The sequence below is a fragment of the Kitasatospora sp. NPDC053057 genome, from assembly GCF_044546945.1.
Classification (GTDB): Bacteria; Actinomycetota; Actinomycetes; order Streptomycetales; family Streptomycetaceae; genus Kitasatospora.
In genome coordinates this window covers 1-57,236 of sequence record NZ_JBITZP010000043.1, presented here as the reverse complement: position 1 = coordinate 57,236, position 57,236 = coordinate 1, and the positions used below count along the sequence as shown (strand labels likewise).

The 57,236-nt window shown below is 74.0% G+C and carries 49 protein-coding genes; 19 read left to right on the top strand and 30 right to left on the bottom strand.

Translation table 11 applies throughout. The features are described from left to right. The gene (locus ACIG5E_RS32200; protein ID WP_396539461.1) at positions 1-693 is read left to right on the top strand and encodes a TetR/AcrR family transcriptional regulator; all 693 of its coding nucleotides are present in this window, start codon (positions 1-3) and stop codon (positions 691-693) included. A gap of 118 nt (positions 694-811) precedes the next feature. On the opposite strand, the gene ACIG5E_RS32195 is transcribed toward ACIG5E_RS32200, so the two are convergent. Further along, on the bottom strand, positions 812-1,432 hold the full coding sequence (locus ACIG5E_RS32195; RefSeq protein WP_396539459.1) for a hypothetical protein: 621 nt from the start codon (positions 1,430-1,432) through the stop codon (positions 812-814). 157 nt (positions 1,433-1,589) lie between these two features. Here ACIG5E_RS32195 and ACIG5E_RS32190 point away from each other — a divergent pair, with 157 nt between their 5' ends. Beyond that, a complete protein-coding gene (locus ACIG5E_RS32190) occupies positions 1,590-2,267 on the top strand; it encodes a C39 family peptidase (protein WP_396539457.1) in 678 nt (225 codons plus the stop codon). 65 nt (positions 2,268-2,332) lie between these two features. Here the strand turns inward: ACIG5E_RS32190 and ACIG5E_RS32185 are convergent, their stop codons facing one another. Both ACIG5E_RS32185 and ACIG5E_RS32180 read right to left on the bottom strand, forming a co-directional pair. After that, positions 2,333-3,373: a TerD family protein gene (locus ACIG5E_RS32185; protein ID WP_396539455.1), complete on the bottom strand. Its 1,041-nt coding sequence runs from the start codon at positions 3,371-3,373 to the stop codon at positions 2,333-2,335. A gap of 94 nt (positions 3,374-3,467) precedes the next feature. After that, positions 3,468-4,664 carry a cytochrome P450 gene (locus tag ACIG5E_RS32180; protein WP_396539453.1) on the bottom strand — a complete coding sequence of 399 codons (1,197 nt, stop codon included), beginning with the start codon at positions 4,662-4,664 and terminating at the stop codon, positions 3,468-3,470. A 69-nt stretch (positions 4,665-4,733) separates the two neighbouring features. On the opposite strand from ACIG5E_RS32180, the gene ACIG5E_RS32175 reads away from it, so the two are divergent. Next, positions 4,734-6,041, top strand: a complete 1,308-nt coding sequence (locus ACIG5E_RS32175; protein ID WP_396539451.1) for a pyroglutamyl peptidase — start codon at positions 4,734-4,736, stop codon at positions 6,039-6,041. 87 nt (positions 6,042-6,128) lie between these two features. Here ACIG5E_RS32175 and ACIG5E_RS32170 read toward each other — a convergent pair whose 3' ends face one another. Beyond that, positions 6,129-6,614, bottom strand: coding sequence for an inorganic diphosphatase (locus ACIG5E_RS32170; protein ID WP_396539484.1), 486 nt, complete (start codon positions 6,612-6,614; stop codon positions 6,129-6,131). Positions 6,615-6,768: 154 nt separating this feature from the next. On the opposite strand from ACIG5E_RS32170, the gene ACIG5E_RS32165 reads away from it, so the two are divergent. Then, a complete protein-coding gene (locus ACIG5E_RS32165; RefSeq protein ID WP_396539449.1) occupies positions 6,769-7,563 on the top strand; it encodes a hypothetical protein in 795 nt (264 codons plus the stop codon). Between the two features lie 8 nt (positions 7,564-7,571). Here the strand turns inward: ACIG5E_RS32165 and ACIG5E_RS32160 are convergent, their stop codons facing one another. The 3 genes from ACIG5E_RS32160 to ACIG5E_RS32150 form a co-directional block, all read right to left on the bottom strand. Then, a complete protein-coding gene (locus ACIG5E_RS32160) occupies positions 7,572-7,937 on the bottom strand; it encodes a cupin domain-containing protein (RefSeq protein WP_396539447.1) in 366 nt (121 codons plus the stop codon). Between the two features lie 217 nt (positions 7,938-8,154). Continuing rightward, positions 8,155-8,886, bottom strand: coding sequence for a Mut7-C RNAse domain-containing protein (locus tag ACIG5E_RS32155; protein WP_396539445.1), 732 nt, complete (start codon positions 8,884-8,886; stop codon positions 8,155-8,157). Between the two features lie 95 nt (positions 8,887-8,981). Beyond that, positions 8,982-10,235 (bottom strand): MFS transporter, encoded by a 1,254-nt coding sequence (locus tag ACIG5E_RS32150; RefSeq protein WP_396539443.1) that lies wholly within the window; start codon positions 10,233-10,235, stop codon positions 8,982-8,984. 362 nt (positions 10,236-10,597) lie between these two features. Between ACIG5E_RS32150 and ACIG5E_RS32145 the strand changes: the two genes are divergently transcribed. Next, entirely contained in the window at positions 10,598-13,012 is a 2,415-nt protein-coding gene (locus ACIG5E_RS32145) for a molybdopterin cofactor-binding domain-containing protein (protein ID WP_396539441.1), read from the top strand. A 101-nt stretch (positions 13,013-13,113) separates the two neighbouring features. Next, entirely contained in the window at positions 13,114-13,578 is a 465-nt protein-coding gene (locus tag ACIG5E_RS32140) for a (2Fe-2S)-binding protein (protein WP_396539439.1), read from the top strand. A 74-nt stretch (positions 13,579-13,652) separates the two neighbouring features. On the opposite strand, the gene ACIG5E_RS32135 is transcribed toward ACIG5E_RS32140, so the two are convergent. The 7 genes from ACIG5E_RS32135 to ACIG5E_RS32105 all read right to left on the bottom strand — a co-directional run bounded on the left by ACIG5E_RS32135 (position 13,653) and on the right by ACIG5E_RS32105 (position 22,607). Next, positions 13,653-14,258, bottom strand: coding sequence for a TIGR03086 family metal-binding protein (locus ACIG5E_RS32135; RefSeq protein ID WP_396539437.1), 606 nt, complete (start codon positions 14,256-14,258; stop codon positions 13,653-13,655). Positions 14,259-14,382: 124 nt separating this feature from the next. After that, positions 14,383-15,138: an SDR family NAD(P)-dependent oxidoreductase gene (locus ACIG5E_RS32130; protein ID WP_396539435.1), complete on the bottom strand. Its 756-nt coding sequence runs from the start codon at positions 15,136-15,138 to the stop codon at positions 14,383-14,385. Positions 15,139-15,484: 346 nt separating this feature from the next. After that, on the bottom strand, positions 15,485-16,243 hold the full coding sequence (locus tag ACIG5E_RS32125) for a transglycosylase family protein (RefSeq protein ID WP_396539433.1): 759 nt from the start codon (positions 16,241-16,243) through the stop codon (positions 15,485-15,487). 556 nt (positions 16,244-16,799) lie between these two features. After that, positions 16,800-17,468: a response regulator gene (locus ACIG5E_RS32120; RefSeq protein ID WP_396539431.1), complete on the bottom strand. Its 669-nt coding sequence runs from the start codon at positions 17,466-17,468 to the stop codon at positions 16,800-16,802. 116 nt (positions 17,469-17,584) lie between these two features. Next, on the bottom strand, positions 17,585-19,252 hold the full coding sequence (locus ACIG5E_RS32115; protein ID WP_396539429.1) for a sensor histidine kinase: 1,668 nt from the start codon (positions 19,250-19,252) through the stop codon (positions 17,585-17,587). A gap of 36 nt (positions 19,253-19,288) precedes the next feature. Continuing rightward, positions 19,289-21,907, bottom strand: coding sequence for a SpoIIE family protein phosphatase (locus ACIG5E_RS32110; protein ID WP_396539427.1), 2,619 nt, complete (start codon positions 21,905-21,907; stop codon positions 19,289-19,291). Positions 21,908-22,040: 133 nt separating this feature from the next. Then, positions 22,041-22,607, bottom strand: a complete 567-nt coding sequence (locus tag ACIG5E_RS32105; RefSeq protein ID WP_396539425.1) for a Uma2 family endonuclease — start codon at positions 22,605-22,607, stop codon at positions 22,041-22,043. 264 nt (positions 22,608-22,871) lie between these two features. Here ACIG5E_RS32105 and ACIG5E_RS32100 point away from each other — a divergent pair, with 264 nt between their 5' ends. Both ACIG5E_RS32100 and ACIG5E_RS32095 read left to right on the top strand, forming a co-directional pair. Next, positions 22,872-24,065, top strand: a complete 1,194-nt coding sequence (locus ACIG5E_RS32100; protein ID WP_396539423.1) for a PQQ-binding-like beta-propeller repeat protein — start codon at positions 22,872-22,874, stop codon at positions 24,063-24,065. Positions 24,066-24,119: 54 nt separating this feature from the next. Further along, entirely contained in the window at positions 24,120-24,755 is a 636-nt protein-coding gene (locus tag ACIG5E_RS32095; RefSeq protein ID WP_396539421.1) for a uridine kinase, read from the top strand. A 44-nt stretch (positions 24,756-24,799) separates the two neighbouring features. Here ACIG5E_RS32095 and ACIG5E_RS32090 read toward each other — a convergent pair whose 3' ends face one another. The 5 genes from ACIG5E_RS32090 to ACIG5E_RS32070 all read right to left on the bottom strand — a co-directional run bounded on the left by ACIG5E_RS32090 (position 24,800) and on the right by ACIG5E_RS32070 (position 29,010). Next, positions 24,800-25,606 carry a DNA-formamidopyrimidine glycosylase family protein gene (locus ACIG5E_RS32090; RefSeq protein ID WP_396539419.1) on the bottom strand — a complete coding sequence of 269 codons (807 nt, stop codon included), beginning with the start codon at positions 25,604-25,606 and terminating at the stop codon, positions 24,800-24,802. Between the two features lie 52 nt (positions 25,607-25,658). Beyond that, a complete protein-coding gene (locus ACIG5E_RS32085; protein ID WP_396539417.1) occupies positions 25,659-26,120 on the bottom strand; it encodes a universal stress protein in 462 nt (153 codons plus the stop codon). A 141-nt stretch (positions 26,121-26,261) separates the two neighbouring features. After that, positions 26,262-27,221: a zinc metalloprotease gene (locus ACIG5E_RS32080; RefSeq protein ID WP_396539415.1), complete on the bottom strand. Its 960-nt coding sequence runs from the start codon at positions 27,219-27,221 to the stop codon at positions 26,262-26,264. Between the two features lie 90 nt (positions 27,222-27,311). After that, positions 27,312-27,890 (bottom strand): AAA family ATPase, encoded by a 579-nt coding sequence (locus ACIG5E_RS32075; protein ID WP_396539413.1) that lies wholly within the window; start codon positions 27,888-27,890, stop codon positions 27,312-27,314. A gap of 193 nt (positions 27,891-28,083) precedes the next feature. Beyond that, a complete protein-coding gene (locus tag ACIG5E_RS32070; RefSeq protein ID WP_396539411.1) occupies positions 28,084-29,010 on the bottom strand; it encodes an LLM class F420-dependent oxidoreductase in 927 nt (308 codons plus the stop codon). Between the two features lie 142 nt (positions 29,011-29,152). On the opposite strand from ACIG5E_RS32070, the gene ACIG5E_RS32065 reads away from it, so the two are divergent. Further along, complete coding sequence (locus ACIG5E_RS32065; protein ID WP_396539409.1) at positions 29,153-29,506, top strand: DUF6401 family natural product biosynthesis protein; 354 nt, start codon at positions 29,153-29,155, stop codon at positions 29,504-29,506. Positions 29,507-29,529: 23 nt separating this feature from the next. On the opposite strand, the gene ACIG5E_RS32060 is transcribed toward ACIG5E_RS32065, so the two are convergent. Further along, positions 29,530-30,336, bottom strand: coding sequence for a hypothetical protein (locus ACIG5E_RS32060; RefSeq protein WP_396539407.1), 807 nt, complete (start codon positions 30,334-30,336; stop codon positions 29,530-29,532). 195 nt (positions 30,337-30,531) lie between these two features. Between ACIG5E_RS32060 and ACIG5E_RS32055 the strand changes: the two genes are divergently transcribed. Continuing rightward, the gene (locus ACIG5E_RS32055; RefSeq protein ID WP_396539405.1) at positions 30,532-31,320 is read left to right on the top strand and encodes an alpha/beta hydrolase; all 789 of its coding nucleotides are present in this window, start codon (positions 30,532-30,534) and stop codon (positions 31,318-31,320) included. Positions 31,321-31,448: 128 nt separating this feature from the next. Here the strand turns inward: ACIG5E_RS32055 and ACIG5E_RS32050 are convergent, their stop codons facing one another. Then, the gene (locus tag ACIG5E_RS32050; RefSeq protein WP_396539403.1) at positions 31,449-32,435 is read right to left on the bottom strand and encodes an ArsR/SmtB family transcription factor; all 987 of its coding nucleotides are present in this window, start codon (positions 32,433-32,435) and stop codon (positions 31,449-31,451) included. Between the two features lie 191 nt (positions 32,436-32,626). Next, on the bottom strand, positions 32,627-33,217 hold the full coding sequence (locus tag ACIG5E_RS32045; RefSeq protein ID WP_396539401.1) for an isochorismatase family protein: 591 nt from the start codon (positions 33,215-33,217) through the stop codon (positions 32,627-32,629). A 136-nt stretch (positions 33,218-33,353) separates the two neighbouring features. On the opposite strand from ACIG5E_RS32045, the gene ACIG5E_RS32040 reads away from it, so the two are divergent. Then, on the top strand, positions 33,354-34,355 hold the full coding sequence (locus tag ACIG5E_RS32040; protein ID WP_396539399.1) for a GlxA family transcriptional regulator: 1,002 nt from the start codon (positions 33,354-33,356) through the stop codon (positions 34,353-34,355). On the opposite strand, the gene ACIG5E_RS32035 is transcribed toward ACIG5E_RS32040, so the two are convergent. Both ACIG5E_RS32035 and ACIG5E_RS32030 read right to left on the bottom strand, forming a co-directional pair. Then, on the bottom strand, positions 34,330-35,805 hold the full coding sequence (locus tag ACIG5E_RS32035) for a sensor histidine kinase (protein WP_396539397.1): 1,476 nt from the start codon (positions 35,803-35,805) through the stop codon (positions 34,330-34,332). The genes ACIG5E_RS32040 and ACIG5E_RS32035 overlap by 26 nt on opposite strands. Continuing rightward, positions 35,802-36,518 carry a response regulator transcription factor gene (locus ACIG5E_RS32030; protein ID WP_396539395.1) on the bottom strand — a complete coding sequence of 239 codons (717 nt, stop codon included), beginning with the start codon at positions 36,516-36,518 and terminating at the stop codon, positions 35,802-35,804. Before ACIG5E_RS32030 ends, ACIG5E_RS32035 begins: the two co-directional genes overlap by 4 nt. Positions 36,519-36,749: 231 nt before the next feature. Here ACIG5E_RS32030 and ACIG5E_RS32025 point away from each other — a divergent pair, with 231 nt between their 5' ends. The 4 genes from ACIG5E_RS32025 to ACIG5E_RS32010 all read left to right on the top strand — a co-directional run bounded on the left by ACIG5E_RS32025 (position 36,750) and on the right by ACIG5E_RS32010 (position 40,558). Beyond that, a complete protein-coding gene (locus tag ACIG5E_RS32025) occupies positions 36,750-38,117 on the top strand; it encodes a ferric reductase-like transmembrane domain-containing protein (protein WP_396539393.1) in 1,368 nt (455 codons plus the stop codon). A gap of 60 nt (positions 38,118-38,177) precedes the next feature. Continuing rightward, positions 38,178-38,684 carry an FMN-binding protein gene (locus ACIG5E_RS32020; RefSeq protein WP_396539391.1) on the top strand — a complete coding sequence of 169 codons (507 nt, stop codon included), beginning with the start codon at positions 38,178-38,180 and terminating at the stop codon, positions 38,682-38,684. A 31-nt stretch (positions 38,685-38,715) separates the two neighbouring features. Continuing rightward, on the top strand, positions 38,716-39,471 hold the full coding sequence (locus ACIG5E_RS32015; protein WP_396539482.1) for an FAD:protein FMN transferase: 756 nt from the start codon (positions 38,716-38,718) through the stop codon (positions 39,469-39,471). Between the two features lie 148 nt (positions 39,472-39,619). Further along, positions 39,620-40,558: an SAM-dependent methyltransferase gene (locus ACIG5E_RS32010; RefSeq protein WP_396539389.1), complete on the top strand. Its 939-nt coding sequence runs from the start codon at positions 39,620-39,622 to the stop codon at positions 40,556-40,558. A 16-nt stretch (positions 40,559-40,574) separates the two neighbouring features. Here the strand turns inward: ACIG5E_RS32010 and ACIG5E_RS32005 are convergent, their stop codons facing one another. The 6 genes from ACIG5E_RS32005 to ACIG5E_RS31980 form a co-directional block, all read right to left on the bottom strand. Beyond that, positions 40,575-46,466 (bottom strand): SAV_2336 N-terminal domain-related protein, encoded by a 5,892-nt coding sequence (locus ACIG5E_RS32005; RefSeq protein WP_396539386.1) that lies wholly within the window; start codon positions 46,464-46,466, stop codon positions 40,575-40,577. 11 nt (positions 46,467-46,477) lie between these two features. Next, entirely contained in the window at positions 46,478-47,599 is a 1,122-nt protein-coding gene (locus tag ACIG5E_RS32000) for an AAA family ATPase (protein ID WP_396539384.1), read from the bottom strand. 5 nt (positions 47,600-47,604) lie between these two features. Beyond that, positions 47,605-49,134: a hypothetical protein gene (locus tag ACIG5E_RS31995; RefSeq protein WP_396539382.1), complete on the bottom strand. Its 1,530-nt coding sequence runs from the start codon at positions 49,132-49,134 to the stop codon at positions 47,605-47,607. Then, entirely contained in the window at positions 49,131-50,126 is a 996-nt protein-coding gene (locus ACIG5E_RS31990; RefSeq protein ID WP_396539380.1) for a trypsin-like peptidase domain-containing protein, read from the bottom strand. The genes ACIG5E_RS31995 and ACIG5E_RS31990 overlap by 4 nt, the downstream gene beginning before the upstream one ends. Beyond that, positions 50,123-50,605, bottom strand: coding sequence for a CU044_2847 family protein (locus ACIG5E_RS31985; RefSeq protein WP_396539378.1), 483 nt, complete (start codon positions 50,603-50,605; stop codon positions 50,123-50,125). Before ACIG5E_RS31985 ends, ACIG5E_RS31990 begins: the two co-directional genes overlap by 4 nt. A 69-nt stretch (positions 50,606-50,674) precedes the next feature. Further along, positions 50,675-51,196, bottom strand: coding sequence for a helicase-related protein (locus tag ACIG5E_RS31980; protein WP_396539376.1), 522 nt, complete (start codon positions 51,194-51,196; stop codon positions 50,675-50,677). A gap of 103 nt (positions 51,197-51,299) precedes the next feature. Here ACIG5E_RS31980 and ACIG5E_RS31975 point away from each other — a divergent pair, with 103 nt between their 5' ends. The 4 genes from ACIG5E_RS31975 (at position 51,300) to ACIG5E_RS31960 (ending at position 57,043) form a co-directional block, all read left to right on the top strand. Beyond that, positions 51,300-52,580 carry an extracellular solute-binding protein gene (locus ACIG5E_RS31975; protein WP_396539375.1) on the top strand — a complete coding sequence of 427 codons (1,281 nt, stop codon included), beginning with the start codon at positions 51,300-51,302 and terminating at the stop codon, positions 52,578-52,580. Between the two features lie 11 nt (positions 52,581-52,591). Beyond that, positions 52,592-53,494 (top strand): carbohydrate ABC transporter permease, encoded by a 903-nt coding sequence (locus ACIG5E_RS31970; protein ID WP_396539374.1) that lies wholly within the window; start codon positions 52,592-52,594, stop codon positions 53,492-53,494. Beyond that, positions 53,491-54,327, top strand: a complete 837-nt coding sequence (locus ACIG5E_RS31965) for a carbohydrate ABC transporter permease (RefSeq protein WP_396539372.1) — start codon at positions 53,491-53,493, stop codon at positions 54,325-54,327. Before ACIG5E_RS31970 ends, ACIG5E_RS31965 begins: the two co-directional genes overlap by 4 nt. A 514-nt stretch (positions 54,328-54,841) precedes the next feature. Continuing rightward, positions 54,842-57,043, top strand: a complete 2,202-nt coding sequence (locus ACIG5E_RS31960) for a TIM-barrel domain-containing protein (protein WP_396539480.1) — start codon at positions 54,842-54,844, stop codon at positions 57,041-57,043. The last annotated feature ends 193 nt before the right edge of the window (positions 57,044-57,236 follow it).

Here is a 57,236-nt window from a genome sequence, read left to right as displayed (position 1 = left end):
ATGGCCGTCGAGCCGGTTGAACCCGTCGAGTCCGCCGACCCTGCCGACTCAGCAACGCCCGATTCACCCGGAACACCCGAGATACCCGGAACGCCCGGCACCGTCCGCCCCGGCGGCCGCACCGCCCGGGTCCGCGCCGCCGTCCTGCGGGCCGCCGAGGACGCCCTGGTCGAGCACGGCTTCGGCGGCCTCGACCTCGGCGACCTCGCCCAGCGGGCCGAGGTCGGCCGCACCACCGTCTACCGCCGCTGGGGCAGCTCCGCCGCCCTGGTCGCCGACCTGCTCGCCGACATGGCCGAGCAGTCGCTGCCGCGCTCCCGCAGCGGCTCGCTCGCCGAGGACCTGCGGGCCAACGCCCGACTGGTCCAGCGCACCCTGGCCGACCCCCGGCAGGGCGCGCTGTTCCGGGCCGTCATCGTGGCCGCCAACGGCGATCCGGGGACGGCCGAGGCCTTGCGGCACTTCTACCGGCGCCGGGTCGAGGAGTGGGCGCCGTGCGTCACCGAGGCCGTCGAACGCGGCGAACTCCCCTCCGACACCGACCCGTTCGAGGTGATCCGGGCCGTCTCGGCGCCGCTCTACTACCGGATGCTCACCACCGCCGAGCCGCTCGACGAGCCGGCCGCCGACCGCGCCGCGGCAGCCGCCGAGGCCGCCGCCCGGGCGGGGGCGTACCGGCGACAGGGGGCCTGAGGCCCGAGCAGGCCGGAGCAGACCCGAGCGGTCCTGAGCGCACGGCCCGGGCATGCGAACGGCCGCACAACGCGGGTGCGTCGTGCGGCCGTTCGGCGGAGAAGGACGGGCGAAGGGGTCAGTCCTCGTCGAACTCCTCGTAGTTCTCCCGCAGTTGCTCCAGCAGCCCGACCCAGAGGTCCGACTTGTCCGGCCCCTGGCCCAACTGCCCCACCAGCGCCTCGAACTCGTCCAGCGCGGCCTTCGGGTCGTCGCCCACGATCCGCTCCTCGAAGGTGGCCAGCAGCGCCAGCGCGCCGATCACCTCGGGCAGCGAGTCGGCGGCCCAGCCGCCGTGGCCCTGTCCGGTGGTCCAGCCGTCCGAGTTGTAGATCTCGACGACGCCGCACTCGGCGTCCACCATCAGGTGCCACTCGTCGAACTTGCCGACGCAGTACGCCAGACCGGCCGGGGAGTCATCCTCCGGGTCGCGGGCGTACAGCTCGTCGCAGTCCGCCTCCCACAGGCCGCGCTCGGGCAGGTAGGAGGAGTCGTAGCCGACGAAGTCGAGTTCCACGGCCGGCACGCCGACCTCGGCGAGGAACGCCCGGGCCCTGCTCGACTCCAGCCGCTCGGGCAGCACCTCGGGCCGCCACAGCGTGCCCGGGCCGAAGCAGGACTCCAGCCAGGCGGCCGTCGGGTTCCTGGCGGCGGCCAGCAACTCGGCGGAGGCGGTGGTCGTGGTGTCGATGGCGGTCATTGGGTACGTCTCCCCCGGTCAGAGCGGTGCAACGACGCCATCCAACCGCATGGCACCGACAGCGGCCGACACCGGGTCAGCTCCGCCGCCCACACTCCGTCACCTGATCGCCGCCTACCGGCTGCGGAGCGCGACCGGCCTTCGTAGCGTCATGGCCATGACGACCACCGCACGAGCGCGAGCGTCCTGGCTCGCCGTCCTGACCACCGCGGCCCTGGCGGCGGGCACCGGCCCCGCGCTGGGCGCCCCCGAAGCCACCGGCGTCCCCTACTACCACCAGCAGCTCAACGACGACTGCGAGGCCGCCTCACTGCGCATGGTCCTCGCCGCGCGGGGCGTGCAAGCGGACGACCAGCAGATCCTGGACCGGATCGGCGTCGACCGGGCGCACCCCGAGTTCGGCCACTCCGGTCCGCGCTCCGGCGACCCCTACCGGGCGTTCGTCGGCGACCCGGACGGCTCGGAGACGGCCGGCACCGGGTACGGCGTGTACTCCCCGCCGGTCGCCGGGGCCGCCCGCTCCTACGGGCTCACCGTGCTCCAGGACGGCGAGGGCGTCTCCGTCCAGCAGCTGAAGGACCAGCTGGCCGCCGGCCACCCGGCGATCGTCTGGGTGGACTACCTCTGGCGGCACCTCGCGACCACCACGTACACGGCCTACGACGGCAGGAGCGTCCCGTACGCGGGGCCCGCCGAACACACCGTCGTCGTCACCGGGTTCAGCGGTGGCAGGGTCTCGGTCAACGACCCCGCCCGCGGCCGCACGACGGTCTCCGAGCAGGACTTCGCCGACGGCTACGCCACCTACGGGCAGATGGCGGTCGTCATCAGCTGAGGCCGACGGGACCGGCCGGAACCGGCACAGCGGTTCCGGCCGGTGGGAGGAACAGCGGCGACGACTCAGAAGAACGAGTCGTCGTCGTCCTCGTAGTAGTTGTTGACGACCACCTGGGGCTCGTCGTCGCTCAGTGCCTCGTTGAGCAGCATGCCGCCGACCAGGCCCGCCGCACCCGCGCCGAGCATGGCGCCAGTGCCGAAGCGGCGGCCGCCCTGGTCCTGATGCTGGGCGGGCACCTGCGGCTGGACCTGCTGCCGCGGGTAGCCGGCCTGCGGCGGGGTGTAGAACGGCGGGACGGTGGTCTGCACCCGCTGGGCGCAGGCGGCACAGGCCTCGACCTGGCGCGGCACGCCCCACTGCGGCTGCCACAGCACCACGGCCGAGCCGATGCCGTGAGTGGGGTCGAAGAAACACGTCACGGGCGAACTCCCTGTTGCTGGCTGGGTCTTCGGAACAGCGGGACCGACGGCGGCGGGCGCCGCCGCCGGCATCGGGGGGACGGGAGCGGGGGCGGAGGCGGGTACGACGGGCGCCGGCTGGAGGACGTCGACACCGAAGTCGGTGGCGATGCCCGCGAGCCCCGAGGCGTAGCCCTGGCCGATGGCGCGGAACTTCCAGTCCGTGCCGTGCCGGTAGAGCTCGCCGAACACCATCGCCGTCTCGCTGCCCGTCTCCGGCGTGACGTCGTAGCGGGCCACCTCGGCGCCGCCGTCCGCGTCGGTGAGGCGGACGTACGCGCCGCGCACCTGCCCGAAGGTCTGCCGGCGCCGCGCCGCGTCGTAGATCGCCACCGCGAAGACGACCTTCTGCACATCGGCCGAGACGTCCGCGAGCCGGACCTCGATCCGCTCCCGGTCGTCGCCTCCGCCGCCCCCGCCGTCGTTGCCCAGGTGGCGCACCGCGCCGTCCGGGCTCCGCAGGTTGTTGAAGAAGACGAAGTGCTGGTCCGTCGGGACCTTCCCGGACGCCCCGCAGAGCAGGGCGCTGGCGTCCAGGTCGTACCCGGGGCCGGCCGTCCAGCCGAGGCAGACCCGGACGGACCGCACGCCGGGCGCCTGCCGGTTCAGGGAGACGTTGCCACCCTTCGTCAGGGCCACACTCATGGGGTTTCCTCCACCACCGTCCGAATCACGCTGTTCGACCACGACAACGCCGTGGATGCCACGCCGGTTCCCGGTCGTTCGACCAGGGCGGGTCCTAGAACCGGACGGGGAGTTCCAGCAGGCCACGGGCCCGCATGGTGGGCCGGTGGCGCAGCTGCTCGACCGGGACGTCCAGGGCCAGCGCGGGGAAGCGGCGCAGCAGGGCGGTGATCGCGAGCGCCGTCTCCATCCGGGCCAGCGGGGCGCCCAGGCAGTAGTGGATGCCGTGGCCGAGCGCGAGGTGGCCGTTCTCCCGGCGGCGCAGGTCGAGCCGGTCGGGGTCGGTGAACTGCTCGGGGTCGCGGTTGGCGGAGGCGAGCGAGAGCAGCACCGTCTCCCCCGCCGGGACGGTGACGCCGCCGATGGTGACGTCCTCGCGCGGGAAGCGGCGGATGGCCAGCGGGGCCGGGCCGTCGAACCGGGCGAACTCCTCGACGGCGCCCGCGACCAGCTCCGGCTCGGCGCGCAGCGCGGTGAGCTGTTCGGGGTGGGTGAGCAGGGCGAGGACGGCGTTGGCGATCAGGTGGACGGTGTTCTCGTAGCCGGCGAAGAGGATGAGGAAGGCGAGCGAGGTCAGTTCGTCCTCGCTCAGCCGGTCCTGCTCGTCCCGGACGGCGATGAGGTCGGAGAGCAGGTCGTCGGCCGGCTCGGCGCGCTTGCGCTCGATCAGGCCGGTGAAGAAGGCGAGCATCGCCTTGACGGCGTCACGGGCCTGCTCGGGGCGGGCCGGGTCCGGGGTGATCAGGGCGTCGGTCCAGGCCCGGAAGTCCTGCCGGCCCTCCTCGGGGACGCCGAGCAGGTCGCAGATGACGGTGATCGGCAGGGGCGCGGCGTAGCTCGCGAGCAGGTCGACGCGGCGGGTGGGCCCGGCGGTGTCCTCGACGGCGTCGAGGAGTCGCTCGGCGACGCGCTCGATCGGCGCGCGCAGGGCGGCGACCCGGCGCGGGGTGAAGGCCTGGACGACCAGGCGGCGGATCCGGGTGTGGTCCGGCGGGTCCATGTTGAGCAGGTTGGCGTCCAGCGCGGGCGGCAGCGCGAGGCCCCGGTAGTTGCCGGGTGCGGCGTGCGCCTTGTCGAGGGCGAGGCGCGGGTCGGCGAGGGCCTGACGGACGTCCGGGTAGCGGGTCACCAGCCAGACGGGCAGCCCGTCCGGGCCGAGGATCCGCCGGACGGGCGCCTCGGCGCGCAGCTCGGCGTAGGCACCGTAGGGGTCGGTGAGCAGGGACTTGACGGTCGGGTCGAGGGGTGTCACCCGGTCAGCCTACGGGCAGCGAGCAGGCACCCTGGCGGGGCGTCAGTGCCGTACCTATTGTCGGAGTCCATGACAATCATTCGCCGTGCCGCCGGACGCACCACCGGCCGGGCCGCCACCCTGGCCACCGCCCTCGCCGGAACCCTCGCCGCCCTGCTCGCCCCGGCCGCCGCCGCCCAGGCCGCACCAGCGGGCTGTCGCACCGTCACCACCACGCCGCTGGACGCCGAACAGGCCCGCCTCCAGGACGCCCGGACCACCGTCTTCACCGAGCGCGCCGGCCTCGGCGACGTGCTCGACGGCTTCCCCGCCGCACTCTGCTCCGCCCGCAACGCCCACCGCGCCCAGCGGATGGTGGACATCTGGGGCCACCGGCTCTGGCAGGCCGGCCTCGACCGCGCCCAGGGCCGTCGGCCCAGCGGCGAGCTGCCCGCCCTCGACGACCGCCCGCTGTACTGGGCCCGGCTCGCCATGACCGTCCAACTCGCCCGTTGGCAGCCCCGGTTCGACGTCGACCACGCCGAGCTCCGGGCCCGCTTCGAGGACGCCTCCCGCGGCCTGGACGAGGGCTTCAGCGACGACTCCGGCCCCGACTCCGGCTCCGGCATCCGGCGGATCTTCATCAGCGGCTTCGACCCGTACGGCCTGGACACCGAGCCGCGCCGCGCCAACCCCGCCGGCGCGGCCGTCCTCCAACTGGACGGGCAGCGGATCACCCTCGCCGACGGCAGCACCGCCGAGGTGCGGGCCGTCGTCCTGCCGGTGCGCTACGGCGACTTCGACGACGGCATCGTGGAACGCGCCTTCGGCCCCCACCTGCGGCCCGATGGCCCGCAGTCCGCCGACCTGATCACCAGCATCAGCCAGGGCTACCCCGGCAAGTTCACCCTGGAGGCCTGGGCCGGGCGCGCCCGCTCCGCCGACCCGGCCACCGACAACGTCGGCGCCCTCTCCGGCGGCACCACCTCGCACCCGGTGGACGCCCCGGGCCTGGCCGACGGCCCGCAGTTCATCCACACCACCCTGCCCACCGACGCCATGACAGCCGTCCAGCAGCCCTACCCCGTCCTGCTCAACACCCCCGTCGTCGAGATACCGGCGGGCGCCACCGCCCCCGTCCGCCGCACCGACGGCCCCACCCCCGGCTCCCGCGCGGTGGCCGGAGGCGGCGGGGGCTACCTCTCCAACGAGGTCGCCTACCGCTCCAACCGCTTGCGCCTCGCCCTCCACCCCGACCTGCCCGGCGGCCACCTCCACACCCCGGTCCTCACCGGCCTCCCGGACCAGCAGGACCGGGTCACCTCACCGGAGTTCGAGCACAACGAGGCCGCGATCTCCGACCAGGTCCGCGCCATCCTGCGCAGCGCGCGGCTCTGACCGGCAGGACCGACGGCCGACGACCGGCGACCGGCGACCGGCGACCGCCCGGGCCTGACTCCCCTGCCGGCCTGGCCGCCAGGGAGGTCAGGCCGGGTGGGCGAAGCGCGTGCCCACCGCGCGGGCGCGGGATTCGGCGATCTCGGCGCGGGCCGCCTCGCGGCCCGCCCAGTGCGAGCCCTTGACCGACTTGCCGCGTTCGAGGTCCTTGTACACCTGGAAGAAGTGGGTGATCTCCAGCAGGTCGAACTCGCGCAGGTCGCCGATGTCCCGCAGGTCGGCGTAGCGCGGGTCGTGGGCCGGGACGCAGAGGATCTTCTGGTCCGGGCCGCGCTCGTCGCGCATCACCCACATGCCGACCGCCCGGCAGGTGAGCACGCAGCCCGGCACGGCGGGCTCGCCGCCGAGGACGAGGGCGTCCAGCGGCTCGCCGTCGCCGCCGAGGGTGCCCTCGACGTAGCCGTAGTCCGCGGGGTAGCGGGTGGCGGTGAAGAGCGTGCGGTCGAGGCGGATCCGGCCCGCGTCGAAGTCCATCACGTACTTGTTCCGCGACCTCTGCGGGATTTCGATCATCACGTCGAACTCGGCGGGTTCCACCGGTGGCCTCCTCCTCGGCTCCTGGGGAGATTGTCCGCCGTCCGGGCTCCCAGGGCACCGTCGAAACGGCCCCCGCCGTTCACGGTCAACCGCTAGCATCCGGGCCATGGGGAGTTGGCGGGTCACGGTCATGCACCACCATCGCACGCCCGGCGGGCGTCCGCAGGGCCGCCCGGAGGGGCCGCTGGCCCGGCGGGACGGGTGGGAGGTGCACGGCCGGGACGGCGAGCTCAGCTGCGTCGACCCGACCGGCCTGGTCCGCTGGCGGCAGCCCTGCCCGGGGCGGCCGAACGCGGCGCACATCTCCGCCGGCCGGGTGCTGGTCACCACCGACTCCTTCGAGTACACCGCCTGGGGCCACCTCGGCCCCGCCCTGCTGCTGGACCTCGCCGACGGCACCCTGGTCGCCGAGCTGCGCGGCGAGCGCGGCGCGGCGATCGGCGGCGGGCGGTTCGTCCTCGGGCTGGAGGGCTACGGCGCCTTCGACACTCGGGCCCACGACCGGGACGGGACCGTCGTCGACTCCTGGCGCAGCTACGGCCACTACGTGGTCGGCGACGGCCTGCGCGTGGTCGAGACGGACCGCCGCCGCCCCACCCGCAGCCGGGTGGTGCGGCTGCTGCCCGGCGGGGCGGTCGAGCGTGGCCCGCTGCTCACCGACGCCCAGGCACCGGAGCCGCTGGCGCTGCCCGACGGCACCCTGCTGGTGCTGGACGCGGGGGTACTGCGCGCGATCGGGCGGGAGCTGGACGACGCCGTGCTGGCCGAACTGCTCCCGCTCGCGCCGGAGGAGCAGCACCGCTTCACGGGTTCGCTGGGCCGGACGGCCGAAGGCGGCCTGAGCGCGACACTGGTCGAGCGCCACCCGACCCGCATGGGCAGCTACATCACCCACACCTGGGCCCTCGGCCTGGTCGGGCCCTGACTGCCCGCTCACCGGACGGTCGCCTTCCAGGGGCCCTGCTCGGGGCGCGCCTCGGTGTCCGTCCCCGGCCAGGGCGGCATGGTGACGGCGGTGATGCGCAGCGGTCCGTCGGCGTCCGGGTCGGCCCGGAACTGGAAGGCGGTGCCGAGCGGGATCGACACCGCCGTCCCGGCCGCGAGCCGGAGGGTCTCCTCCCGGCCGTCCTGGCGGCGCCACAGCTCACCGCTGCCCGCGGTGACCTGCCACAGCTCCTGCACGGTGGCGTGCGACACCGCGTGGGTGACCTGCCCGGGGGCGAGCTCGAAGACGGCGAGGCTGCCCCGGCCGTCCAGCACCAGCAGCGGGCGGACCACGGCGCCGTCCGGGGCCGTCACCACGGCGGCGTCACCGGTTTCGGCGCTCTCGAAGGGTTGGTGCGAGAAGGGTTGCTGCGAGAAGGGTTGGTGCGAGAAGGGTTGGTGGACAGGGTGTACAGGTTGATCGCTCATCCGACGACCCGGCCTCTCGTGTGACGGAGTTCCTGGGCTCGTCCCCCACCCCCGATCAGACCACGGCCCGCGGCGCCCCCGCCATCGGCGGCATCCGGGCCCGCTACCCCGAGACGCCCCCGAACTCCCGGACGGCCTCGGTGACGATGGACTCCAGCCGGGCGTGGTGGGCGCCTCGCCAGTAGGCCTGGCCGCACTCGGCGCACTGGGCGAAGGCGTCGTAGGAGCGCTCGGTGCCGTCGTGGAGCTGCTCGCGCACGGTGGTCTTGCTCACCGTGCGCAGCGTGCCGTTGCAGGTGGTGCAGCGGCTCCAGGGCGCGAGCGGCGGGGCGAAGCGGGAGAGCACGTCGCGCAGTTGCTCGGCGGGGCGGTGGCTGTAGACGTAGGCGCCCGCCCACAGTTCGCGGCGGCGCAGCAGGCCGCGGTCGCGGGAGAGCATCACGCGCTGTTCGGCGGCGGAGCGGGCGGCCAGTGCGGCGTCGCCGATGTCCGGGTTCTCGTACGCGGCGTCCACCCCGAGCAGGCGCAGCCGGCGGGCGAGGGTGCCGAGGTGGACGTCCAGCAGGAAGCGCGGCGGGGCGGGTGAGGGCTGTGGGCGGGCCACCGCCTCGACGCTGACGTGCTCGGTGTCGGCCGGGACGTGCGAGTCGGGCACGGGCCGGCCGTCCACCAGCAGGGCGCCGACCTCGGTGAGCGGGACGCCCAGGGACTCGACCACGTGGCCGAGGGTGGAGGTGCCGTCGGTGCGCAGCGCGGTACGGCCGGCCCGGCGGGGCGCGGAGACGAAGAGGTGCAGCTCAGGGGCGAAGTCGAGCCAGATCTGGGGTCGGTCCACGCGGCCAGCATGCCAGCGGGTGGCGGGCCGGGGCCACCGTTTTCCTGGGGCGTCCGAACCGGGCGTCCGATCCGGGCGTCCGATCCGGACACGCCTCAGGCCGCCGGCACGACCGGGGCGGGCACCGGCCGGCGGTCGCGCGCCGCCCAGCGGGCGACCGGGCCCATCGCGTACCCGGCGGCCAGGAACACCCCGCCCAGCACCAGCCAACCCGCGAGCCCGCCCTCCAGCAGCAGCGCGGTGAGCAGCAGCGGCCCGAGGGTGCGGGCGACGGCGACGCCGGTGCCGAAGAAGCCCTGGTACTGGCCGATCCGCTCGGGCGGCGCGAGGTCGAAGCCGAGCTGCCAGGAGCCGGCCGACTGCCGCATCTCGCCCGCCACCTGCAGCACGGCCGCGACCACCAGCAGCGCGCCGAACGCCCACACCGAGACGTCGAGGGCGGACAGTCCGCAGACCACGCAGGAGGCGAGCAGCAGCACCCCGGACGCGCGCACCGCCCGGACGGCGGAGTCCAGTCCGCTGACGTCGCGCGCCGCCCGGACCTGGAAGGCCAGCACGGCCAGGGTGTTGAGCACGAACAGCACCGAGCCGAGCCAGCCGAGGCCGGAGGCGCGCTGGGCGATCCACAGCGGCAGGATCAGGCTGAGCAGCGGCATCCGCAGCAGCAGCACGGTGTTGACCAGGGTGACGGCGGCGTAGCGGCGGTCGCGCAGCACGGCGAGGCGCGGGCCGGTGCCCGACTCCTGCGGCGCGGGCGGGACTTCGGGCAGCCGCCGCAGGACCAGCGCACCGGCCAGGAAGCCGAGCGCGGTGACGGTGAAGGCGCCGAGGTAGGCGGTGCGGGTGCCGACGGTCAGCGCGATGCCGCCGATGGCGGCGCCAACGGCCAGTCCGCCGTTGAGGGTTGACTGCAGGTGGGCGAGCAGTCCGGTCCGTTCGGCGCGCGGCACCAGGCCCGCGACCAGGGCCTGCCGGGCGGCGGTGAGGCCGGACTGCGCGGTGGCGTAGAGGCAGACGGCGAGCAGGAACAGCCCGTAGGAGCGCACCACCAGGAGGGCGGCGACCACGGCGGCCGTGCCGAGCGCGAGGGCCACGGCGGTGCGGCGCGGGCCACGGCGGTCGGCGAGGTGGCCGAGCGGGACACCCGCCAGCGAGCCGAGCGCCCAGGCGATCGCGAGGCCGAGGCCGAGGGCGGTCGGTGACATGCCGACCACGCGGGTGAAGTAGAGCGCGGAGCAGGTGTAGTAGGCGCCGTCGCCCACCGCGCTCGCCAACTGGGCTGTGGCGAGCGTGCGCTGGGGGCCGGCGGGGGGCAGCAGGGCGAAGCCGGCGGCGCTCTGGTTCGGCACTTGTCTCCTGTCGGACGGGCGGCGCGCGGGCCGGAGGTTCACAACCGTCCGGGGCGGCTCTCAGCGGGGCACCGCCCAGCCTAGGGATGAAATGGACCGACTGACAGGTCCATTGATCTTGAATTTCCCTGGGCCACTTGCACTCCGCCGGACGGCCTCCGCCGCACCGTCGGGCGAGCAATGAACTCCCGTACGACGAAGCCCCGTTGATCCACAAGCACGATCGGGCCCCGGTTCGCCCCGGCCTCCGCCGCCCGGCCGAAGCGCCGTCCGTACCCGCTCCGACGCCGCCACCCCAAGCGGACGGAACCCCTCCACCACCCGCCCGGAGGGCCAAGATTGGCCATGTTGACCCGTCAGTAGTGCCCTCCTATGCTCAACGGCGTTCGCGATCCGGCACCGGGGCCGGGGCCGTCCGTGCCCGCCCGATCCGGCGCCGTCTCCGGCTTGAAGGGTTTCCTCCCATCAGCACCTCCATCGCCCCCTCGGACTCCGCCGGCCACCCGGGCGACACCGGACGACCCGCCGGGACGACCGCCTCCGACAGCTCCGCGGGCCCCGCCGGGGACACCGGGCGCCGCCGCTTCCTCACCTACCTGCTGGCCGCCCCGACCCTCACCGTCGCCGCCCGGCTCGGCCTCGACGCCGCCGCACCCGCCCCCGCCCAGGCCGCCGTCCGCGCCGCCGCGGCCGCCCAGGACGCGGCCGCGCCCCCGCAGTTGCTCGGCCTGCCGGGCATCCCGGACGTCCTCGACCTCGGCGACGCGATGATCCTCGCCGGGCTGCCCACCGCGCACCTGCTGGTACTCGAAATCACCCCCGCCGGGCGTGCCGCGCTCCACCTGCCCCGGCTGGAGGTCGGCCAGGGCCTGACCACCGCGATCGCCATGCTGGTCGCCGACGAACTCGACGCCAAGCTCACCGACGTGGACGTACCGCTCTCCGACGGCCGCCCCGAACTGCTCTTCAACCAGCTCACCGGCGGCTCCAACTCGGTCCGCTCGCTGTACGACCCGGTACGCGCCGCGGCCGCCGCCGCCCGCGCCCGGCTGGTCACCGCCGCCGCCCACCGCTGGAACGTTCCGGCGAGCGGACTGCGCACCGCCGACTCCGCCGTCCTCGCCCCCGACGGCCGCCGCCTCGGCTTCGGCGAACTCGCCGCCGACGCGGCCTCGGTGGTCGTGCCCGCCGTGCCCGCCACGCCCAAGCCGGCCGACCAGCGCCGGCTGGTGGGACAGCCGACCGGACGCATCGACGCCCGCGACATCGTCACCGGGCGCGCCAAGTACACCGGGGACCTGCAGATCCCGGGCGCCGCACCCACCGTGGTCGCCCGCCCGACCACCGTCAACGGCACCCTCAAGTCCCTGGACGCCTCCGTCGCCCGCGCCATGCCCGGCGTGCTCGCCGTGGTCCGGATCCCCAGCGGCGTCGCCGTCCTCGCCGAGACCTTCGACCAGGCGCTCAAGGCCCGCGACGCGCTGCGCACCACCTGGAACCCCGGCCCGGTCGCCGGCCTGTCCACCGCCGACGTCCAGGCACAGCTGCGCGCCGCCCACGCGCCGTTCCTGCTGCCGCCGCTGCTCACCCCGTACCTGGACGGCGAGTTCGACTTCGCCTTCGTCAACCACGCCCCGATGGAGGTGCTGACCGCCGTCGCCGACGTGCGGCCGGGCCGCGCCGAGCTGTGGTTCGCCGCGCAGAGCCCGATCATCGCCCAGCAGACCATCGCCGCCGAACTCGGCCTGCCGCAGAGCGCCGTCACCGTCCACGTCGTACGCGGCGGCGGCTCGTTCGGGCGCCGGCTGTTCTTCGACGCCGCCCTGGAGGCCGCCCAGATCTCCAAGGCCGCCGGCCGCCCGGTCAAGCTGATGTGGACCCGCAACGACGACATGCGCCACGGCCGGATGCGCCCCGCCAGCCACCACCGGATCCGCGCCACCTACGGCCTCGGCCAGGTGCTCACCTGGGAGCACCGCGCCGCCACCGTCCGGACCGACCTCTCGCACGGGCTCGGCGAGGCGCTCACCGGAGCCGGGTTCAACCTGTCGGTCGCCGGGATCAGCCTCGCCCAGGCCTTCTTCCTGCTCACCGAGAAGAACCCGTACGACGTCGGCATCCCCACCCAGCTGCTCGCCGAGCTGCCGCTGCAGATGCACACCGGCAGCTGGCGCTCGGTCTACTCGGGCATGGTCCGGGTCGCCGACGAGATCATGATGGACGAACTCGCCCGCCGGATGGGCCAGGACGAGGTCGCCTTCCGCCGCGCCCGGCTGCGCGACACCGCCGGGCAGGCGCTGCTGGACACCGTCGCCAAGGCCGGCAGCTGGGGCCGCCCGATGCCGGCCGGCCAGGCCCAGGGCGTCGGCTACCACGACGAGAACGGCGGCCGGGTCGCCTACCTGGTCGAACTCGATGCCACCGACCGCGCCAACCCCCGGGTCACCAAGGCCGTCATCGCCGCCGACGTCGGCCAGGTCATCAACCCCCGTGGTCTGGAAGCCCAGTTGACCGGCGCCCTGAGCGACGGCATCTCGGTGATCCTCCAGGCCGGCAACCACCTCGACAACGGCGCCTTCCGGGAAGGAAGTTACGCCGACTTCCACTACGCCCGGCAGCGCAACACCCCGCCGACGGTCGAGATCCACCTCATGCCGTCGAGCGGATCCCCGGGCGGCGCCGGCGAGTTGGGCGTCCCGGCGGCCTCCGCCGCGGTCGCCAACGCCTACGCCCGGGCGACCGGCACCAGCCCGCGCTCCTTCCCGATCAACTTCTGAACCGGCACCGACCTCCGCACCAGCACCGACCTCCGCACCAGCACCGACCTCCGAACCGACACCGCCTTCTGACCGCCCGGAACCAAGGACATCGACTCCCCATGCCCACCCACACCTTCGTCCTCAACGGGCAGTCCGTCACCGTCGACGCCCCGGACGACATGCCGCTGCTCTGGGTCCTCCGCGACAAGCTCGGCGTCACCGGCCCCAAGTACGGCTGCGGGGTGGGCGTCTGCCGGGCCTGCACCAGCCACCTCGACGGCCAGGAGTTCCAGCCCTGCACCCACTCCGTCAAGGACTGCGAGGGCCGCACCGTCACCACCATCGAGGGCCTCGCCGACGGCGACACCCTCCACCCCGTGCAGGAGGCCTGGATCGACTGCGACGTCGCCCAGTGCGGCTTCTGCCAGCCGGGCCAGATCATGACGGCCGTCGCACTGCTGCGCCGCACCCCCAACCCGACGGACGCGGACATCGACCAGATCCAGAACATCTGCCGCTGCGGCAGCTACCCGCGCATCCGCGAGGCGATCAAGCGGGCGGCGGCGGGCGGACACGTGCACTGACGCGGCGGCACCCCTGAGCGCGGCCGCCCCGGCCAGGACGTCGTACCAGTCGTCGGCGGCGGGAGTTGGAAAACCTAGACTTCGACGGCCGCCCAGGGGTCGCGGCCGAAGAAGGCGGCCAGCCGGTCGTACGCCGGGGCGTCCGCCGGCGCGGGGACCTCGGGGCCGAAGGCGTGGTGCTCCGCCTCCTCGCCGCGGTACTCGGGCCTGAGGGCGCCGCGGGCCCAGTCGAGCGCGGCGAGCGCGACCTCGTGGTCCAGGCCCTCGGTGGACTGGCCGGTGGCGCGCGCCAAGTCCCAGGCATGGACGGCGAATTCGGCGGTCTGCTGATCGACCGGGAAGCGCGCCGGGAGGATGGCGCCGCCGGGGGCCGACACCGTGCCGGTGAGGTCCCCGGCGGCGCGCCAGGCCGTAACCAGCCGCTCGGCGCCGGCCTCGAAGGCGTGCAGCCAGTCCTCCTCCACCCGCTCGAAGGACTGCGACCAGTCCGGCTGCCCGCCCTCGGCCCGCAGGGTGAACTGCCGCAGGTCGAACAGGAGGTGGCTGACCAAGTCGCCGACGTCCCAGGAGCGGCAGGGGGTCGGGTGGCCGGCCAGCTCGACGCCGGTGCCGTCGATCAGGCCGGCGGTCTGGGCGAGGGCCCGGGCGAGCAGCTCGATCGGGTCGTCCACCGCGGTCATGGCACACCTCTCGGTCGGGGGCGCACGGATCGTGCCGGGCGATCGTAAGCGCGGGCACCGGCAACCGCCGGGCACGACACCCGAGCGCCCGGCACGACGCCGCCGCCCCCGGTCCGGCGGGAGATCAGGCGGAGAATCCGCCGTCCACCGACAGCTCCGCACCGCTGACGTACCGGCCGTCCTCACCCACCAGGTAGGAGACGGCGCCCGCCACCTCGTTCACCGCGCCGTACCGGCCGAGGGCGACGAAGCCGCGCTGGAAGTCGGCGGACGGGCCGTCGGCCGGGTTCATCTCGGTGTCGATCGGGCCCGGGTGGACCAGGTTGACGGTGATCCCGCGCGGGCCGAGCTCCCTGGCCAGCGCCTTGGTGAGGCCGATCAGCGCGGCCTTGCTGGTCGCGTAGAGCGCGGCGCCGGGGAAGACGACCCGCTGGGCGATGCAGCTGCCGATGCTGACGATCCGCCCGCCCTCGGTCAGGTGCTTCACCGCCGCCTGGGCGTACAGGTACGGCGCCCGGACGTTCACCTCCAGCACCCGGTCGAGTTCCTCCAGTGCGACCTCCTCGATCGGCCCGCCCGCGCCGACGCCCGCGTTGTTCACCAGGATGTCCAGCCGCCCGAACCGCTCGGCGACCGCGGCCACCGCGGCGTGCACGGCCTCCGGGTCGGCGCTGTCGGCGCGCACGGCCCAGCCGGTCCGTCCCATCGCGGTGATCTTCGCGACCACCTCCTCGGCCCGATCGGCCGAGCCCTGGTAGGTCAGCGCCACGTCGGCGCCGTCCTCGGCCAGCCGCAGCGCGACCGCCGCCCCGATCCCCCGGCTGCCGCCGGTCACCAGGGCCACCTTGCCGTCGAGCGCCGCCGTACCGTTCATCGTCATCTCTTCAGGTCTCCTCGTTCACGTGTTCCGATCGCGGCCCCTGCCGGTGTTCCGGCCGGTGTTCCGCCCTCGGCGTGTACGTCGATCCTGATCCGGATTCCTTGACATCTCCGGCGGTATTCAGACATCACGTTCAATGTTCAACTACAACCCCGCGCGCCCCGGGGGCGCATAGCGGTAGTACGACCCGACCGCCGGCTGCCCGGTCCAGTTGGGTCTGGCCGACGAATCGGCCGCACCAGTCGGACCATCATGTGACCCTACCGATGCAGTGATCCACCGAACGCGTCGAGCGGCCACCCCGCACAGGGGTGGCCGCTCGACGCGGGTCACCGGTGGTCCGGCGTCACACGGTCAGCGTCTGCCCCGGGAAGATCAGGTCCGGGTCGGCGCCGATGGTGCGGGCGTTCTCGCTGTACAGGCTGACGGTGTCGACGCCGAACTTGGCGGCGATGTCGCTCAGCGTGTCACCGCTCCTGACGGTGTAGCTGCCGCCGGAGGCGTTCTTCTCCGCCGCGGGCGCCGACTGCACCGGCTTGGCCGACGGACGGCCCTGCGCGGCCTTCGGAGCCTGCGACTTCGCCTTCGGGGCGGCCTGCTGCGCGGCCTTGGGGGCCGCCTTCGCGGCGCGCTTGGCCGGCTTGGCGGCCGGGCCCGGGTCCGAGGAACCGGAGCCCGCCGAGGTGTCGACGGCGGCCGGGGCGCCGCCCTTGCTCAGGCCCGCCTTCCTGGAGCAGACGGGCCAGGCGCCCGGCCCCTGCGAGGCGAGTACCTTCTCGGCGACGGCGATCTGCTGCGCCCTGGTCGCCTGGTCGGCCTGCGGGGCGTACGCGGTCCCGCCGTACGCGGCCCAGGTGGAGGGGGTGAACTGCAGTCCGCCGTGGAAGCCGTTGCCGGTGCTGATGCTCCAGTTCCCGCCGCTCTCGCACTGGGCGACGGTGTCCCAGGTGGAGGAGGGTGCGGCGGAGGCCGAGGTGGCCGTGACGAGGCCGGCCACCGGCAGGGCCGCGACGGCGGCACCTGCGACGACCGCCATCCGCAGGCGGTTGCGCTTGCCGGTGGCGGCGGTGTCGGTGGCAGCGGCGGTCTCGTGACGGGAAGTCATGCAAGGTCCTCTCGACAAGCCCCGGGCGGGCAGGCGGAACCAGGCCCGGGACATGGGCCGGTCGGTTGCGCTCACCTCACTCGTCGGGCGGCCGGGCACGTGTCGGACGTGCCGTGCCGCCCCGGTCACCTCCGCTCGCCGACGGCCCTGTTCGAGCCGGTCTCGTCGGCGGGCACCGCCCTCGCGCCGGGGGTCAGTCGGCGGGCCGTGCGTCGGGGTGAACCCGGGTGGCGCTCGTTGCGCCGCCAAGAAAGCTAGGGGCATGTCCGGGGCGCAGCAAGCAATTCTTGGTCTTCGCAGGTCAGTTGACTGTTACCGGCGGTATCGATCAAGAAACGGCGCCCGGTTCGACCGGGTTTGACCGCATTTTAAAGATCTAACGATCAATTTCCGTGCCCGTGCTCACATCTGTCCATCCGTAAAGTCCCGCACACCATCGACCGTCCGCAACCGAGAACTGACGCACCGTCACCAGTGCATCCGGAGTTCCCGATTCGAAGCGGCAGTCGAGTGGCATCCGCCACCATGAACGCGTTCCGTGGCGACGGGAACGCGCTCAGTGACGACCGTCGAGCTCCGCGTCCCGCGCCAGCAGCGCCGCCTGGACCCGGTTCTCACAGCCCAGCTTGGCCAGGATCCGGCTGACGTACGTCTTCACCGTCGCCTCGCTCATGTGGATCCGGGCCCCCGCGTCCGCGTTGGACAGGCCCTCCCCGAGCAGCCCCAGCACCTCCAGCTCGCGCCCGGTGAGCACCTCCAGCCGGCGCCGCGCCTCCGCCCCGCGGGCGGCCGCCGAGGCGCTGCGCCCGGAGGCGAGCGAGTCGACGATGTGCCGGGTGGCGGCCGGGGAGAGGAAGGCGTTCCCGCCGGCCGCTGCCCGGACGGCCTGGATCAACTCGTTCGGCGCAGTGTCCTTGAGCAGGAACCCGGCGCCGCCCTCGGTCACGGCGCGCAGGACGTTCTCGCGCTCCCCGAAGGTGGTGAGAATGATCGCCCGCGCGCCGGGTACGACCCTGCCGAGCTCCCGGAGCGCCGTCAGTCCGTCCATCACCGGCATCTGGATGTCCAGCAGGACGACGTCCACCCGGTGCGCCCGGGCCAGGTCCAGCGCCTCTCGGCCGTCGGCGGCCTCGGCGACCACCTCGATGTCGTCGGCCGACCCCAGGATCATCCTGATCCCGGCCCGGATGAGCGGCTCGTCGTCGGCGACGAGGACTCGGATCACGCTGGTCATTCCCCTCGAACGGTGATGCGACTGGGGCACCATCCTCACATCCCGGCCGCCCCCGCCTCCCGCCCGGGCCGGGCGGGGCGGGCCCGATGGGCGCGACGGGCGCGAGGTCAGTCCTTGGTGACGTACTCCGCCTTGTCCACCAGCACCCCGTCCTTGAAGCAGAACCGCGCCACGTGGTTGTCCGACCAGGAGTCGCCCGGCTCGACCTTGTCCAGTGAGTACCAGCGGCAGTGCGAACCCTCGGGCCTGGGCGGCCCGGCGCGCTGGTAGTCGGCGGTGAAGAAGTCGTTGCCGGGCGGCAGTCGGCGCATCACCTCGACCCGCGACTGGCCCGGCTGGATCTGGTCGTAGACCGACTGCCGGACCGTCGAATCGTCGGTGCCCCGGACGAAGGCCACCACGCCCCAGACCACCAGTCCCGCCACGATCAGCGCGATCGCACCCACCCCGGCCGCACAGCCGAGCGCCGGACGCCGCTGACGGCCGTCCGTCCCGTCGTCCGGCGGCAGACCGCCGAACACCCAGTCCTCCTCCCCCGCCGGGGCGGCGGCGCCGTCGGCCTCCGCTCCCTCGTACGGGAGGACGGCCGCCAGCCGGAAGCCCTCCTCGGGCGTCGGCCCGGCGTGCACCATGCCACCGACCAGCCGGGCGCGCTCACGCAGCCCGGCCAGCCCCTGTCCGCCGCTCACCGCCGGGCCCGCGCCGGTGTGTGCGCCGATGAGCGCCGGCGCGCGGGGGTTGGTGACCTCGACCACTAGCGCGTCCGGCTCGTAGCGGAGCGCGACCGCGATTGGCGCGCCGGGGGCGTGCTTGTGCGCGTTGGTGAGCGCCTCCTGCACGATCCGGTACGCCGCGTGGTCGACCGCGGCCGCGAGCGGGCGCCGCTCGCCCTCGGTGGAGAACGCCACCGAGGCCCCGGCCGCCCGGGAGGACTCCGCCAGCCCCTCGACCCCGTCCACCCCGCCGCGGGCCGGCGCCGCGCCCGGTGCACCGACCGCGGACGGCAGCGCCGTCGACTCGTGGTGCAGCACCCCGACCACTTCGCGCAGCTCGCGCATCGCCGCGACCGCCGCCTGCCGCAGCACCCCGACCGCCTCCCGCTGCCGGTCGTTGAGGGTGCGGTCGACCTCCAACGCGCCCGAGTGCACGGAGATCAGTGCGAGCTGGTGGCCCAGGCTGTCGTGCATGTCCTGGGCGATCCGGTGCCGCTCGCGCAGCCGCGCCTGGTGGACCACCATCGCCCGCTCGCGCACCAGCTGGTCGTTGCGCTCCTGGAGCGCGTCCAGCAGGGCGCGGCGCTGCGCCCGGTAGCGGCTGTAGAGCGCGGGCAGGACGGCGAAGACCAGGAAGACGCCGAGCGACAGTCCGATGATCAGCTTGGAAGAGCCCGCCTCACCGTCCTTGAGCATCCCGAACGTGGAGAACATCAGATAGCTCAGCACGAAGGCGCCGACCAGCCGCCACACCCGGCTGATCCGCGCCCCGGCCGCCCAGCCCGCGCACACCAGCAGCGGCATCGGTCCGAGCGACCAGCCCGCGATCACCCCGGTCAGCACCAGCACGGTCGCCGGGAAGCCCTTCCGCAGCACCCACAGCACAGCGACCGCGAGCCCGAACGGCACCGCCAGGTCGGTGCGGACGACCGCCTCCAGCAGGCCGGCGACCACGCCCATCAGTACGGCCAGCACGGCCTCGCCCACCACCCGCCGGGGCCGCCAGGGCCCCGGCAGTGCCGTCCGTACCGCCTTCGACCAGGCCCGTGCGATTGCTTCCACCCGTCGAGGCTAACCGGCCGGGCGCCGCGCCCGCGGTCACCCTTCGTCGCCCTCCGCGCCGACGAAAGTCGCCGGTCCGGGGGCCCGCCCGGCGCCGCCCTCGAAGGCCGTGAGCAGCAGCGCCATGTCGTCCACCCGCCCGGTCGAGCCGACCTCGCGCACCAACCGCTCGGCCAGCTCCTCCAGCTCCTCCCCCGCCCGGCCGTGCGCCAGCGCGGCCCGCAGCCGGTCCACCCCCTGGTCGATCGCCAGCGCCGGGTCCTCCACCAGCCCGTCGGTGTAGAGGACGAGCAGCGAGCCGGGCCGCAGCCTCAGCTTGCTGACCGGGTACGCGGCCCGGTCGTCCACGCCCAGCAGCGGCCCGCCCGGGACGTACAGCGCCTCGGCCCGCCCGTCCGGGTGGCGCAGCACCGGCGGCAGGTGCCCGGCCCGGCCGATCCGCGCCGTGCCGTCCGCGGGGGTGAGGCGGATCAGGCAGCAGCTGGCGAGCAGTCCGGGATCGAGGTCCAGCAGCAGCCGGTTGGTGCGGGCGAGCACCCGGTCGGGCGGCTCGCCTCCGCTGGCGAAGGCGCGGACGGCGCTGCGCAGCTGGCCCATCGCCGCGGCGGCGGCGACGCTGTGGCCCTCGACGTCGCCGATCACCAGGGTGAGGTCGGCGCCGGTGACGATCTCGTCGTACCAGTCGCCGCCGATCTCCATGCCCTGGGTGCCGGGCAGGTAGCGGGCGGCGGTCCGGATGCCGGGGACCTGCGGCAGCCGGTGCGGCAGCAGGGCCTGCTGTAGGCCGCGGGCCAGGGCGAACTCGGCGTCGTACAGCCGGGCGCGCTCCAGCGCCTGGGCGATGAAGCCGCCGAGACCGGTGAGCAGCCCGCGCTCCTCAAGGGTGAAGGGGTGCGCGCAGTCGAAGCCGAGGATGCAGCTGCCGACCGGACGGCCGGAGGCGATCAGCGGCAGGAACGCCCACGCGCCCATCTCGTCCAGGGCCAGGCCCGGGTAGGCGGCGGCGAGTTCGCGCACCGACTCGAAGAAGATCGGGGTGCCGGTGCTGAGCGTCTCGGCGCCGGGGACGCGGGCGTCGATCGGGGTGCCCTCGAAGCCGTCCAGGAAGCCGTCCGGGTAGCCGGTCTGCGAGACCAGGTGCAGCCGCTGCTCGTGCACCCCGTAGATGGCGAGCTCCTGGCCGCCGAACGCCGGGAGGATCTCCTCGGCCACCGCCCGGCACACGTCGCGCACGGTGACGGCCTCGGTGAGCGCGCTGGCCAGCTGGAGCAGGTGGTGGGTGCTGCCCACGCCGCCCGTCGCGCCCGTGCCGCCCGCGCCGGGGCCGGGCGGGGCCGCGGTCGGCGGGGCGGCCGCACCCGGCGGGGACTCGGCGGCGACCACCCGGCCGGTGACGCCGTGCGCGTCGGGGAACAGGGAGAAGGCGAGCCAGCCGTCCGGCGGGCGGGCGGCCAGGAAGGTGGTGGGCTGCTGGGAGAGCAGGGCCGCGCGGTAGCGGTTCTCGTAGAAGGGGTCGGCGAGCCAGGGCAGCACCTCCCACGGGTGGTGGCCGATCAGCTCCTCCCGGGTCGCCCGCAGCAGCGGCTCGGCGGCCCGGTTGACGTAGCCGACCAGGCCGTCCGGGTCGAGCGAGAACACGCCCTCGCGCAGCCGCTCCACGGCGGCCGCGGCGGCGGTCAGGGTGCGCACGTCCAGGACGGCGCCGACCAGGCGGGTCCCGCCCTCGGAGATCGCGCCGGGCACCCGGGCCCACAGCTCCACCGGGTACGGGCGCCCGGCCGGCCCGAGCACCCGCACCCGGGCGGCCAGCACCTCGCCGCGCTCCAGGGCGGTCCGGGCGGCGGCCCGGAACTCGGGCACGTCCCCGGGGGCGATCCGCCCGGTCAGACAGCCCACCGTGCCGTCGAACTCGCCGGGCGCGAAACCGAAGATCTCCCGGAACTGCACGTCCGCGGCCAGCGCCCCGCTGGCCACGTCCCAGTCGAACAGCCCGACCCGGGTGGTGGGCACGGAGGGCGACGGCAGCTCCACCACGGCGGCGTCACCCCCCGGCTCGACCGACTGCCCGACCGCCGTCAACTCGGCCAGCCCGGCGCCCAGTCGGGAGGCGATCGCCGCCAGCTGCCCGCCTTCCTGGGCCGGCACACCGTCGTCCGAGGCCGGCCACAGCACGCTCAGCACCCCGAACCGCTCCCCGCCGTGCCCCACCGCCACACAGGCCGAAACGAGTTCGTACGGCAGCCCGACCGCGAACTGCGGGAAGCGCCGCATGGTCTCCTCGGGGTCGGACAGCGTGACGCTCCGGCCGGTCCGGAAGCACACCGCGACCGGAAGCGGCCCGGCGGCCGCGACCCGGCGGAACGGACTCATGATCGACAGCGGCACTCCCGCGATGGTGCGCAGCACCAGAGACCGCCGGTCCCGCGACCGCAGGTAAACCATCGCCCCGTACGCCCCGGTCGACCCCAGCACCCGCCGCACGGCCTCCGCCAGCAGCGCGTCCCGCTCGTGCACCGCCTCCGGGAGCGCGGCCCCCTCCCCGAGCGCCACCGACAGCGGTTCCGGAGCCGTTTCCAGGACCGGTTCCGAAGCCGTCTCCGGGCCCGCCCCACGGACCGGCTCGGCGGCCCCGCCGGCCGCCTGCGGATGGCGCATGCTCCCTTGCTACGTCCGGCCCGGAACCCTGTCAAGGCGAGCCCCTGCCGCCCCGGCCGGCCCATCGGCCCCACGCACACCACCGCGGCGGCCCGGAACGGCCTCGCGGACCATCCGCCGGGAGGGTGACGTCCTACAGCTCGGTGAGGTCGACCTCCACCGGGTACGGCACCACTGCCTTCACCAGCCCCGTGAACAGCTCATCCGCACGGTACGACCGACCGGCAGCGTCCAGCACGTACGTGTGGACGACCGGCACCCGGCCTGGCGCCTGCTCGACCCGCCAGTAGAAGGGGATGCCCGCCTTGGCGTACTGGTCGAACTTGACCACCCGGTCGGTGGTCTCCGAGCCCGGCGAGACGACCTCGACCAGCAGCAGCACGTTGCTCGGTCTGGCCGGAGTCTCGTGGACAGCGTCCCTGCGGTAGACCACCACGTCGGGCCGACGGTTGTTGAGCGGCACGTCCTGCAGCCGCACGTCGAAGTCGGTGTCGGCGTTCCAGTCCTCGCCGCCCGCCTGGTCCAGAGCGTTCGCCAGGTAGCGCGCGAGCCGCTTGTGGAGAATCGAGGCGCTCGGACTCACGACCACCATCCCGTCGACGATCTCTACGCCCGCACACTGTTCCTCAGTCCAGGAGTCGTACTCCTCACTGGTGATCTGCCGGTGCATCCACTCGGGTGCGATCATCTCGGCCGTCACGGCGTACCTCCCCGGTCTCCTGCGCGGGCCTGTGCTGAGCCACAGCCTAGTGCAGCACAGCGACGACTTCGGATGGTTCGGGGACCGTTCGATATCCTCCCGGCGGGTGGTGGCGCCGAGGCCGCCGGGGGTGGAAGCGAGAGCGGTATGCAGTCGCCGTCGTCCGAGGGGGCCGCGCGGGATGCTTCGTGGCAGTGGGATGAGGCGGGCGACGGGGCCGAGGTACCCGGGGACGTGATCGGCGGCGGCGGGGGCGGGCCGCGGTTGAGCCGCCGGGGCCTGCTGGCCGGGGCGGGGGTGCTGGCGCTCGGCGGGGCGGCCTGGGCGCTGGGCCGCTCGGCCGGCGGGCCGACGCCGGAGCCGTCCGAGCCGGTGCCGACCGCGCAGTCCGGGCCGACGCCGCTGTGGACGTACCGGGGCGCGCAGGCGATGACCCCCGAGCGGCTGGTCGCCCCGCCGCGGCGCCCGGTGTTCCTGTCGAAGGCCGGGCTGCAGGTCCTCGACCCGGTCGGTGGCGGCCCCGGGCGGCTGCTGGTGTTCGACCCTCCGCCGCCCGCGAACTGGCCGAGCGACGTCGAAGTGCCCCTCAGTCAGGTCGTGGTCGGGCCCGAGCAGCTCTTCTCCGCCACCTCCCGGGGGCATCTCGATGCCCACCACCTGACGGACGCGTCCGCCGACTGGAGTCTGCCGCTGCCCGATGAGCTGCAGGGCCGGATCCAGCTGGCCGGCCTGGCCGACGGCGTCCTCTACGCCTACGCCTGGGGTTGGCCCCGCGCGGACGGCACCGTGCCGAGCAGCCGGGTCTTCGCCCTGCGGGTCGCGGACCGCTCGGTCCTGTGGTCCGTCGCCGGCGAGGACCAGGAGCGGCCGGTCGTCCCGCCGACCGGGGGCGGCACCCGTCTGCTGGCCTGCGTCCGCTCCCTGGGCACCCGCACCGAGCTGGTGGTCCGGGACGCCGCCACCGGCCGCGAGGTGTGGACCGCCCCCGGCGACGAGGACCTGCGCTGGTGCACCACCGACAGCGAGAACTTCCTCGTCCCGGACGGCACCGGCGGGGTCCGCCTGCTGCGCCCTTCGGGCGAGACGGCCTGGACCCACTCCCCCGCCCGGGGCGAGTCCTGGCGGGCGCTGCCGCCCGTCGCGGAGGGCCCCCGGGTGTTCGTCCCGCGCGACAGCGGCGTCGTCACCTGCCACGACGCGGCCACCGGCGTCGTGCTCTGGTCCTGCAGGCTGCCGTTCCCGATGGACCGCCGCAGCCGTCCGCTGCTCCTCGACGGCACGCTGTACGTCCCGGGCCCGGCGGCCGTCGGGGTCTGCGCGGTCAACGTCGCCACCGGCCGACCGGGCTGGACCTTCCACGACTCCGGCCCGGGCAAGGACGTCTGGACCGTCACCACCGACGGGAGCCGCCTCTACGCCGGCCACGACGACGTCCTGCACGCCCTCCCGACGGCCTGACGGCCGGACGCCCCCCGTTGACCCGAACGGCCCGACGAACGGCAGGATGGCCTGGTGCAGGTACGCCCGATCTCCCCCGACAAGCTGGCCGAGCTGCTCGCCGACCGGATCACCGCGCTGCCCGGCGCCGGCGAGCGATGGCTGCGGATCGCCGTGGACGGCGCCGCGGCCGCCCGGCCCGAGCTGCTCGCCGACGCCCTGGTGGAGCCGCTGCGGCTGCGCGGCCGCCCCGCGCTGCGGGTCTCGGCGGCGGACTTCCTGCGCCCGGCCTCGATCCGGCTGGAGTACGGCCACCGGGACACGGACGCCTTCCACGACCTCTGGCTGGACGACGGCGCGCTGCTGCGCGAGGTGCTGGACCCGCTGGAGCCGGGTGGCAGCGGCCGGGTGCTGCCCTCGCTGCGCGACCCGGCCACCGACCGCTCGACCCGCGCCCCGTACGTCCGGCTCCCGCCCGGGGGCGTGCTGTTGCTGGACGGCGCGCTGCTGCTCGGCCGCTGGCTGCCGCTGGAGCTGACCGTCCATCTGGCGCTCTCCCCGGCCGCACTGGCCCGCCGTACCCCGGCCGACCAGCAGTGGACGCTGCCCGCCTTCGCCCGCTACGAGGCGGAGACCGGGCCGGCCGAGGCCGCCGACGTCATCGTCCGGGTGGACGACCCTCGGCACCCCGCCCTGGTCGAGCGGTCGTAGGGCCTGACCGGCCGGTTCCGGCGGGCCCGGCGGGGATCCGCCGGTCAGGCCCGGCCCGCGGGGGCCGGTCCGCGCTGGCAGTACGGGCACCAGAACACCGCCCGGTCGCGCGGGGCGTCGCCCTGGCGCCCGGTCAGGACGGGCGTGACGCAGCGCGGGCAGGGCCGTCCGGCCCGGCCGTAGACCCAGTGCCGGTAGCCGGGCCGGGTGTCGCCGGTGGTGATGTGGCCGGGCCGCAGCTTGTTGGCCTCCAGCATCTGCCGGGCGCGCTCCACCAGCCGGTCGGGGTGCGGGACTTCGCCGACCTCGGTCCACGGGGTCACCCCGGCCACGAAGCACAGCTCGTTGGCGTAGACGTTGCCGATGCCGGCCAGGTTGCGCTGGTCGAGCAGGGCCTCGACGAGGGGCCGGGCGGGGCGGGCGAGGAGTCGGCGGACGGCCTCGACCGGGTCCCAGTCGGGGCCGAGCAGGTCCGGGCCGAGGTGGCCGACGGCCCGCCGCTCGTCGGCGGTGCGCAGCAGCTCGACGACCGGGAGGCGGTAGCCGACGGCGGTGCCGTGCTCGGTGCCGAGCAGGGCGCGGATCTGCCAGGCGGGGCCGCCGCTCCAGCGCTCGCCGGGCCGGTAGACCTCCCAGTGGCCGTCCATCCGCAGGTGGGTGTGCAGGGTGAGGCCGCCTTCGAGACGGGTCAGCAGGTGCTTGCCGCGCGGGCGGACCTCCAGCACCCGGCGCCCGGCGAGCGCGGCGGTGGCGAGCGCGGGCACCCGCAGTTCTGCGCTGGTCAGCAGCTGTCCGGCGAGGGAGTCGTGCAGCCGGGCCGCCACGCGGTAGATGGAGTCACCTTCTGGCATGACTCCATTCTGGTCCGCGTGGCGGCCCGGTGCGGCGCCGCCCCCGGTGGCACTACACCGAGTGGGCACCGCCCTCGGCGTGGCCCTCGCGCACCACGACGACCGGGCAGGGCGCGTGCTCGGTGAGGTGGCGGCTGACCGAGCCGAGCAGCACGCCGGAGAAGCCGCCGAGGCCGCGGCTGCCGACGACCAGCAGCGCGGCGCCCTTGGCGGTCTGTAGCAGGGCGCCCGCCGCGTTGCCGGGCACCACGCTCTCCCTGATCGGCACGCCCGCGTCCTGGCCGACGACCTTGGTGACGCTCTCGGCGAGGGTCCGTCCGGCGAGTTCCTCCGGGTTGTAGACCTCGGCCGGCACGCTCGTGCCGCCCCATCCGTAGAAGGCCGGGTACTCCCAGGCGGCGACCGCGTCGATGGTCCCGCCGACGGCCTTGGCGTAGTCGACCGCCCAGCGCAGCGCCTGCTCCGAGGCGGGTGAGCCGTCCACACCGACGACGATCCGGGGGTTGTCACTCATGCCGTGTCTCCTTCGGTTGCTCCTGCTCGGTCCCAACTCGCCAAACATAGATCAAATCGGACAAATGGTCGGCAATTGCCGCGCCGCGTACCGGCGCTGCCGACGACCGGACGCGGCTCTGCCGCGAGGTCTCCCTCTGATTCAACTACGGTAGGCAGTCCATGAGTTGGACATCAGCTGGACCTGACCCGGGGTGAACTGGGTCATGCAGGAGTCGTAGCCGTAGTCCATGAAGTTGTGGATCGGGTCGAGCCCGCCGGCCGGGCAGCTGTGGCGGCCCTGGGGGCAGCCGTAGCCGGGGCTGCGCTCGGGCGGGGTGTCGTCCACGTAGTCGCCCGGGGGCAGGCAGCCGCCCTGGAAGGTGTGGAAGAGGCCGAGCCAGTGGCCGATCTCGTGGGTGGCGGTGTTGCCCTCGTTGTAGTGGGTGGCCGGGCCACCGGGCAGCGAGTCGTCCAGGATGACCACGCCGTCGTCGGTCGGGTGGGAGCGGTAGGCGTTGGGGAAGGTGGACCAGCCGAGCAGGGACTGTCCGAGGTGGGCGGTGTAGAGGTTGAGGGTGCCCTGGTCGCCCTTGCGCAGGGCGGTCTTCATCGCCTGCTCGGCGGCGGAGCCGGGGGTCATGCCGGTGTACCAGCCGGCGTTGTCGGTCCAGTCGGCGCCGGCCAGCTCGAAGTGGAACCGCGTGGGCGTGTTGCCCTCGCCCTGGCCGCCGTAGGTGGCGTTCAGGTGGTCGATCTGGGCGGCGACGACTCCCTCGTCCAGCCGGCCGGCGCCCCCGGAGTGGATCACGTGGACGTACACCGGAATGCTGGTCGGGGCGGCGGCCAGCGGGATGTGGGCGGAGCCGAGCTTGGCGAGCCGGTCGGCCAGGTCCGCCTGCATCGCCCGGGCCTCGCCGGCGCTGACGGCGTTCGGGTCCCCGCCCGCCCGGCTGCCGGCCGGCTTGCGGGCCGCGGCGTCGGCTCCCTCGCAGACGGCCGTCGCCACCGCGCGGTGCGGGGCCGGCGCCGCGAACTGGCTCAGACCGGCCGCGGCGACCAGCGCGGCGGCGCAGGGGAACAGGCGGGGGGCACGCGAGCGCACCCGGGCAGTACGGCGCATCAGCGCTCCTGACGGGGGAGTTGACGGGGATTCGACCGCTCATCGGGCCCGCCCACCTGCGACCGGCGCCCGGCGCGGACCCGCACGAGACTACGACGCCGAGAAGTCGATCTCCCGCAGGGCGCGCGTGGCACCCCGGTCGAGTACCACGGCCGACGCACAGCCGACCGGCGGCCGCCCCGCCCCGAGCAGCAGCCGGCGCAGCCGGGCGGCCGCGCGCCGGTGCCGGGCGAAGGCGTAGCGCGAGACCCGCCGCCCGCGCCGCCGCTGCCCCACCCGGGCCTCGGCCGGGTCGGCGTCGAGCAGCAGCAGGTGCACCCGGCGGCCCTGCCGTTCGGCGGCGCGGGTGAGCCAGGCCCGGACGAAGGGCAGCGTGCCGCAGTCGTGCACCGCGAGCGGGCCGCCGTCCAGGACGGCCCGGCGCAGCCGCCGGTAGTGGGCGAGCCGGACGAACGGGCGGTAGAGCGCGTACGGGAGGCGCCCGGGCAGCCGGGCCGCGTACTCCTCGCGGACCAGCTGGGAGTCGACCAGCGGGGCGCGGACGCAGCGGCGCATCAGGGTGCTCTTGCCGCTGCCGGGCAGGCCGGTGACGACCAGCAGGTCACCGGCGGGGTAGTGCAGGGCGGCCGGGCCGGGGCCGCGCAGCTCGTGCACCCCGGCGCGGACCACCCGACTGCCCGTACTGCGGGGCGGCGGCACCCGTGGCACCGCCGCCCGCGATGTTCGTACGCCCGTCACCGGCCCTCCCCCCGCTGTTCCCGTCCCAGGAGCATGGCGCATTCCCAAGAACGAGTAAAGCCCGTGGTCAGGGCGGGCACGGAGGGCCGCTGTGGGACGCGGCCCCAGCTGCGGGACGCGGCCGCTAGCCCAGCTGCGGGGCGACCCGGGAGGCGACCAGCTCCAGGTGGTCGAGGTCGCCCAGGTCCAGCACCTGGAGGTAGACCCGCCGGCTGCCGACCGCCGCGTACCGGCCCAGCTTCTCCACGACCTCGTCCGGGGTGCCGGCCAGGCCGTTCTCCTTCAGCTCGGCCACCTCGCGGCCGATCGCGGCGGCCCGGCGGGCCACCTCGGCGTCGTCCCGGCCGACGCAGAGCACCAGGGCGTTGGAGTACACCAGCTCGTCGGCCGAACGGCCGGCCCGCTCGACGGCGGCCCGGACCCGGCCGAACTGCGCGGCGGTGTCGTCCAGCGAGGCGAACGGCAGGTTGAACTCGTCGGCGAAGCGGGCGGCCAGCGCCGGGGTGCGCTTCGGGCCGAGGCCGCCGACCAGCACCGGGATCCGCTCCTGGACGGGCTTGGGCAGCGCCGGCGAGTCGGTGAGCGTGTAGTACTTCCCGGCGAAGTCGAAGGTGTCGCCGAGCTTGGTCCGCCACAGCCCGGTGATGATCTCCAGCTGCTCCTCCAGCCGGCCGAACTTCTCCTTCGGGAAGGGGATGCCGTAGGCGGTGTGCTCGGCCTCGTACCAGCCGGCGCCGAGGCCGAACTCGACCCGGCCGCCGCTCATCGCGTCGACCTGGGCCACCTGGATCGCGGTGACGCCCGGCAGCCGGAAGGTACCGGCGGTCATCAGGGTGCCGAGGCGGATGGTGCTGGTGTCGCGGGCGAGGCCGGCCAGGGTGATCCAGGCGTCGGTGGGGCCGGGCAGGCCGTCGACGTCACCCATCTTCAGGTAGTGGTCGGAACGGAAGAAGGCGCTGAAGACCCCGAGCTCCTCGGCGGTGCGGGCCACCCTCAGGAGGGTGTCGTAGCTCGCGCCCTGCTGGGGCTCGGTGAAGATGCGAAGATCCATGCGGCCCATTCTGGTACAGACCACCCGATCGTGAACGCAGGGAACCGGCCATGCCACGGAACGTCCCGAAGGTGTCCAAGGTCTCAGCACGGAACCGTCACGGCCCGGCCTGCCCGCTCGGCGGCTCGCCTACCGTGGACGGATGTTCGCGACCCCCGACGAGTCCTTCCGGCGCTCCCCCGACGAGCCGGCCGGCTGCCCGCTGCCCGGCATCGTGGCCGCCTTCACGCCCCGCCTGGCCGAGTTCGCCTTCGAGCCCGGTTTCGTCGCGGCGGTCGACCAGCACGCGGCGATGCTGCGCGAACTGCTGTACGCGCAGGGGCCGGAGCTGGCGCCCCGGCCCCTGGACCGTGAGGAACTGTCGGACTACGCGCTGGGCTTCCTGGACGCGCTCGCCGAGATCGGCTGGCGGGAGCCGGTCGGCTACGACTACGCCGTCACCCGGCTGACCGCGATCTGCTGGCTGGTGCGCGAGCAGGGCCTGCTGGGGGTCTGAGGCCCCTGGAGGCCCGGGGCCCGTCAGCGGTCCTGGCCCGGGTCGAGGCCCGGGGCCGGCGGGTAGCCCGGTCCGGTCTGGGTGGCCGGCCGCTCCGGCTGGTTGGCCAGCGCGTCGGAGCGGCCGGCCTGGTAGGAGCTGCCGCGCAGCCGGGCGGTCTCCCGCTCGGCGTTGTCCAGCCACCGCTCCCACCGCTGGCGCATCGGCATGATCAGGCCGCCGCCGACACCGACCACCAGCACACCGGTGATGGTGGCGAGCGCGGCGATCAGCACCGGACCGGTGATCGCGGTCGCGATCCCGGCCTGGCCGAGCGCCGCGATCACCCCGAGCGCCACGATGAACCCCCAGGCCACCGTCGAGACGGTGCGGCCGTACGAGGCGCCGGAGAGCGCGTTGCCGACGATGTCGCGCACGCCGTTGGCGATGGCCATCGCCACCACCACGATCGCGACCGCGACGATGCCCCTGGGCAGCCAGGCGACGATGCTGTGGATCATCACGCTGATCGGATTCGGGCCGAAGACGCCGAACGCCAGCTGCAGCGCCATCAGCAGGATCGCGTAGTAGACGATCTTGCAGATGATGCCGGTCATGTCGTACTTCGAGCCGCTCAGGTAGCGGGCCATCCCGGCCCGCTCGGCGACCTGCTCCGACCCGAGCCGGCGCAGCACCCGGTCCAGCAGCCGGGCGATCGCCTTGGCCACGAACCAGCCGATGACCAGGATCGCCAGGAAGGCGATGAACTGCGGAATGACCTTGGCGATCTTGGACCAGGCCTGGGTGAAACCCGACCCGAAGTCGACGGAGAGTGCGAGCTGCTGAGCCACGAAGTCCTCCACTCGGTGACACGGCGCCAGGAACGGCACGGTCGACCCCCACCCTTCGTGGATAGCAGCACCCCGCCCCTCCCGCGCGCGCCCGGTCGGCCGGGATGGTTCCCTCGGGTGAACACCCCGGCCGTCCGCCCGCGTACAGTGGCGGTCCGGGCCGAGCGGCGGCGGGTCAAGGCTCAGGGGTTACGGGTGACGGAGCTGGACGGTGCAGAGGTGATCGGAAGCGGTACGGGCGCGGCCGCGCATGAGGCGCTGCACTGGCGGGTGCGCCCCGCGGCGGCCCGGGCCGCCGTCCTCGTCCTCCACGGCGGCGAGGAACACAACCTCGCCCGGCCCCGCCCGCTCAACCTCCCGCTGCTGCGCATGCACGGCTTCCTGCGCGCGCTGACCAGGGCGACGGCGGGCACCGACATCGCCCTCGGCACCGTCCGCTACCGCCACCGCGGCTGGAACGGCGCCCGCGCCGACGCCGCCCGGGACGCCCTCACCGCACTCGACGAACTCGCCGCGACCCTCGGACCGGTGCCGACCGTCCTGGTCGGCCACTCCATGGGCGGCCGCGCCGCCCTGCGGGTCGGCGGCCACCCGGCCGTCACCGGCCTGGTCGCCCTCGCCCCCTGGTGCCCCGCCGAGGACCCCTGCGACCACCTCGCCGGCCGCGACCTCCTGCTCCTCCACGGCGACCGCGACACCGTCACCGCGCCCGCCGACACCCGCGCCTTCGCCGCCCGCAGCCGCGCCGCCGGCGCCCGCGTCTGCGGCTACACCGTCACCGGCAGCGGCCACGCCATGCTCCAGCGCATCCCCGACTGGCACCGCGCCACCACCCGCCTCACCACCGCCCTCCTCGGCCTCCACCCCTTCCCCGCCGAAACCGCCTCCGCCCTCGCCCTCCCGCCCACCTCCTCCGAAGCCCTCACCCTCCCCCTCCCCCGCCAACCCCGCACCGCGCCCACCATCCAGGGGGCACCCGACTGAGGCCCCCGGCCGAGGCCGGTACCGGAGAAGTCGCCCAGCCTCGCCGCCGCCGCGCCCGGCGACCAGGAGCGGCGGGCGCGGCCCCCGTGGACGTACCGACCGCCGCGGCGCGCCTCCTCCTCGGCGTGCTATTCGGCGGGTGGGGGTGGGGTGGGGAGGCGGCCGGCGAGGAGGGCTTGGCCCAGGGGGGTGGGCCGGTGGGTGACGGTGCGGCCGGTGCGGTCCTTGGTGGTGAGGCCGGATTCGGCGAGGACGGTGGCGTGTTCGCTGGCGGAGGCGGTGGAGACGTCGAGGAGGGTGGCCAGGTCCTTGGTGGAGCAGGGGCCGTGGGTGGCGATGGCCTCCAGGGCGGCGGCGCGGGTCTGGCCGAGCAGGGCGGTGAGGGTGCGGCTGGGGGTGGGTTCGGGCTCGGGCTGCAAGGGGCCGCTGATCCTCGCCGGGTAGAGGAGGACGGGCTGTTGGTGCGGGTCCTCGTAGCGGGCGATGACGGGGCGGCGGGGGCCGAACACGCAGGGCTGGAGCAGGAGTCCGCGGCCGTCCAGCCGGATGTCGTGCCGGCAGCCGTTCACGAGGGGGAAGCTGAGGACGGGTCGGCGCCAAAACAGGGCCGGGTGCAGCGAGCCGAGGACCTGCTCCGGTTCGGTGATCCGGCGGCGGCCGTGCTCGGTGGTGACGATGGTCTCGATCTGCCGCCGGTAGGGGTCGATCGCGCGGGTCTGGTAGTCGGCGGTGACGTTGCCGAGCAGTTTCCTGGCCCGCTGGTCCCCCGCTGCCACGCCGCGCGCGAAGGCGCTCAACTGCCGTACCCCGCCGATGGATCGCAGGTGGTCGCGGAGCGGTTCCTCGGGCGCCCCGGCGGTGGCGCTCTCGGTGGCGCCCGGGTCCCGACGGACGGTGAGGAACTCCGGGATAGCCGAGGGGGTGTAGAGGTCGAAGAGCAGCGCGGTGCGCGGGTTCCAGGAGGCCCGCAGCCGGTTACGCCACACCTGGAAGCGCGGATCGTAGCGGCCGCTGACCAGGGCGTGGACGCTGAGGGACAGCTCCATCGACATGTCGGGGCGCTCCGCGACCCGGATGCGTTCCAGGTCGTCCGTACCGAAGAAGATTCGCAGCACGGACGGATCGTCACCCCTCGGGCGCCCGGTCCGCAAGACCGTTCGGCGAGAACCGAATCCATGGCGGAGCGGGCCGGCTACGGCGAGACTCGTCGGACCGGCGGCGGGCCCGGGTGACGGACCGGGCCCGCCCCGGGAGCGGGCCCGGCGGCGCGGGTCGCAGGGGTGACGCTCCGGTTCCTCAGCCGCGCTCAGCCGAGGTCGGCGGCCGACTCCACCACCACCCCGTAGAGGTCCCCGACCGTGGCGAGCGCGCCCCGGTGGATCTGGGCGGCGGTGAGCTCCGCGGCGCCGGACCGCAGCGGGCGGGTCGCGCAGGCGTCGGCGACGACGGTGGGGCGGTTGCCGCGCAGGAAGGCGCCGGCGGTGGTGAAGGCGACGCACATGTGGGTCATGAACCCGGCGATCACGACGTCCTGGTGGCCGGCCGCGTCCACCAGCTCGCCCAGGTCGGTGCCGACGAAGGCGTCCGGGGCCTGCTTGACCACCACCCGCTCGCCCTCGGCCGGGGCGACGCTCGGGTGGATCTGCCCGATCTCGGCGCGGACGTCGTACGGGGTGCCCGGGCCGCCATCGTTGATGACGTGGATGACGGTGGCGCCGGCCGCCCGGGCCCGGGCGAGCAGCGCGGCGGCCGCGTCGAGGGCCTCGCGCCAGCCGGTCAGCTCCATCACACCGCGGGTGTAGGTGTTCTGGTAGTCGATCAGGACCAGGGTTGCCGCGCCGAGCGCGGCGGGCTTGTCGTCGAGGCCGTTGAGGGCGCGCAGGGTGGTCGTGGGCATGGCTGTACCGCCTTCGTCGTACGGAGGATATTCGCAGGTCACGCCGGCTTCGGCCGGCCTCTGGAACGCTACGGGCGGGCCCCGCATGGCGGCAATGCCGTCTAACATGCAGATTCCGACATCGAGAGGGCGGAACATGGAGCAGCGGCTGATCGTCATCGTCCTGTTCGAGGGCGTCGACCTGCTGGACGTCACCGGACCGCCGGAGGTGTTCTCGCTGGTCCGGCGGGAGACCGCCGACGCGACCGGCTACCGGGTGGTGCTGGCCGCCGCGACCATCGAGCCGGTCACCACCGCTGCCGGGGTGCGGATCCTGCCCGACCTCACCTTCGACCAGGCCGCCGCCGCGGGCGGCATCGACACCCTGCTGGTGCCCGGGGCCGTGGAGGTCGACAACGGACGGGTCCAGGCGCTCACCGACCCGGCGGTGGTCGACCACGTCCGCACCCTGGCCGCCCGGGCCCGCCGGGTCGCCTCGGTCTGCGTCGGCGCCCACCTGCTGGCGGCCGCCGGGCTGCTGGACGGCAAGCGGGCCACCACCCACTGGTCGACCGCGGGCCAACTCGCCGCCGAGTACCCGCAGATCGAGGTGGACGCCGACCCGATCTTCATCCGCGAGGGAGAGGTGTGGACGGGTGCGGGCATCAGCGCCTGCCTGGACCTCTCGCTCGCGCTGGTCGCCGAGGACTTCGGCGAGGAGTTCGCCCTGCGGGTCGCCCGGCAGCTGGTGATGTACCTCAAACGCCCCAGCGGCCAGAGCCAGTTCAGCGTCCCGCTGGAGCCCGTCTCCACCACCCGGCGGATCGAGGAGCTGCGCCACCACATCCTTCGCAACCTCTCCGACCGGCTCACCGTGCCGGACCTCGCCGCCCACACGCACGTCAGCGAACGGCAGTTGGTGCGGATCTTCAAGACCGAGCTGGGCACCACCCCGAGCGCCTACATCGAGTCGGCCCGGGTCGAACTCGCCCGCCACCGGCTGGAGTCCGGCGACGACACCCTTGAACGCATCGCCACCGCCTGCGGGTTCGGCACCACGGACACCCTGGTGCGCGCCTTCCGCCGACGGCTGGACACCACGCCGACGGACTACCGCCGGCGGTTCCGCACGGTCACGCCCCCGCCAGCCGGACGGTGAACGAGGTACGGCCGGGCCGGCTGGCCGCCTCGACCGTGCCGCCGTGCGCCTGGACCACGGCCCGGACGATGGCCAGGCCCAGCCCGGTCGAGCCGGTGGCCCGGGAGCGGGCGCGGTCCCCCCGGACGAAGCGCTCGAAGACCCGCTCCAGCAGCTCCGCCGGAATCCCGGGGCCCTCGTCGGTGACACTCAACTCCACCCGACCGGAAGCGAGTTCGAGGCGCAGCTCGACCGCCGTACCGGCCGGGGTGTGGGTGCGGGCGTTGGCCAGCAGGTTGGCCACCACCTGGCTCAGCCGGTGCTCGTCCCCGCGCACCAGCACCGGCTCCTCCGGCAGCACCAGGCGCCAGCGGTGGTCCGGGCCCGCCGCCCGGGCGTCGGCCACGGCGCCCAGCACGATCCGGGTGAGGTCCACCTCGTCCTCGGCCAGCGGGCGGCCGGCGTCCAGCCGGGCGAGCAGCAGCAGGTCCTCGACGATCGCGCCCATCCGCAGCGCCTCGGCGTCGATCCGCTCCAGCGAGTGCCGCACCTCGCCGGGCACCTCGCCCGGGTGGCGCAGCGCCAGCTCGGCGTGGCCGCGGACGGCCGCCACCGGGGTGCGCAGCTCGTGGCTGGCGTCGGCGGCGAAGCCGCGCAGCCGCTCCTCCACCGCGTGCCGGCGGGCCAGCGCGTCGCCGACGTGGCCGAGCATCCGGTTGAGCGCCGCGCCGACCCGGCCGACCTCGGTGCGCGGATCGTCGTCCGGCACCCGCTCGGCGAGCATCACCTCGCCGCTGGCCAGCGGCAGCGCGCTCACCCGCTCGGCCATGCCGACCACCCGCCGCAGCGGGCGCAGCGAGAAGCCGACCCAGACCGCCCCGGCGGCGCCGGCCGCGGCGACGGCGATCGCGAAGACCGTCAGCTCCAGGGTCTCCAGCCGCTCCACGGTGTCCTCGGCGGGCCGCACCGGCAGCCCGCTGACCAGCACGTCGCCGTCCCGCCCGGCCACCGCCCGGACCCGGTAGTGGCCCAGCGTGCCGCCGAGGTCGAGGGTGCGGGCCGGGCCGCCGACCGGCAGGGCGGCCAGGGCGCGCTGCCGGTCGGGCGGGAAGGAGACCCGGTCGTCCTCGTCATCGGGGTAGTTCACGTCGTCGGCGTCCCCGTCGACCACCCCGGCGGCGGTCACCCGCCCGCCCAGCAGCCGCACACCCAGGGTGCCGGGGGTCTGCGCCCGGGTGTCCGGGCCGGCACCGGCGCCGGTGTGCTCCAGGCTGGCGGCGTAGCGGCCGCCGGTCTCGGCGAGCTGCTGGTCGAGCCGGTCGACCAGGAAGTGGCGCAGGGCGGCGGCGGTGGCGAAGCCGACGGCGGCGCAGGTGACCACCAGCAGCACCAGCAGGCCGGCGATCAGGCGGGCGCGCAGGGTGCGGGGGAACAGCCTCTTCAGGAGGTTCGCTGGGTTCGGGAGGCTCACTGCGCCGCCTTGATCAGGTAGCCCGCGCCGCGCACGGTGTGGATCATCGGGCTGCGGCCGGCGTCCAGCTTCTTGCGCAGGTAGCTGATGTACAGCTCTACGATGTGCGCCTGCCCGCCGAAGTCGTACGACCAGACCGCGTCCAGGATCTGCGCCTTGCTGAGCACCTGCCGGGGGTGGCGCATCAGGTGGGCGAGCAGCGCGTACTCGGTCGGGCTGAGCTCGATGGTCTCGCCGTCGCGGGTCACCTCGCGGGCCCGGTCGTCGAGGACGAGGTCGCCGAGCACCAGGGCGTGCGCGGGCGGCCGGGCCGGGCCGGCCGACGGGGCGGCCCGGCGCAGCAGCCCGCGCAGCCGGACCACCACCTCGGCCAGGCTGAACGGCTTGGTCACGTAGTCGTCGCCGCCCGCCGCGATGCCCGCGATCCGCTCCTCGACGGCGTCCCGGGCGGTCAGGAAGAGCACCCGCACCTCGGGCTGCTCGGCGTGCACCCGGCGCAGCACTTCCAGGCCGTCGAGGTCGGGCAGCATGACGTCGAGCACGACGGCGTGCGGGCGCCAGTGCGCCGCCTCCCGGACGGCCTCCAGGCCGGAGGTCGCGCCGCGCGCCTGCCAGCCCTCGTAGCGGACGGCGCCGCAGACCACCTCCACCAGGTCCGGTTCGTCGTCGACGACCAGGACGCGCCAGTCGGGGCGGCCGTCGGTGTCGTCCATGGTGCTCCCTCGGTTCGGCGGTGGCCGACGCTCATTCTGGCCTGCCGCGATGAGAAACCCGTGAGATCGCCGGATCTGGTTCGTGAACCAGTGCATCGGTGCTGACCTGCGGTGATGATGCTCCAGGAGGGCACCGGGCCGGCCTTCCTCAGAGGTGACTCAGAGCTTGCGGTGCGATCGTGGACCGCCCGGCGGGGCCGCGCCGCCGCCGGGAGCTGAGGAGGTTCCCCGATGACCACTGCCACCGCACCGAAGTCCCGGCCGGCGTCCGCCGGCCCGCGCCACCGGGCAGCGGCCCGCCCGCCGCTCGCCCTGCCCCCGAACGCGGCGCTCGGCCTGATCATCGCCGGGGCGCTCGGCGTGCTCGGGCTGTGGTGGGTGAACACGGCCTCCGTGGTCGGCGCGGCCGGGTGGCTGACCGGCGCCGGACGGATCACCGGGCTGCTCGCCGGGTACGCCGCGCCGGTGCTGCTCCTGCTGATGGCCCGGCTGCCGCCGGTGGAGCGCGGGGTCGGCGCCGACCGGCTGGCCCGCTGGCACGCGTACGGCGGCCGCTGGCTGGTCGCCCTGGTCTCGGTGCACATGCTGACCGTCAGCTGGGGCTACGCGCTCACCGACGGGCGCGGGCTGGTCGGCGAGGGCGTGGAGATCGTCTTCCACTACCCCGAGATGCTCAAGGCCTCCCTGGGCACCCTGCTGATGCTCGGCACCGGCCTGGTCTCCGCCCGGGCGGCACGCCGCCGGCTCTCCTACGAGACCTGGTACTACCTCCACCTGGCGACCTACCTCGCCGTGGCGCTCGCCTTCGCCCACCAGCTGGCCACCGGCGCCGACCTCGGCGGCGGACCCGGCCAGGCCGCCTGGTACGCGCTCTACTTCGGCACGGCGGCGCTGCTCGGCTGGTTCCGGCTGCTGTGGCCGTGGCTGCTTGACCGGCGGCACGGCCTGCGGGTGGCCGAGGTGCGGCCGGAGGGCCCCGGCGTGGTGTCACTGTTCCTGTCCGGCCGGCGGCTGGACGAACTCCGCGCCGAGCCGGGCCAGTTCTTCCGCCTGCAGTTCCAGGCGCCCGGGCTGCGCTGGGCCGCCAACCCGTACTCGCTGTCCGCGCCGCCGCGCCCGGACTTCCTCCGCTTCACCGTCAAGGACCTCGGTGGGCACAGCGCCGCCGTCGCCGCCCTGCGGCCGGGCACCCGGGTGCGGGCCGAGGGGCCGTACGGGGCGTTCACCGGGCGGCGGCAACGGCAGCGCCGGGTGCTGCTGCTCGGGGTGGGCGTGGGGATCACGCCGCTGCGGGCGCTGTTCGAGACCCTGCCGGGCGAGGTCACGCTGGTGCAGCGGGCGCGGCGCGCGGAGGACGTGCTGTTCAAGGCCGAGCTGGCCGAGGTCGCCCGGCAGCGCGGCGCGGTGGTGCACGAGCTGCTCGGCTCGCGGGAGCAGGTCGGGGACCTCGGCGCGGCGCTCGCACGGCTGGTGCCGGGACTGGCCGAGCACGAGGTGTACCTGTGCGGGCCCGAGGCCGTCGCCGAGGAGGCCGTGCGCGCGCTGCGGGCGGCCGGGGTGCGGGCGGGGCGCATCCACCGTGAGTCCTTCGTCTTCTGAACCCGTCTTCTGAGCCCGTTCCACGCCTGCACGTATCCGTTCCGGAGGAGTTGTCCTGCCATGCGCCGAGCCGTCGTCACCAGTGCCGCCACCGCTGCCGGGGTGGTGCTGCTGCTCTCGCTCAAACCGCACGAGGCGACCGGGTCCGCGCCCGTGATCAGCTCCGGGACGGGGGCGGGGGCGGGATCCAGCTCCGGGTCCGGGTCCGGGTCCGGCTCCGGAACCACCGGCGCCGCCGACGCCTCGCCGGCCCCGTCCGCCTCCCCCGCACCCGCCTCCGGTGGCGGCGCCACCCGGAAGGTCAGCGGCGACACCGTGAACACCCGGTACGGCCCGGTGCAGGTGCAGGTCACCCTCGCCGGCGGCCGGATCACCACCGTCGACGTGGTCAAGTACCCGACCCAGGACCGCCGGGACCGCGAGATCAACGCCGACGCCCTGCCCGTGCTCAACCAGGAGGCGATCTCCGCGCAGAACGCCCAGATCGACGCGGTCAGCGGCGCCACCTACACCAGCGACGGCTACATCCGCTCGCTGCAGAGCGCCCTCGACCGGGCGAAGAGCTGAGGCCCCGGTGCTGCGGCACGCCGAGCCCGTGATGGGTACCGTCTTCTCGATCGCCGTCCGCGACCCCGGGCCGGGCACCCCCGAGGCGGTACGGCGGATCGCCGAACGGCTGCACCGGATCGACGCGGTGTTCTCCACCTACCGGCCGGACAGCGACATCAGCCGGCTCGGGCGCGGCGAACTCGCCCTGGACGACTGCGATCCCGAGGTGCGCACCGTGCTCGCCACCTGCCGCGAGGTGGCGGCCGAGACCGACGGCTACTTCACCGAACGACCCGGCGGCCGGCTCGATCCCAGCGGCTGGGTCAAGGGCTGGGCGATCGAGGAGGCCGCCCGACTGCTGCGCGCCGCCGGCGCCCGGCAGTTCTGCGTCAACGGCGGCGGGGACGTGCAGACCTCCGGCGGACCGTGGCGGATCGGCATCGCCCACCCCGGCAAGCCGGGCCTGCTCGCCGCCGTACTGGCCGGCAGCGGCTTCGCCGTCGCCACCTCCGGCACGGCCGAACGCGGCGCCCACATCCTCGACCCCCACACCGGCCGCCCGGCGGACGGCCTGGCCTCGCTCACCCTGGCCGGCGCCCCGGGCACCGGCATCGCCCGCACCGACGCCTGGGCGACCGCCGCCTTCGCGATGGGCCCCGACCGCGCACTGGCCTGGGTGGCGCGGCAGCCGGGGGTGGAGGCGCTCGCCGTGCTGCCGGACGGGACCAAGCGCTGGACGGCCGGACTGCCCGGCCACCTCCCGCCCTCCGGGCCCGCCGACTGGCAGCCGACCGCCGCATACTGATCCGCTGGCGCCAACTCTGCTACCGCCACGCCGAGTTCACTCCATCGGGTGAACCCCGGCGATCATGACGCGCTCACCTCCGCACAGTGGCAGATAGTGGGGAACCGATCGGGCACGGACCGCCCGTCCCCCAGCAGCAGGAGCGCGCATGAGTGCCGGCGTGACGGAGAACCTTGGCGTGACCGAAGGCGTGACCGAGGGCGCGACCGAAGGCGTGACCGAGGGCGTGGAGCTCACCACCCTGCTGGTCGCCGCCGCCCGGGCGATCGAGACCCACCGCCCCGACGCCCTCGCCCGGGACCGGTACGCAGAGCACTTCGTCCGTGCCGCCCCCGCCGGTGCGCACTGGCCCGTCCACCCCCGCGACGTCCCCGACGGCGAGGCCGACCCCCTGTGGGGGCGGCTCGGCCGCTACTTCGCCCTGCGGACACGGGCGTTCGACGACCAGCTGCTGCGGGCCGTCCAGCTCGGCGCCCGGCAGGTCGTCCTGCTCGGGGCCGGACTCGACGCACGGGCCCACCGGCTGGACTGGCCCGGCGACTGCACCCTCTACGAGGTCGACCGGTCCGAGGTGTTCGCGTTCAAGCAGCGCGTACTGGACGGTCTCGACACCGGAACCGGTGAGCAGCGCACCGCGCACCGGGTGACCGTCGAGGCGGACTTCCGCACCGACTGGGCCGGGGCACTGACCGCCGCCGGATTCCGCCCGGACCTCCCGACCGCCTGGCTCGCCGAAGGCCTGCTGCTCCACCTGCCCGGCACGGCGGAACGCGAACTCTTCGCCGCCGTCGACCGGTTCAGCGCACCCGGCTCCACGCTGGCCTACGAGGCCAAGCTCGGCCCCGAGTCCGCGGCGGTCCGCGACAACCCCGTCTACACCGCGACCCTCGAACGGACCGGCATCGACCTGCCCGCCCTCCTCGACGCCGACCCCCGCCCCGACACTCCCGCCGACCTCACCGCACGCGGCTGGTCCACCAACGTCCACACACCCTTCGAGTTCACCCGCCACTACGGCCGCGGCCCACTCCCCGAACCCGACGACGCCCTCGCCGCCAACCGCTGGGTCTTCGCCGTCCGCCCCTGAGGCCCTACCCGGAAGATCATCCGCCGTTTCGGGTGGGCAGCCAGCCGGTCTGCATCGGTGTTCCGGACGGATGGTCGGGGGTCACCTGAATTCCCTGGCCCGGGGGCAGGTGCTGGGACACCCCGCGGCCCAGCAGGAGGCCCTCCTGCTGCCCGTCCCCGGATAGCAGTACGCCGTGGACGCCCAGGTCGCACACCGCTTGGAGGAAGGGGTCGGTGACACTGGCCCGACCGGCGCCCTCGGAGCGGCGGGCGACGATCACGCGCAGGCCCAGTTCCCTGGCCTGCGGCAGGAATTCGACGAGAGAGGCGAGGGGGTCCTCCCCGTTCGTGGCGATGAGGTCGAGGTCGTCCACGATGAGGAAGATGTCCTTGTGCCGCCGCCGGCTCGGCGCGGTCTGCTGGGTGCCCGGCGTTCGGCTGGTGGCGGCGACGCGCAGGATTCGCGCCAGGGTGTCCAGGTCCGGTGCGCTCGGCGCGTAGTGGATGAGGTACTCGGGCGGTACCTCGTCGAGCAACGTGCGGCGGAAGTCGGCTACCAGGAAGCCCACTTGGTCCGACGTGTACCGCTCAGTGAGCTGCTTGACCAGCAGTCGGAGCAGCGCGGTCTTCCCGGACCCTTCATCGCCGAACACGGCGAACAGCGGATCGGTGTCGAAGTCGGCGAAAACCGGGGCCTGTTGGACGGTGTCCAGCCCGATCGCCACGCCCTGCGGTGCATTGCCGCGCGGGAGGCGGTCGGCGTCCACCACGGCGGGCGCGGCCGTTCCGCCCCGCGGCACGATGAGCGCCTCGGCCCAGCCGGGCATGCGGAGTTCGAGGTCGTTTGCCTGGATCATTTCGTACAGCCTCGTCACCACCGGCCCCGGTCCGACGGCGAGCTCCTCCCGCAGCCGCGCCCGGAGCCGGCCGTAGACCTCCAGCGCCTCGACCCGTTGCCCGCAGCGGTGGAGGGCGAGCATCAGCAGGGCGCACAGCCGCTGGTGCAACGGACTCTCGGCGACCAGCAGTTCGAGTTCCGTCACGAACTCCAGGTGCCGTCCGAGCGCCAGCCCGGTGGCGTACAGATCCTCGACGGCGGCCATCCGCCGCTCGTTGAGCCGGGTGCGCTCCCCGGAGGCGTACGGCCCTGGAACACCATCCAGCGCCGGTCCCTCCCAGAGGTCGAGCGCGGATCGCAGCATCGCGTGACCCGCGGACAGGTCACCGCCCTGCTGCGCCTGTACGGCCGCGGCGAGCCGCTCCTCGAAGACGGCCACGTCGACCGAGCCCGGGTCGACGTTCAGCCGGAAGCCGTCACTCACCGATTGGATGACCTCACCCGCGCCCCGCGGCTGGGTCCGGTCCCCGAGGACGGACCGCAGCCGGAAGACGTAGGTGCGCAGCGAAGCCTCCGCCTGGGGCGGGGGCTGATCGCCCCAGACGGCGTTGACCAGGCTCGCCGTCGACACGGGTTCCGGGGCGTGCAGGAGGAGGGCCGCGAGGACCGCCTGTTGCTGCGGTGTACCGAGCATAAAAAGTGGCTGGTCGTCCCGCCAGACCCGCAGCGGGCCGAGCAGCGAGTAGCGCAGCCGGGATCGTACGGGCCCGGCCAACTCCACTGCCCGTTCGTACAGTTCGTTGAGACGGAGTCGTTCCAGCTCCGCCGAGGGCCCGGGCAGGTCCACCAGCGGCGCGCCCTGCCAGTGGGCGAGCGCCTCCTCGGCATGCTGTCGGGCCGCGGCCGGGTCGGCGGCCGACCGGGCCCACTCGGCACGCTCGACGGCCCGCTCGAAGAGGGCGACGTCGATCTGCTCGGAGGCGACGGTCATCAGCCAGGTGCGACCGTCCGACAGCTCCACGAGCGCCACCCGGGAGGCCGTGGTCGAGTTGAGCACGCGCTGCAGCTCCTGCACGTGGAACCACACCGCGTCGAGTTCCTCGGCGGCGGCCGTGTGCTGCGGCCGTACCGCCTCGATCAGGACCTCGGCCCGGACCGGACGGCCGCGGTACTTCAGCAGCGCGGCGAGCACCGCTCGCCGCTCCAGGGGCCCGAGGTCCACCAGCTCGTCCCCCCGCCAGGCACGCACCTCCCCCAACAGCGTGAACCTGAGCGGGAGTTCCGGACTGCGGTCGGGCTGCCGCAGAGCTCCGGACTCGGCGATCCGCCGGGCCACCTCGGCCGCGGAGGACGGCCGCCGGCGCGGGTCCGGGTGCAGCAGGTCGAGGACGAGCCCGTGCAGGGGCTCGGGCATGCCGGTCTCATGGAGCACGTTGCCGAGGGCGTAGAGGTCTCCGGCCGGGTCGACCGGAACGGCCGGCCCGCCGAGGTGGATCCCGAAGTCGCAGAGGGCCGGGCTGCCGTCCGGGCGGATGAGGATGTTGGCGGGCTCGATCCGGCCGTGCGCGATCCCCTGACCGTGCAGGTACTCGAGCGCCTCGGCCACGCCGTGGGCGATCGCTGCGGCCTCGTACGCGGGCGGCGGTCCCGCGTCGAGCAGGCCCCTCAGGTCGGGTCCGTCGACGAACTCGAAGACCAGGTAGAGGCGTTCGGCGTCGACGCCCGCGGCGTGGCAGGCGACGATGCATGGGTGGTCCAGCTCGGCGAGCCTGGCGGCCTGCTCCAGGAACGCATCCGCATCCACGGCGGCCGCGAGACGGCTCACATCGACGGTCTTGACCGCGACGACGACGGCGTCCCGTTCGTCCCTGGCCCGCCACACCTCGCTCTGCCGCCCCTGGGCGATCCGCTCGACCGGGCGGTAGCGCTGGGCGATCAACGGCTGTTCGCTCTCCCGCCGCTGGTCGCTGCGCCAGCGGCCCTCGAACTCCCAGATGTGGACGTGGGTGTCCCGGTCACCGATCGACGCGAGCACGCAGCGGTTCTCGTCGCCGGTGATGCCGACGATCGTCCTCGCCCGGCCGGGGTCGACCACGGCGGCGGCCAAGAACTCGACGGTCGAGGGGTCGTCGGGCTGCCAACGGTGCAGCCGTCCGGTCGGGTCGACCCCGATCAGGAGCGACCGGCCGTCCGGGTCCCGGAGCACGGTCATCGCCCAGGAACGGTGGTCGCCGGTCAGGCCCGGCAACTCCTCGACCAGGGCACCGACATAGTTCCACAGACGCATCCGGCCGTGGACGTCCGCTGTCCAGAGGCACGGGTACCCGTCCGTGTCCACGAAGGGCGCCATCGCCACCAGCGGCTCGGGGAAGCCTCGCTGGCTCGACACGAAGGAGCCGTCCCGGATGTCCCAATAGTGGAATCCACCACCGGAATCCGCAGTGCAGAGGACGGTCGTCCCCCGGTCGTTGACCTCGGCCATGGCCACGATCTCGGAGACGGCATCCTCGATGGCAAGCGCGGGCCCCGCTTCCTGCCCGGTCGTCACGTCGATGTAGCGAATCAGGCGGTCCACTCCGTAGACGGCGAGGAGAACGGGACCTTCGGGGTCCCGCACCGCTGCCATTGCCAGGCCCGGGCTGGGCAGCCGGAAGCTCCGGACGGTCGAGAAGGAGTCCCCCGACCCGGCCGGCCCGGTCAGGACGGCCAGCTGGGCGTCCAGCTGCCAGGTCGCCAGTTCGTCCGGGCGCCGAGGCATCCGGTCGAGCAGGTATTGGAACTCCTGGGCGTGCTCTATCTGCTGGTAGGCGTCGCCAAGGCGGTGGCGGATCTCCTCGCGAAGCTCGGTCTCGGTGAGGAAGCCGAGGGTGACGGTCGGCGCATCGGCGAGGAAGCGGATGCCCTCGCGTGAGTCGGTGGTGACGATCAGGCAGCCGGACGCGGAGGCGGCCAACTCGGCGAGCTCGCGGCGATATCCGGTGCTCGGCCGCAGAGCGTCCACGACGATCAGCCAGGTCGGGTGGTCGCCGAGAACCTCCCCTAGCGGGGTGTGACGCTCCGCTCCGAGGGCGGCCCGCAGACGCTCGAAGCCGTTGCCCAGCGCATCGGCGGTCCGCCCATCGATCCAGTGGACGAAAGAGTGACGGTCGCCGTGACGCTGGATGTACTCCTGGACGAGGCGGCGCCTGCCCATCCCCGGGGCGGCCTCGATCACCACCAATCGGCCCCGTGGATCCGGTTCGCAAATATGATCGAGCACCTGCAGCTCGTTGTGCCGCCCGATCATGCGCGGCGGGTCCGGCGGGCTCACGACGGGCGGCGCCGGGGTGAGCAGCTCCCTCCGGATCGCCGGGCGGCCACTCACCACGCTCCCCAAGTTCCGCGCGAGCGAGGCGTGTTGACCGCCCGCGCCCGCCAGCACCGTTGCCGCGACCTCCGCGAAGGGCCGGCTGCGCTCCGGCAGCCGGTGCCGCGTCCGCCCGGTGGAGGCCGCCAGGGCGCGGAAGTCGAGCGTCCCGCCGAAGGTCGCCGCGACCCGCCCCGAGACCTTGGCGAGCACCTGCTCCAGCACCCGTACCGATTCGGTCCGGGTGAGTTCCCCCAGCAGTTCCTCCCGTACGCCGTCGACGAAGTCGTACACCACCTCGTCCGGGTCGGCGGCCTTCGCCCGTACCTCGATCAGCCCGGACAGGAACAGCTCCGCCAGCTCCCGCTGCCCCGACTCCGGCACGGTCGCCCGCTGGACCAGCCGCATCACCGGCAGGCTCAGCGGCGCCGCCGCCAGGTGGCAGGCGAGCCGGTACGCGTTGGGCGAGCTGCCGGCCCGGAAGGCGGCGACCCGGTCGGCGGCGGGGCGCGGGGCGGCGGCCCGGGCGCGCGGGCGCGGCGGGCGCGGGACTCCGCTGAGCGGCGCGGCGAGCAGAGGTGTCCAGCCGGCCGTACGGCCCGCGGTGAGGTCGGCCCAGGGGGCGAGCCAGTCGGCGTCGATCTCCAGGACCGGCAGCCAGCGCACCGCGGCCCGGGCCGCTGCTCCGGCGCTGCCGCGGGGGATGCCGGGCAGGGCGGTGTCGGTGCGCAGGACGGGGGCCGGCCGGCCGTGGGTGGCGGCCCGGCCTTCGACCGGGGCGGCGCGCAGGGCGGTGCGGTGCCAGAGGCGGCGGGGCAGCACCTGGAGGGCGGCGGCGGGGCCGGTGGTGGCGGCACGGGCGAGGAAGGGCACCAGTTCGTCGCCGTACCAGGCCGGGCCGACGCCGTCGGTGAGGACGAGCAGGATGCGGCGCCCGTGCGGGTCGGCGAGCGGGCGGGACCAGTTCCGGTCGGGGGCGGCGGGTGGTGGTGCGGGGGTGCGGCGGCGGCGGAAGGAGGTGAGGTGCGGGGTGTCCCGGTCGGTGTCGAGGGACCAGCTGCGCACCTCCTCGAAGGCGCCGTGGCGTTCCAGCAGGGTGGCGAGTTCGCCGGCCAGGTCGTGCCAGACGGCCATGGTGGCACCGGTGTCGACCAGCAGGTCGACCGCGTACCGGGGCTTGGCCCGCTGCCAGACCGGCAGCAGCACGCCGGCTTCGGCGGTCGCCGCCGCCGTGGCCTCCTCGTCGAGGTGCAACGGCCGGTGGCCGACCGGGCGTTGGGTGAGCGGCCGGCGCAGCGGGCGCAGGGCGCGGGCGATGGCCAGGGCGCCGGGCAGGGCGGTGGGCCGGGTGACCTGGACGACCTCGGCGCCGCGGGCGACGGGCCCCGGCCGCTCGGTGCCGGACGGGGCGCAGCGGGGGTGCAGTTCGACCGTGGGGTCGGGCTGCGGGGGCGTGGGGGTGGGCGGTTCGGTCGCACCCGGTCGGCTCTGCCCGGTGCGCTGGTGCGGCTCGGCGATGTTGAGTTCCGAGGCCAGGGGCTGCGGCGGGGGCGAGGCCTGGTCGGCAGCCGCCTCGTGAGAGCCGTCGGACAGGGGTGCGAGGCCGGCCAGCCGGGAGATCCACAGCACGTCGGCCAGGTCCTGGGGGTACGGCTGCTCGCCCTCGGGCGCGACGAGCGCGGCCAGCGCCTGGCGCAGCACGGACCGCGCCGCCGCCTTCCCCTCCGTACCGAAGGTGCCCACCGGCCGCCGCCTCAGCTCTCGTTGAGCGGGCGCAGCAGGGCGTCGTGGATGACCCCGCGCCCGGATCCGCTGCCCCACAGCCCGCGTTCGGCCATCAGCAGGGCGTTGAGCAGTTGGTCGTTGGCCAGGTCGGCGCCGTCCTCGCGCTGGCGGCGCAGGAACTCGGTGATGAGTTCGGCGCGCTGGGTGCCGTCCGCCGAGTGGTCCGCGCCCAGGTGGGCGGCGACCATCGCGGCCAGCCGCTCCTCGGTGGGCGGCTGGATCTCCAGCCGGACGCAGCGGCGCAGCAGTGCCGAGGGGAACTCCCGCTCGCCGTTGCTGGTGAGGACGACCAGCGGGAAGTGGGCGCAGCGCACGTGGCCGCCGCGGACGATCGCCCGCCGGCCGGGGTCGGCGGTGGCGACCTCCTGGGGGCCGGGGCCGAGGCGCTGGAGTTCCGGGATCTCGAACTCGCCCTCCTCGAAGACGTTCAGGAGGTCGTTGGGCAGGTCGATGTCGCTCTTGTCGATCTCGTCGATGAGGACGACTCGGGGTGTGCGCCAGGGCAGCAGTGCGGTGCCCAGCGGGCCGAGGCGCAGGAACTGGCCGATGGCGGGCGGCTGCCGGTCGCCCGCCGGGTCGCCGTCGTGCCGGGGGGCGCGCAGGCCGGCCTCGTGGAGCCGGCCGATGGCGTCGTAGGTGTAGAGGCCGTCGCGCAGGGCGGAGCGGCTGCTGATGGGCCAGCGCAGGACGGGGCCGAGTCCCAGTTCGTGGGCGACGGCGTAGGCGAGGGTGGACTTGCCGACGCCGGGCTTGCCGGTGATCAGCAGCGGGCGGCGCAGGTGGAGGGCCAGGTTGACGAGGTGGATCTCGCGCTCGTCGGCCTGGTAGGCGGTGGCCTGCCGGGTGCGGCCGAGCCGGCGGGTGGTCAGGCCGGTGGCGTCGTCGGCCGGGGGCGTCGGCAATTCCTCGTCGATGTCGACCCAGTCGCCGAAGGAGCGCCAGGCCGGGGCCGGCGGGAGGGCGGCGATGGCGTCGTGGGGCACGCCGGTGCCCCGGTAGATCCACCAGTTCTCGGGCATCGCCACCGCCTGCTCCTCGTCATTACGGTCATGGAAATTGCGGTCGTCGAAGTCGCGGTCGTCGGGAACCATTCGCCTTACACCATCCCCGGAAACCCGGCGTCCTGGTCCGGATCCACGCAGTTCGGGTCGTCCCAGAACAGGGTGATGCCGTCCTGGGTCTCCGCCGCCCGGGTCACCTTGCGGTGCCGGTGGACGGCCTCGGGTAGCTGGGCCAGTGAGCGCGGGCGGTCGCGGCGCAGGGCCTCGACCAGGTCCGTCGGGGCGCCGGGGGCCCGGCGCCACAGCATGGCCGGGACGCCGTCGAACACCATGGCGTCGAGCACGGCCGTGCGCACCCGGGGGTCGAGTTCGTCGTACGGGGTGTCGAGGCCGAGGCAGGCCAGGGTGGGCCGGCCGTCGAGCCAGCCGGGCAGGTCGGCGGCCCGTTCGGGGTGCAGGGGCGGCCAGCCGATCCGGTCGACGGCCTCGCATTCCATCGTCTCGGCGAACAGGTGCTCCCACCGTTCGTACCAGTCGGGCGTCTGCAGCCACGGGTTGATGTAGCGGTCCAGGGAGCGGACCACGACCGGGTGCAGCAGTCCGAGCCGGTATCCGCCGGGGGTCGGGGACCAGAGTTCGGCGCTGTGGCCGAGCAGCGCCTTGGGCAGCAGGAACTCGATCCGCACCGGGCTGCGCTTGCTCCTGGCCATCTCGGTGAACAGCGCCTGCCAGCCGGCCAGTCGGGCGCTGCCTCCGGTGACGAGGTCCTCCTTGGCGAGGGAGTCGCCGGCGGCCAGGTCGTTGAGGCGTTCGATCGGGCCGCCGGCCAGGGGCTGCCGGTAGTAGGAGGCCCGCAGGTGGTAGCGGCTCGCCTCGATGTGCTCCGGTGTCTCCGGGTCCAGCCGGATCTGCACGATGAGGCGGCCGACAACCTCCTCCCGGGGTGCCGGGCGGGCGACCGCGATGCTACTCAACAGCGCTCCCAGCTCCGCGAGTTGGGGGTACTGGAGGGACAGCTCCGGATCCCGCACAAGGCCGTCCAGGAAGGTCAGCGCGTAGCCGGCGTCGGGGCCGCCGAAGTGGTCCAGCAGCCGGCCGAGGATCTCCGGCAGGGTCGTGCGCTCGTCGATCCGGTTCCGGCCCGGGGCGCGCGGGGGCACGTGGGCGAGGAGCCGGTGCGGGCCGGGCGAGGGCGTCAGCGCGCGCAGCAGGCCGATGACGCGCAGCAGGACGTCGGCGGGCAGGCCGGTCTCGGCGGTCAGGGCCAGCACGGCCAGCTCCAGCCAGGGCAGCGCCCCGTCGTACGGGTCGTGGGCCCGGAGCGCCTCGCCGAGCGAGCCGAGTACGGCGCGGGGGTCGCGGGCGCAGCGGATGCTCCGCAGGATCTCCCGGACGTGTTCGCGCGCGGTGTCGGCCTCCTTGACGTCGAGGTGGAACAGCCGGGAGGACGGGGTGCGGCCCATCGTCTCCAGGACGCCCTGCCGGAACTCCCGCCGGGAGATCGCCTGGAAGTCGAACAGGATCTCGGCCAGCAGGTCTTCGGCCGCCTCGATCGGGGTCGCGGCGCGCTCCCCCGGCTCGACGTCGGCCCGCGGCGACCAGCCGCCGTACACCCCTCCGCTCATCGCCCGTACCTGCTCCCCCGACCGTCCGCAACCGGTCCGCCCGTCGCCGCCCCGCCCGTCGCCCGTTCCACGAGGGACCGGACTCGGTCCAACGCGCCGTCGTACGGGGCGAGTTCCTCCAGCGCCGTGTACAGCGCGCACAGGGCCGCCGACGCGTCGCGGTGGGAGCGGCAGCGGCGCACGATGCGGAACAGGTGGTCGCGGCGGTCGGAGCGCTCCTCGACCTCGAAGGAGTGCGGCAGGCCGAGGTGTTCGCCCATCCGCTCCAGCAGGTCGAACCGCCCGTCGGCGCGCGCGGTGTACGGGACGGCCATCAGCGCGGCCACCAAGTCGGCGTCGCCGGGCGGCGGTTCAGGCGCCGGTTCGAACCCGGCGGCCGGGAGCAGCGGGCCGAGGAAGGCGATCAGGGCCGCGCGCGGAACGTACCAGCCGCCCAGGTCCTGCTTGTACGAGCGACTGCCCTTGAGCACGCCGCGCACCAGCCCGTCCGGCCCGACCAGCATGCTGCCGCTGAAGCCGGGCTGCACGAAGCCGCTGACGCCGACGAACTCCCCGGAACGGCCGACGACTTGGAGCGCGACGGTGTCGGCGTTGACCCCTGGCGAGGGGGTGGCCTCGGAGTAGCCGAGGGCGGTCAGCCAGGTGCCCGGCTCGGCCTCGTCGCCCGCCGGCGGGGCGACGGGGTGGCCGGTCCCGGCCACCGCCGGGACGTCGAGCAGCGCGAGGTCGGGGAACGCCTCGAACCGGCCGTCGCCCGCGGTGTCGGGCTCGGCCCGGACCGCCTCGGGCAGCACAGGGTAGGTGCTCGACTCGTGCCGGACGACCAGCCCTTCGGCCACGCCGCGCCTGTCGAGCACGACGTGCGCACAGGTGACCGCAAGCCCCGGGGCGACCAGGAAGCCGCTGCCCCGGAAGCCGCTCGCCGCCTCGATCCGCACGGCGCACCGGTGCAGCGCCTCGGCGCGGGCACGATCGAGATGCGGGCCGGTCACTCCGCGGCGGCGGGGTCGGTGGCCGCACCGCCCTCGGCGCCGCCTCCGCCCGCCGTGCCGTTCGCCGTGCCGCCCGCGCGTTCCCGCCGGGCCGCGAGGTCCCAGGAGAGCTTGACGGTCAGACCGGCCTCGCTCCCGGCCTCCGCGATGATGCCGAGCAACTGCCCGGACTTCACGGCCAGTTTGAGCCCGAACTCGACCTCGAAGGAGTCCGGCGCCCCGGACTCGCCCTGGGCGATCGTCTCCGCCGCCCAGCGCCCGATGCCCTGCACCGTGCCGCGCACCTGGTCCAGCGACAGCGCCACCGCGGAGCCCACCCGGGCGGCCCGGTCCCGCAGCGCCACGTCCCCGAAGTCGTCCTCGTCCCCGCCCGTCTCGAAGCCGACCTCGCCGATGACCTCGGCCCGCACCGTGGTGCCGTCCCCCAGGTCGATCGTCTGCACCGTCACGTCCCCGGCCACGCCGTTCCCCTCCCGCACGTCCGCCCCTCCTGCGCGCGCCACAATACCGCGAGGCCCGCGACACTCACCGTTACGGGGTCGGACACCTCAGGCACTCCTCCCGGCCGCCAGGCGCAACTGCTCCTCCTCCACGATCCGCACCGCCAGCGACTGCTCCGAGACGTCGACCGCGTCGGGCGTGGACTCCGCCACCTCGCTGCGGCGCGCGTACGCGTCGAACAGCCGGTGCTTCGCCCGCAGGATGTCCAGCATCCGCTGGTCGACGCTGTCGGTGGCCAGCAGCCGGTGCACCTGCACCCGCCGCACCTGGCCCATCCGGTGCGCCCGGCCGACGGCCTGGGCCTCCATGGCGGGCTTCACCTGCGGCTCGCACAGGATGACCACCGAGGCGGCCTGGATGTTCAGGCCAACACCCCCGGCCTGGATCCGGCTCAGCAGGAAACGCAAGACCGTTCGGAATGCGCCAGATGACCAGGTTCGGGTCCAAGACTCACTCCTGCTCCACGACGGCCGCGAGGAAGCCGGCTTTGAGCGTTTCTGCGCAGAGCGCCTCCCGGAGGGCCGAAGAGGGGCCGCATTCTTGCTCAGTACTGCGCCCACGATTGACATGAACCGCCCGAAGCATCAAGCTGCTCTTTCGAAACTGCTCAAAACCAGCGTTCTTCAAGCATCTTGCATCATCGATCAAGCACGCACGAAGGCGGTAACTGCGGTGGACAAACGTGTGCTGGCCCTCGTCTCGGCGTGCGCCCTCGGTGCGCTCGCCCTCACCTCCTGCGGCAGCGGCGGCAGCGGTGGCGGCGGCGGGACCGACGCGGACGGCAAGGTGACCCTGAAACTGGTCGCCGCCGACTACGGCGACAAGGAGTCCAACAGCTCGAAGGCCTACTGGAACAAGCTCGCCACCGCGTTTACCACGGCCAACCCGGACATCAAGGTCGACGTCCAGGTGGTGAACTGGAACGACATCGACAAGCAGGTCAAGACGATGATCCAGAGCGGCAACGTGCCGGACGTCCTGCAGACCGGCGGCTACGCCGACAAGGTCGCCGACGACCTGCTCTACAAGGCGGAGGACGTGCTGTCCCCCGGCACCCGCGCCGACCTGATCGACAGCTTCGCCAAGGCCGGACAGGTCAAGGGCGTGCAGTACGGCATACCGTTCGTCTCCTCGGCCCGCGCCCTGTTCTACAACAAGGCCCTGTTCCAGCAGGCCGGCATCACCCAACCGCCCACCAGCTGGGAGGAGTTGCGCAAGGACGCCGAACAGCTCAAGGCCAAGGTGCCGGGCGTGACGCCGTATGCGCTGCCGCTCGGCCCGGAGGAAGCCCAGGGCGAGAGCATGATCTGGGAGCTCGGCAACGACGGCGGGCCCACCGGCAAGGACGGCGCGTACGCCCTGAACAGCCAGGCGAACATCGACACCTTCCGCTGGCTCAAGACCGACCTGGTGGACCCCGGGCTGACCTACGCCAACCCGGCCACCACCGACCGCAAGACCGCGTTCGCCGACTTCGCGGCCGGCAAGGCGGCCATGCTCAACGGCCACCCCTCGCTGATCCAGATGGCCCAGGACGGCAAGGTCGACTACGGCGTGGCGCCGATCCCCGGCAAGGCCGGCCCGCTGACCTCCACCCTCGGCGTCGCGGACTGGATGATGGCCTTCAAGAAGAACGGCCACCGCGACCAGATCCGGAAGTTCCTCGACTTCGCGTACGCCAAGGACAACCAGCTCGCCTTCGACGAGACCTACAACCTGATGCCGGTCACCCAGAGCGTGCTGCACGAGCTGACCAGCAGCGGCAAGCACAAGGACCTCGAACCGTTCTTCGCCCTGCTGCCGCACGCCGTGTTCTACCCGCTCGGCGACACCACCTGGGACGCGGTCTCCGCCGAGCTCAAGAAGTCCGTCGGCAGCGCCGTCTCGGGCGACCCGGCCAAGGTGCTGGGCGACCTGCAGAAGAAGGCCCAGGACGCCGTCGCGAACAAGTGACGGCCGAACCGATGGTGACCCCCAACTCCCCCGCACGAAAGGGCCGTCGGCCGGGCCGGCTCGGCCCGCTGCCGTGGATCGCCCCGGCCGTGCTGCTGATCCTCGCCGTCGTGCTGTGGCCGGTGTACGAGATGGTCCGCACCTCGTTCCTGCGGGTCAGCACCAGCGGCTTCGTACGCGGCTCGGCCGGGTTGGACAAGTACCGCAAGCTCTTCGGCGAGGCCGACCTCGGCCATGTGCTGCTCGCCACGGTGGCCTGGACCGCCGCCGTGGTCGCCCTGACGATGCTGCTCTCGCTCGGCCTGGCCCAGCTGTTCAACCAGCGCTTCCCCGGCCGTCGTTACGCCCGCTGGGCGCTGATCGCCCCGTGGGCGGCCTCGGTCCTGATGACCTCGATCGGCTTCCGCTGGATGCTCGACCGGACGGCGGGCGTGCTCAACACCGCGCTGACCGACCTCGGCCTGGTCGACGGCCCCCGGGACTGGCTCGGCGCCCCCTCAACGGCCTGGCCCTGGATGGTGTTCGTCGCGGTCTTCGTCTCCCTGCCGTTCACCACCTACACCCTGCTGGCCGGCCTGCAGACCGTCCCCGCTGAGGTGTACGAGGCGGCCAGGGTGGACGGCGCCTCCCCCTGGCAGGCCTACCGGCGGATCACCCTGCCGCTGCTGCGACCGGCCTTCCTGGTCGGCCTGGTGATCAACCTGATCAACGTCTTCAACTCCTTCCCCGTCATCTGGGGCATGACCCAGGGCGGCCCGAGCAGCGACACGGCGACCAGCACGGTGTTCATGTACCAGCTGAAGGACACCGACATCGGGGAGTCCGCGGCGATGTCGGTGGTCAACTTCGCCCTCGTGGTGCTGATGGTCCTGGCCTTCCTGAAGGTCAGCCGCTGGAATCAGGAGCAAAGTTGACGAAGCGTCCGACGCGATGGATCGCACCGCGCACCCTGGCCCTCGCGGGGGCGGCCTGGCTGCTGGCGGCGGTCTTCCTGTTCCCGTACCTGGAGATGGTCGTCACCGCGCTGCGCCCGGCCGACGAGCTGCGCGACGCGACCTACCTGCCGCGGCACTTCGCCTGGTCCAACTTCACCGGCGTCTGGCGCGACTCAACCCTCGGCGGCAACCTGCGGGTCACCCTGCTGGTCGCCGGCGGCTCCACCCTGCTGGCGCTGCTGGTCGCGCTGCCCGCCGCGTACTACACCGCCCGGGTCCGCTACCGAGGCCGCCGGCTGTTCCTGCTGCTGGTCCTGGTCACCCAGATGTTCCAGCCGACATCCCTGCTGGTGGGCCTCTACCGCGAGTTCTACCAACTGGACATGCTCAACTCGGTCTGGACGCTGATCCTCTGCAACGCCGCCTTCAACCTGGCCTTCGCCGTCTGGATCCTCACGGCGTACATCTCCTCGATCCCGGTGGAGCTGGAGGAGGCCGCGATGCTGGACGGCCTCGGCCGGCTCGGGGCGCTGCGCCGGGTGGTGCTGCCGCTGGCCCTGCCGGGCGTGGTCACCGCGGTGATCTTCACCTTCATCTCCGCCTGGAACGAGTTCGTGATGGGCCTGACCCTGTCCACCGACCCGGGCAGCCAGCCGCTCACCGTCGGCATCAACAGCTTCATCGGCAACTACACCGTCCAGTGGAACTACCTGTTCGCCGGCTCGGTCGTCGCGATCGTGCCGGTGGTGGTGCTGTTCGCCCTGATCGAGCGGCACGTCGTCTCCGGACTGACCGCCGGATCGGTCAAATGACCGCGCCTGTAGACAGGTTGAGCCACTCACCCCGCGAGTCGACAGGAGAACCCCCGTGCGCCTGCTCCGACCCCACCTCCGAAGGGCCGCCCTCGCTGCAGCCCTGACCAGCCTCGCCGCCCTGGCCGGCCCCGCCCTGCCGGCCCGCGCCGCCACCCCCGCCTCCGCCGTCCTGGACGGCAGCCACCAGAACGTCAGCTGGCAGAGCCCCGTCTACGCCAAGGGCACCCTCGGCGGCCCCACCTCCTGCCCCGCCGCCGCCCAGGACCCGGACGGCACGGTCTGCGCCCGCTTCGACCTCACGGTGAACGTCCCGAACGGCTACTGGGACGACAACCCGGAGGGCGGCGTCCCGATCTCGATCCAATGGCAGAACCCCACCGACGACTTCGACCTCTACGTCTACGACGCCAACGGCAAGGAGGTCGCCGAGAGCGCCGGCACCGCCGACCCCGAGGCCACCGTGATCCCGAAGGCCTCCGGCACGTACCACGTCCTGGTTGTCCCGTACGACGTGCACGGCGGCTCCTTCACCGGCCGCGCCTACCTCCCCCAGACCACCGACGCGGGCGACCTCACCTCCTTCAGCGGCGGCGGCGGCAGCTACGACATCGCCGCGGGCACCCTCAAGGCCAAGGTCGACTTCCTCGCCGACGACCAACTGCGCCTGCGCGCCGCCCCGGACGGCGTCATCGCCGACCCGGCGGGCAGCAGCATCATCCGGCAACAGCCCGAACTCCAGCCCCACACCTCCACCTTCGACGCCGGCGACTACTACGGCGTCCGCTCCGGCCACCTGGTGCTGCGGGTCTACAAGCACCCCCTGCGGTTCGGCCTCTACCAGGCGGACGACCGCACCGCCATCTGGCAGGAGGACGCCCCGCTGCGCTGGTCCACCAGCGGCCTGCGGCAGAGCCTGGTCCGCGGCGCCGACGAGCAGTTCTTCGGCGGCGGCGAGCAGAACGGCAGCTTCTCCCACCGCGACCAGACCGTCCACGTCGCCAACAACACCAACTGGAACGAGGGCGGCTACAACAACTCCCAGCCGTTCTACGTCTCCAGCGCCGGCTACGGCGTCTTCCGCAACACCTTCGCCCCGGGCATCTACGACTTCGGCTCCCCGGTGCGCACCGGACAGCAGGAACGCCGCCTGGACGCCTACTACTTCACCGGCGACGTCAAGTCCGTGATCGGCGAGTACACCGCGCTGGTCGGCAAGCCCTTCATGCCGCCGGTCTACGGCCTGGAGCCCGGTGACTCCGACTGCTACCTGCACAACGCCAACCGCGGCGAACGCCACACCACCGACGCGCTCAAGGTCGCCGACGGCTACGGGCAGAACCAGATGCCGCTCGGCTGGATGCTGGTCAACGACGGCTACGGCTGCGGCTACGAGAACCTCCCGCAGACCGGTGAGGGCCTGCGCAAGGACCACGCCCAGCTCGGCCTCTGGACCCAGAACGGCCTGCCCAACCAGGCCGAGGAGGTCAAGGCCGGGGTCAGGGTTCGCAAGCTCGACGTCGCCTGGGTCGGCAACGGCTACGGCTTCGCACTCAACGCCTGCGACCAGGCGAAGGCCGGCATCGAGGACAACAGCGACGCCCGCGGCTTCGTCTGGCTGCCGGTCTCCTGGGCCGGCGCCCAGCGCTGCGGCGTGCTCTGGAGCGGCGACCAGAGCCTGTCCTGGGACTACATCCGCTGGCAGATCCCCACCTACGCCGGCGCCACCATGTCCGGCATCGCCTACGACACCGGCGACGTCGGCTCGATCTTCCGCCGCGACCCCAAGATGTACACCCGCGACCTGCAGTGGAAGGCCTTCCTGCCGACCATCATGACCATGGACGGCTGGGCCAGGGACATGTCCGGCAAGCAGCAGCGCGACCAGCAGCCCTGGCTGGACGGCGAGCCCTACACCTCGATCAACCGCAAGTACCTGCAGCTCAAGGAGCGGCTGCTGCCGTACATGTACACCCTGTCCGCCGAGGCCACCCGCACGGGCATCGGCGCGGTGCGCCCGCTCGCCCTGGAGTACCCGGACGACCCGGCGGCCCTCGGGCCGAACGCCAAGTACGAGTTCCTGGCCGGGCCGGACTTCCTGGTCGCCCCCGTCTACTCCGACACCTCGGTGCGCGACGGCATCTACCTGCCCGAGGGCACCTGGACGGACTACTGGACCGGACGCACCTACCAGGGCCCCACCACGATCAACGGCTACTCCGCCCCGCTCGACACCCTGCCGCTGTTCGTCAAGGGCGGCGCGATCGTCCCGATGTGGCCCCAGGGCACGCTGTCCTGGGAGAACCGCGACCGCGGCGAACTCGACTACGACCTCTACCCCCAGGGCGACTCCTCCTACACCCTCTACGAGGACGACGGCGTCACCCGGCAGTACGCGGCGGGCTCCTCGGCCACCCAGCAGGTGGAGGTCCGCGCGAACGGGCCGGTCACCACGGTCAAGGTCGGTGCCAGTGAGGGGAGTTACACCGGCAAGCCGGACTCCCGGTCGTACCGCTTCACCGTGCACGGCCAGTCCGCCCCGCGACGGGTCGTCACCCAGGGCGGCCCGCTGCCCCGACTGGACTCGGCCGCCGCGCTCGACTCCGCCGCCTCAGGCTGGTACTTCGACGAGGCCACGGGCGTGACCCACGTCAAGACCGCGCCCGTCTCCACCGACGAGGACTTCTCCCTCCACCTGATCCACGGAGGCCACTGACCCCACCCGCCCCCACGCGGCTCCGTCCCGCCCGGGCCGTCCTCGCCGGGCGGGACGGGGCCATCCTTCTCGGGGTTTCCTGGTGAAAACGCGAAGAGCCCCCATCCGGAATCCGGATGGGGGTTCTTCTGAATGATTGTTCGGCGGCGTCCTACTCTCCCACAGGGTCCCCCCTGCAGTACCATCGGCGCTG

Coding starts and splice junctions, on each gene's coding strand:
- ACIG5E_RS32200 (WP_396539461.1), top strand. CDS start 1: ATGGCCGTCGAGCCGGTTGAACCCGTCGAGTCCGCCGACCCTGCCGAC.
- ACIG5E_RS32195 (WP_396539459.1), bottom strand. CDS start 1,432: ATGACCGCCATCGACACCACGACCACCGCCTCCGCCGAGTTGCTGGCC.
- ACIG5E_RS32190 (WP_396539457.1), top strand. CDS start 1,590: ATGACGACCACCGCACGAGCGCGAGCGTCCTGGCTCGCCGTCCTGACC.
- ACIG5E_RS32185 (WP_396539455.1), bottom strand. CDS start 3,373: ATGAGTGTGGCCCTGACGAAGGGTGGCAACGTCTCCCTGAACCGGCAG.
- ACIG5E_RS32175 (WP_396539451.1), top strand. CDS start 4,734: ATGACAATCATTCGCCGTGCCGCCGGACGCACCACCGGCCGGGCCGCC.
- ACIG5E_RS32170 (WP_396539484.1), bottom strand. CDS start 6,614: ATGATCGAAATCCCGCAGAGGTCGCGGAACAAGTACGTGATGGACTTC.
- ACIG5E_RS32165 (WP_396539449.1), top strand. CDS start 6,769: ATGCACCACCATCGCACGCCCGGCGGGCGTCCGCAGGGCCGCCCGGAG.
- ACIG5E_RS32140 (WP_396539439.1), top strand. CDS start 13,114: ATGCCCACCCACACCTTCGTCCTCAACGGGCAGTCCGTCACCGTCGAC.
- ACIG5E_RS32135 (WP_396539437.1), bottom strand. CDS start 14,258: ATGACCGCGGTGGACGACCCGATCGAGCTGCTCGCCCGGGCCCTCGCC.
- ACIG5E_RS32130 (WP_396539435.1), bottom strand. CDS start 15,138: ATGACGATGAACGGTACGGCGGCGCTCGACGGCAAGGTGGCCCTGGTG.
- ACIG5E_RS32125 (WP_396539433.1), bottom strand. CDS start 16,243: ATGACTTCCCGTCACGAGACCGCCGCTGCCACCGACACCGCCGCCACC.
- ACIG5E_RS32110 (WP_396539427.1), bottom strand. CDS start 21,907: ATGCGCCATCCGCAGGCGGCCGGCGGGGCCGCCGAGCCGGTCCGTGGG.
- ACIG5E_RS32090 (WP_396539419.1), bottom strand. CDS start 25,606: ATGCCAGAAGGTGACTCCATCTACCGCGTGGCGGCCCGGCTGCACGAC.
- ACIG5E_RS32085 (WP_396539417.1), bottom strand. CDS start 26,120: ATGAGTGACAACCCCCGGATCGTCGTCGGTGTGGACGGCTCACCCGCC.
- ACIG5E_RS32080 (WP_396539415.1), bottom strand. CDS start 27,221: ATGCGCCGTACTGCCCGGGTGCGCTCGCGTGCCCCCCGCCTGTTCCCC.
- ACIG5E_RS32070 (WP_396539411.1), bottom strand. CDS start 29,010: ATGGATCTTCGCATCTTCACCGAGCCCCAGCAGGGCGCGAGCTACGAC.
- ACIG5E_RS32065 (WP_396539409.1), top strand. CDS start 29,153: ATGTTCGCGACCCCCGACGAGTCCTTCCGGCGCTCCCCCGACGAGCCG.
- ACIG5E_RS32045 (WP_396539401.1), bottom strand. CDS start 33,217: ATGCCCACGACCACCCTGCGCGCCCTCAACGGCCTCGACGACAAGCCC.
- ACIG5E_RS32040 (WP_396539399.1), top strand. CDS start 33,354: ATGGAGCAGCGGCTGATCGTCATCGTCCTGTTCGAGGGCGTCGACCTG.
- ACIG5E_RS32030 (WP_396539395.1), bottom strand. CDS start 36,518: ATGGACGACACCGACGGCCGCCCCGACTGGCGCGTCCTGGTCGTCGAC.
- ACIG5E_RS32025 (WP_396539393.1), top strand. CDS start 36,750: ATGACCACTGCCACCGCACCGAAGTCCCGGCCGGCGTCCGCCGGCCCG.
- ACIG5E_RS32020 (WP_396539391.1), top strand. CDS start 38,178: ATGCGCCGAGCCGTCGTCACCAGTGCCGCCACCGCTGCCGGGGTGGTG.
- ACIG5E_RS32015 (WP_396539482.1), top strand. CDS start 38,716: ATGGGTACCGTCTTCTCGATCGCCGTCCGCGACCCCGGGCCGGGCACC.
- ACIG5E_RS32010 (WP_396539389.1), top strand. CDS start 39,620: ATGAGTGCCGGCGTGACGGAGAACCTTGGCGTGACCGAAGGCGTGACC.
- ACIG5E_RS32000 (WP_396539384.1), bottom strand. CDS start 47,599: ATGGTTCCCGACGACCGCGACTTCGACGACCGCAATTTCCATGACCGT.
- ACIG5E_RS31995 (WP_396539382.1), bottom strand. CDS start 49,134: ATGAGCGGAGGGGTGTACGGCGGCTGGTCGCCGCGGGCCGACGTCGAG.
- ACIG5E_RS31980 (WP_396539376.1), bottom strand. CDS start 51,196: ATGTCAATCGTGGGCGCAGTACTGAGCAAGAATGCGGCCCCTCTTCGG.
- ACIG5E_RS31970 (WP_396539374.1), top strand. CDS start 52,592: ATGGTGACCCCCAACTCCCCCGCACGAAAGGGCCGTCGGCCGGGCCGG.